This is a genomic window from Anabaena sp. 4-3, from assembly GCF_001597745.1.
Classification (GTDB): domain Bacteria; phylum Cyanobacteriota; class Cyanobacteriia; order Cyanobacteriales; family Nostocaceae; genus Trichormus.
Window position 1 is genome coordinate 271608 of sequence record NZ_LUHJ01000061.1, and the last position, 57671, is coordinate 329278.

Genomic DNA, 57671 nt, shown 5'->3' on the forward strand with positions numbered 1-57671 from the left:
ACGCACCCTAGATTTTGGATATTGTTTATTTGGAAGTCCCAAATACAGGCTTTTGACACTGACTGAGCAAAAAACCTGACACCTTTTTCCGATTTTATCTGTCTCAATCCCTTGATTTATTGGGGTTTTAGGTTGATTTAGCCAACCCTAATTAGAGAAATGGATTTTTTCATTAGAGAATATTCATCCTGATTTTAGTTTGGAGACGCTGATTATATAAAAGATTAATTAATTGAATTTATATGTATATGACAATACAATGTCATGTAGAAAAAATCGATGAATGGGAAAGTTGATGTTTTAAATAAAAATAGTTAAAATCTATGATCAAACCACTAGCATATTTGTTTAAGGCAAAATTCAACGATTTCATAGTTGAGTTCATGCCAGTGGTAGGTTATTAAAGAACACTATATAAACATTTTCAGATTGAACCTTCTTGCTTTGTTTGCGGCTACTGTCCAATCCACACGTAGTTGGTGGCGGATTGGAACAACTGTACTAGGTATGATTTTTCGTCATCCAATCACGGGAACGAGTATTATACCGATATTACCTGATGGCAGAATTGTACTGATTCGACGGTGTGACGATGGTCTTTGGGCTTTGCCTGGGGGCATGGTAGACTGGGGAGAAGATATCCCGACTACAGTCTCCCGTGAGTTAGTCGAGGAAACTGGACTAGAGTTAACCAAAATTAGGCGTTTGGTTGGGGTTTATTCTTCGCCAGATCGTGATCCTAGAATTCACTCGATTTGTGTGGTGGTGGAAGCGGAAGTTCAGGGAACTATGGAAATTCAGGATAAATTAGAAGTCATGGAAATCCGCGCATTCCCGGTTGATGCTTTACCTAAAGAACCCATGTCTCATGATCACTCTCGCCAGCTACAAGACTACTTGAATGGCTTGACAACATTAGCATAAAAAATATGTGGATTTTTAGGTTAGAATTAGCAACTTAGATTAATGCTAAATTGTCTAATTTAAACCCTTAAATCAAAATGAATATACTGTTACGTAACGCCCGGAGAAAACTATCTCAAGGGCTATTATTCTGGCGTGAATCTGGTAAGGGGACACCCATAGTTTTTTTACATGGGAATTGGTATGATAGCGGCCAATGGGTAGCTGTAATTGAGTCGCTTGCTCAAGACTTTCATTGCTTGGCACCAGATTTATTAGGGTTTGGAGAATCTGAGCATCCCAATATCCATTACTCTATTGATGTGCAAGTAGAGTGTGTAGCCGAGTTTCTGCAAGCTTTGAAATTAGAAAAAGTCCACTTAGTTGGTGATTCTCTTGGGGGTTGGATTGCGGCTAGTTATGCCTTAAAGTATGCACAGCGAGTTGAGAAGTTAGTTCTGCTAGCACCAGAGGGTGTGCAATTTTCAGGGCAAGCAGCTTATTGGCAGAAAATGCGGAGGTTATGGAAGCGATCGCCACTCTTTTTTAAGATACTGCGATCGCTGCGTTTTTTCACTCAACTTTTTGGTCTACATGAAACAATACAACAAGATTGGCAAATGCGCCAAACTATGCTGCAATATCCCACAGCGTGTCAATTACTATTTCAACGGCAACAACCAGAACTAGAAGCAGAATTATTACACAGTCGATTATCTCAACTAGAAATTCCGGTATTAATTTTACAAGGTGGTAAAGATTCCCCTGAAGCCTTAGCTAAAAGTCAGGCTTATAGTCAACTGATTCCCCAAGCAGAATTGAAAATTATTGCTCATGCTGGTAATGATTTACCGAATTCCTGTGTTGGGCTTGTAGCTGGAGATATTCGAGATTTTATGGGGTAAATCGGGAATAGTCAAGACTAAACCTTGATTAACTCTGTGAGTATCACCCTGGCATTGATTAGCTGCTAAATCCATTCAAAACCTTGTGTTGCTAAATATTCCTTAGCAGGTTCTAAAACTTCTTTGCGAATTATCAGCTTGACATTTGGCTCGGTTAAATATAGCTGAAACCGCTCTATAAACAAACTATTAGCAGGTTCAATTTTTCTAATTGCACTCCAAGGAATTAACAACGGTGGTGAGCCAAAACTAAACAACGGGAAAACACTCAGATAAATTCCTTTAGCACTCACACCCACATTTAAAGTGCTTTTATAGTACACCCAACCCACAGAACCACGTTCCATACGTGAGAAATGTGGTGGTGGTGGCTCATGGGTGCGGTATAGTTTGGCGAAACGATTCCAGTTATGACGAAACAAAAAAATCATCGCTATCATACTTACCACGAAAAAAGGTATGTAAAGCCCAAGTAGGTTTTTTAGCATGGCAATATTGAGTTAATGGTGATTAATACGTGTCCTCTGTCAGCATCAAGCGATCGCTATCACCGTTTTTGTAATTAATTTTACAGATAACCATATTATTGGTACATCATACGGAAGACTAGCCCCTGTGACGAAAATTATTATTTTTTACCTGACATCTCGCTATAACTATTGACTTTTTTTCCTAAAAGGTATAGATTCTATCCTTGGGATAGATGAAATTAATTTGCAAAAATACTGCAAATACTTCTTAATGGAGAGTTGGAAATGAGTGTGAGCAAAAAGTGCTTGTTGGGTGCTGGAGCAACATTTGTTGCTCTAACAGGTTTAGCAGTCAGCACCTTGGGAGGAATAGAGCCGACTAATGCTAATTCAATTTATAATCAACAAGCACCTCGCTTACTGGCTCGCAGGCAGAAGGAATTGACAATGGTTTTTCCTAGTCGTTCCGATTCCACAGACTTGCAAAATAAAGCCAATGCTGTAGCCGCATTCTTATCCAAAGAGTCAGGAATTCGTGTTAAAGCACAGATAGGTGATGACACGGCGGCGGTAGAAGCTTTGAGAGCAAATCGCGCTGATGTGGCTTTCCTGAGCAGTCGCCCTGCATTGAAAGCCGAACAACTCGCCAATGCTCGCTTACACTTAGCGGAAGTCCGCGAAAACTATTCAGGTAGATTCACCTACCATTCAGTATTTGTTGTACCTAAAGATAGCCCTCTGCAAACTAAAAATAATGCCAAAAGTACCCTAGAACAACTACGGGGTAAGAGAATGGCGTTTACTTCCCCCACTTCTGGCTCAGGGTTCATTTTCCCGGTGGGTGAATTGGTGAAGCAGGGATTTGTCCCTAACCGCGATCGCATGGATGGTTTCTTTGGCCAAATGACTTACGGTGGTAACTATAGTAAAGCTTTACAAGCGGTTGTCCGTGGTCAAGCTGATGTAGCTGTAGTATCAGAATATGCTCTGTTTCCTCCCTACATCACCGCCGAAGAACGCAGCAAGTTACGGGTATTACATAGAATCTCTGGTGTACCTGCCCACGGTATCGTGATCGATGATGACGTGAATGCCGTAGTCAGAGAAAAACTCATTAATGCGATGTTGAAGCTAAATCAGCCGCAAAATAATCAATTACTACGCAGCTTGTATAATTCTACAGAGTTGGTGAGAGTAGATCATAACCGTCATTTAGCACCAGTGAAGGATGCTCTCAAGCGCGTTGGAATTGAACCTTAATTATTCCTAAAGACGCGATTAACCGCGTCTTTACCAGATATATTTAATTAAATTGACCGAGGAATAGGATGAGTGATTGTGTAATAAATTGTTACAACTTAGAGACAGCCTATGCTGAATCTTTGCATCGTCCTATTCTCAACGGGATTAATTGCCAAATCAACCGGGGTGAGTTTGTTGTTTTATTAGGACTCAACGGTGCGGGTAAGTCTACTTTACTGCGATCGCTTGTCGGGTTAGTACCATTAAAAGGCGGAGAAATTCGCATCAATGGTTTAGAGGTAACAAACCCTACATTGCCCAAAATTCGCCAGGATGTAGCCATGTTATTTCAAGGCGGCGGATTAATTCCCCAGTTGTCAGCCATTGACAATGTGCTGTGTGGCAGACTGGGAGTCAGAAGCACTTGGGAAACACTGTTTGGGTTTCCGAAACGCGATCGCACCTTAGCCTTAAACTTATTAGAACAATTAGGTTTAAAAGAGCAAGCATATCAAAAGACTAGCCAACTCAGTGGCGGACAGCAACAAAGAGTTGCGATCGCACGGGCGTTAATCCAATCACCGCAAATCCTCCTCGCTGATGAACCCATCACCGGCTTAGATGTCATCGCCTGTCAGCAAGTGATGGAGACTTTATCAGAATTGCAGTCTCAGCATGGTCTGACAATTATTACAGTTTTGCATGATTTGGGTATCGCTGCCAAATATGCCCAGCGAGCGATAGTTTTGGATGCCGGACGCATCGTTTATGATGGTGTTTGCGATAACTTGCAAGCACAATTTACTAAAGTTTCTCCGTGAGTAAGGGTAAGCCCAAATATAACTCGTCTGCCGATGAATACTAAAACTTAAGAGTTTTGAGTTAGTTAAAAGGTTCAATTTCAGTATATATCATGAGTTACTCGTTACATTCAAAACTCCTACGACGCTACCCTTGGGTGATTCCCTTACTCATTTTCTTAATTTTGGTCATAGTTTATAGCTGGGCGTTGCAAGGTTTAAGCGTAGACTTTGGACTATTGCGTTCAAGCTGGCCTTATATTACAGATTTTATCTCGCGGTTATTTCCCCCCGATGTCACAGTTATAGATATAGCAGTTAAGGCACTAATTGAAACGGTGCAGATGTCTATATGGGGAACTACCATTGGCGCGATTATTTCTATACCTATTGCTATAGCTAGTGCCAATAATATTGCACCTCGTTGGCTGCAATGGTTAGCCAATTTGTTGCAAAATACAGTCCGTTCAGTGCCTTCAATTATTCTCGGCTTAATTTTTGTCGCCGCTACCGGTTTAGGCGCGCCCGCAGGTACATTGGCATTGGGAATCTATACCATCGGCTATCTAGCTAAATTTTATCAACAAGCGATTGAGGCGGTTGACCAGCGTTCCATAGAATCATTGCAAGTGATGGGAGCATCGAGGCTACAAATTGCCCAGTACGGTATCCTACCCCAAATCATACCTTTAGGATTAGGTTACACCTTATGGATGTTTGAGTATAACATCCGGGCTGCTTCGGTTTTGGGTGTGGTAGGTGCTGGTGGTATTGGCTTTCAGTTGAAAAGTTATATTGATGGGTTTGAGTATAACAAAGCCACCACTATGATGTTAGTGCTGTTAGTAGTGGTGACGGTAATTGATAGTTTTAGCAGTCAACTGCGTCGCCGCTTAGATTCGATGTAGTTTGTAGTAAGCGGCTCTAGCCCTTTGTGTTTGAGGACTAAAATTGTAGTATTTGTAGTGGCGTGGACAGGCTAAAGTAGTGCAAAAATATAGTTCTTGTGGTGCGGGCTTCTAGCCTGCACCACAAGAGAGTTTTAATGCAACATTTAAGGCTTGCCACGCCAGTAGGGTGCGTCAGACTGTTTCAATGCTGTCAATAAACCTATTTTTGATATCTGACGCACCCTACTAATATGCCTGTTGCGTCAGACCTGTTTTTGTTAGTAAGCTTGAGCAACAGCTTCAACGAATTGTGGCTGAGGTTGTTCTCGATTGCTGTCTGCAAAATGTTTATTCATTAATGCGGGAACTTGATCAGCTTGAATCCGACTGTAGCGGGTTTTATCTGGCATGACTAAATTCGGCCCAGCTTTGCAGTTTTTCATGCAGCCAGTACCTTTGATTGTAACTTGGTCTTCTAAACCGCGATCGCTCAACGCCGCCTCTAATGCTTGACAAACAGCCTTACCGCCTCGCTTCATACAGTCAGACTTTTGACACACCAAAATTGTGGCTTTAGTCTTACTTGGTTTTGTTTGAGTTGGTTGTGCTGGCGTTGGTGTTAATGTACCAGTTTTAGCAGCCATTACCTGTTCCGCTTTCAGTTTAGTTTTACCACTCTTGGCATCATGTTTGACTTTACCAACCACTTGCAACCAAGTTCCAGGGGGTAAACGCCAGTCAAAAGTAAACCTTAAATGTTTAGCCAGTTTAACGTAGCATTCACCATCATAAGTCCCTAGTAACAAGCCTTTGAGCTTATAACCATCTTCAATAACAAAATCGATAAATCTACCCTCAATACAAAAGTCTGATGCTGCTGCCTTGTGGAATACACCCATATTCTTTTACCTATTTTTAACTCTGATTTATTAATTGAGATGGTGTGAATAACTTGAGTGGCTATCCCCTATCTGAATGTCGGTAGGGAATTCGCCAACTAGATTTGAGAGTTGAAATTTTTTCTTGGCGCGAGGCTGTGAATTCTCGAATCACACTCCAGAGTTGAGTGGCGGCGGTAGGAGTGTTAATTTCCACACTCAAAGGCTGATTAGTTTGACAGCTACAGGGAATTTCTAACTCTTGTAAGCGTTGGTAAACCTGCCATCGATCTATCCAATTCACTTCTACAAGGTACTTTTGTTTGGCTTCTGAACTAAAAGATTTCAAGTAACTAGCCCTCAAAGTGCGACTAATTTGCAGTAACTATCTAGCGATCGCTCCCTAGTCTCAAAAATCTTTGAGGAAGCAACCTCTAATCCTAGGATACCTTAAGTGCAAACTTTTCTCATTTAGTTTTGAAAAAAATTTGCAAAATCTTGAAATAACTTGCTGATTACTCAACAGACAGATGAAGAAGGGATTGGATGCTAGGACGGGTTTTCCTGGTTTAGAGGGCGTAAAACTCCTGAAATTAACGGAAGTAGGGGTTTAGCAATGCTAAACCCCTACAGTTGGTGTAACTAGACGTGGGGAAACAGACTCTATACAGGAACTTTGCTGCTATCCCAGCTTTGAACCTGGGTAGTGTGGTGTTTGACAATATCCCAGAAAATAATGAGAATTTTTCCCTATTTTGATAGTGAACACTCACTTCCGACAGGAAACACAACAGTTGAGAGTAATTCCTTTTTCTCAAAAAATAAAGTAGCAACTTCAAGTTATATACACAGAAATAATTAATGAGTAAAGTTTGCAATTCACAGAATCAAAATTAAAATTTTGCGATAATTTTAGCTCTTGTTTTTATGTTTAAAGTGTTAATATGTAGAAACTAAACAGTTAGCAAGTAAGACTGTCCAAAAGCGAGGGGAACAATGGCTGATACACAAACTCTATTACAAAACTTTGGCGAGGTTTACGACAATCCTGTGTTACTAGATCGCAGTGTCACCGTTCCAGTAACAGAAGGATTAAACGTTGTTATAGCTAGTTTTCAAGCTCTGTACTTGCAATACCAAAAACATCATTTTGTGGTTGAAGGTGCAGAATTTTATTCACTACATGATTTTTTCAATGACAGCTATAAAGACGTTCAAGACCATATCCATGAAATTGGCGAACGCTTGAATGGATTAGGTGGTGTACCAGCAGCTAGTTTTAGCAAGTTGGCAGAATTAACTTGTTTTGAACCAGAATCTGATGGTGTCTATTCCAGCCGCCAGATGCTCGAAAATGACCTGGCAGCAGAACAGGCGATCATCAACGTTATCCGTCGCCAAGCGGCTCAGGCTGAGAGTTTGGGCGACCGTGGTACACGCTATATGTACGAAAAGATTCTCTTAAAAACCGAAGAAAGAGCTTATCATTTAGCTCACTTCCTGGCTAAAGATAGCTTAACTTTGGGTTTTGTTCAACCTGCTCAGAATTAATCTTGAAATGATGGAAATTCTATCTATTTGTAGATGTAAAACATCTTGATAGAAATCAATCTGAAAGTCTGATTACAAATGGCTGAGGGTATTAATACTCTCAGCCATTTTTCATTTAGCTGAATATTTTCATCGCCACAAATCTAAAATTGCTCTTCAAGTATCTTGACAATAAATATCAATTTACTAAATTATCAAGATTAATCCTTGATTTCTTCTTAACTTCTTCTTAACTATAAACTATAGATTTAATTATATTTATTGATGACGTAAAAGCTTTTACACGCCAAAATGAAAATACTTAAGCGTCAGTTTATTGAGAATGTTTGAAATTAACGCTTAAAGAAATCAAATAATTAGTAAAGAGTATGGGTTGATGAAAAAATCAATACAAAAAGATATGTTGGTGAAGGTAATTTCTCGCGATCGCCAGTAATTTGTCACAGCCAGCGCATAAATTCAGTATAAAACCGACCGTAGCAGCATCTATGCTGGTAAAAGAGAGTAAGCAAGTTCCTGGCTAGCTACTACTATCTCCCCATCCCGGTTTTTGCCTTGTCTATGATCAAACGTGGAAAACTTTGATAATAAACGACATGAGTGCCAGGAAAGAACCTTAAAATAATCAGGATTTATATTCTCGTAACCCTAAAGCAACAACTATGCCTCGCCGTCAAGACCTCAAGAAGATACTGTTATTAGGATCTGGCCCTATAGTCATTGGTCAAGCCTGTGAGTTTGACTACTCTGGTACTCAAGCCTGTAAAGCCCTGCGCGAAGAAGGTTATGAAGTCGTACTGGTAAACTCTAACCCAGCTACCATCATGACCGACCCAGATACAGCCGATCGCACCTACATAGAACCACTCACACCGGAATTAGTCGCCAAAGTCATTGCTAAAGAACGTCCAGACGCTTTATTACCCACAATGGGCGGACAAACAGCCTTAAACATAGCTGTCGCTTTGGCGAAAAATGGCGTTTTAGATCAATATAACGTTGAATTGATTGGTGCAAAGTTAGACGCGATTGAAAAAGCCGAAGACCGAAAACTATTCAACGATGCAATGGCCAAGATTGGGGTAAAAGTGTGTCCCAGTGGTACCGCCTCATCTTTAGAAGAAGCCAAAGCGATCGCCCGGCGCATCGGCACATATCCGTTAATTATTCGCCCCGCTTTTACAATGGGTGGGACGGGTGGCGGTATCGCTTACAACCAAGAAGAATTCGAGGAAATGGCGCAAGTCGGGATTGATGCCAGTCCCGTTTCCCAAATTCTCATCGATCAGTCCCTCCTCGGCTGGAAAGAATACGAATTGGAAGTCATGCGCGACTTAGCAGATAACGTCGTCATTATCTGTTCCATCGAAAACCTTGATCCAATGGGAATTCATACCGGGGATTCAATCACCGTTGCACCAGCCCAAACCCTCACCGATAAAGAATACCAACGGTTGCGGGACATGGCGATTAAAATCATCCGCGAGATTGGCGTAGAAACAGGTGGTTCTAACATCCAATTTGCTGTTAACCCGGTGGATGGGGATGTCGTCGTCATTGAAATGAACCCCCGTGTTTCTCGCAGTTCCGCCTTATCTTCCAAAGCTACAGGTTTCCCAATTGCGAAGATGGCGGCGAAACTGGCGGTAGGTTACACCTTGGATGAAATTAACAACGACATCACCAAGAAAACCCCCGCTTCCTTTGAACCTACCATTGATTACGTCGTCACCAAAATCCCCCGCTTTGCCTTTGAAAAGTTCCCCGGTTCTGAACCAGTGCTGACTACCCAAATGAAATCCGTCGGCGAAGCAATGGCCATAGGCAGAACTTTTAACGAATCCTTTCAAAAAGCCCTGCGTTCCCTGGAAACTGGGCGCGCTGGTTGGGGTTGTGACAAAGCCGAAAAATTACCCAGTGGTGAACAAATTCGCGCCTTGTTACGCACACCTAACCCAGACCGGATTTTTGCGGTGCGTCATGCTTTGCAACTAGGACTTAGTAGTGAGGAAATCTACGAACTCACCGGCATTGACCCTTGGTTCTTAGATAAAATGCAGCAACTGTTAGAGGTGGAAAAATTCCTCAAACGCACACCTTTGCAACAGTTGACAAAAGAGCAAATGTATGCTATCAAACAAGATGGATTTAGCGATCGCCAGATTGCCTTTGCCACCAAAACCACCGAAGATGAAGTCCGCGCCTACCGCAAACAGCTAGGAGTCATCCCCGTTTACAAAACTGTCGATACCTGCGCGGCGGAGTTTGAAGCTTTCACACCCTATTACTACTCAACTTACGAAGCAGAAACCGAGGTGCTGCCCACCAGCAAGCCCAAGGTGATGATTTTAGGAGGCGGGCCGAACCGCATCGGTCAAGGAATTGAGTTTGACTATTGTTGTTGTCACGCCGCCTACTCTCTCAAAGATGCAGGGTATGAGACGATTATGGTTAACTCCAACCCGGAGACAGTATCTACCGATTATGATACTAGCGATCGCCTCTACTTTGAACCGTTAACAAAAGAAGATGTCCTCAACATCATCGAAGCGGAAAACCCCCAAGGGATAATCATTCAATTTGGTGGACAAACACCACTGAAGTTAGCCGTACCGCTACAGGAGTATTTGAAGGGATTAGACACAGCATCATCCCCACTCACCACCAAGATTTGGGGAACATCCCCTGATTCTATCGACACCGCCGAAGATAGAGAAAGATTTGAGCATATTCTCAAAGAATTAAATATTGCTCAACCACCAAATGGCATTGCCCGCAGTTATGAAGATGCGTTAATTGTGGCTAAACGCATTGGTTATCCGGTGGTGGTACGTCCTAGTTACGTGTTAGGGGGACGGGCGATGGAAATCGTCTACTCTGATGCAGAATTAGAACGTTATATGACCTTTGCAGTACAGGTAGAACCAGAACACCCGATTTTAATTGATAAGTTCCTGGAAAACGCCATCGAAGTTGATGTAGATGCGATCGCCGACCATACCGGGCGAGTCGTGATTGGTGGCATCATGGAACACATCGAACAAGCAGGAATTCACTCAGGTGACTCGGCTTGTTCTCTGCCTTCTATTTCCCTACCGCCAGCCGTGCTGACTCAAATCCGCACTTGGACTGTACAACTAGCAAAAGCTTTGTCTGTAGTCGGTTTGATGAATATTCAGTTTGCTGTCGTCGGTGCTAACAGTTATTCGCCCCAAGTGTACATTTTGGAAGCTAACCCCCGTGCTTCTCGCACAGTTCCCTTTGTATCGAAAGCGACAGGTGTACCTCTGGCGAAATTAGCATCTTTGATTATGTCGGGGAAAACCTTAGAAGAATTAAATTTCACTCAAGAAGTTATCCCCGCTCACATTGCGGTAAAAGAAGCCGTGTTGCCCTTTAATAAATTCCCTGGTACTGATACAATATTAGGGCCAGAGATGCGCTCAACTGGTGAAGTAATGGGCATAGACCGCGACTTTGGTCGCGCCTTCGCCAAAGCAGAATTAGGTGCTGGAGAGCGTTTACCACTCACAGGAACAGTCTTCGTTTCCATGAGCGATCGCGATAAAGCCTTAGCTGTTCCTGTAGTGAAAGAATTTATTGATTTAGGCTTCAAAGTCATGGCTACCTTTGGTACACGCCAAGTCCTCTTAGAACAAGGCTTGGATGTAGAGTTAGTGCTGAAACTGCACGAAGGTCGCCCCCACGTCATTGATGCGATTAAAAATCAGAAAATCCAACTGATTATTAACACACCTTCTGGGGAAGAAGCCCAAACTGATGCTAAATTAATTCGCCGCACAGGTTTAGCTTACAAAATCCCCATCATCACCACCATCGCCGGAGCTAAAGCCACTGTCGCCGCTATCCGTTCCATGCAAAATACCACTTTGGACGTAAAAGTAATCCAAGAATACTGCTCGACAGTCTAGGAAGTAGGGGAGTAGGGGAGCAGGGGAGCGGAGGAAGCGGAGGGGAAAAATCAAGCCCCCAGTCCCCAGTCCCTTCCCATCCCCAATCCCCTAGAATCTACACAAAGCAGTATTTACAAGGAAAATTAAGTAATTATTATAGAAAAAACATTATGGTTTTTATTGCGATATTTTAACAAATATGAGGAAGTCATCACTCTCTGCGGCAACTTCTCCCACCCATCGCAATCAAAAGCAATCATCAGTCCAATAGCTAGATGAGGAACTACTGGCGTACACCAGCCACAACAACAAAATACCTGACCTGTTGATCCACAGAGCGCAGCAAGGAGTCCCCAACCACAACTTAAGAGTCCCTTTCATTCTCTGTTACCTACCAGTTCAATTCTCAGAAAACTGGTGTTTCCGTTTCCGAACTGATGTACTATCTTATTAGTACATAAGTATCAAAATAAGTATCTAGACTCTGTGCCGAGAAATTTTTATTTGCATTTGCCCCTTTTTTTTCTCATAAATGTTACAATTTTTAACAAAGATTAAAATCAAAAATGTTTTACTTAATACATTTTCTCTAACCGTAGATACTTGAGCAGACAGACAAATAACTGTAATCTCTAGCAGTTAAAGACCACCGTGGATTGATGTAGCAGTTGAAGTCATCGAGTATATAAATTGCAAACGATAATCAATCCCAGTTGAACTGGGTAGTACCGGCAAAGAGCATCTATTCAGTTAATGACCCTACCAACCAGTCCATCATTACCAAAGAGTAGCGCCATGAAGACCGCTCAGACAGCCACAGACCTCGTGCGGAGTTACCTACGTGAGATTGGTCGAGTACCACTCTTAACCCACGAAGAAGAAATTTTTTATGGCAAACAGGTGCAGCGTTCTACCAGTTTGCAGGAAGTCCGGGAGGATTTAGCCGAAAAGTTGGGTCGTCAACCGACGATGGCAGAATGGGCACAAGCAGCTGAGTTAGATATACAAGAACTCAACACAGCGATCGCGGATGGTGAGATTGCGAAACGCAAAATGGTAGAAGCCAACTTGCGGCTTGTAGTATCCGTTGCCAAAAAGTACATTAAACGCAACGTCGATTTATTGGACTTAATCCAAGAAGGTAGTATTGGGATGCAACGGGGTGTAGAGAAGTTTGATCCCACAAAAGGGTATAGATTTTCCACCTATGCTTATTGGTGGATTCGCCAAGCGATTACGCGAGCGATCGCCGAAAAAGCCCGGACTATCCGCCTACCCATACACATTACAGAGAAACTCAACAAAATTAAAAAAGCACAACGCCAGCTATCGCAAAGACTAGGACGCGCGCCCACCGCATCAGAACTAGCCAATGAATTAGAACTAACACCTAAGCAGGTAAGAGAGTATTTAGAAAAAGCGCGTCTACCCTTATCCTTAGATTTGCGTTTAGGGGATAACTACGACACCGAACTCGGAGAAATGCTAGAAGATCCCGGTGCGTCTCCCGAAGAGTTTGTCATGCAATCGTCCCTATCCTATGACATAGAACGCCTGATGGAGCAACTCACCCCACAACAAAAAGAAGTGATTAAACTCCGCTTTGGTTTAATGGATGGACAAGCTTTAACCCTAGCAAAAATTGGTGAAATCCTCAACATTAGCCGGGAACGAGTCAGACAAATCGAGAGAGAAGCTTTAACTAAACTGCGTAAATCTAAAGCCAACATGGATGAGTATTTGGCAAGTTAGTCATCAGTCATTAGTCATTAGTCATTGGGGATGGGATTTTTCTCCCCCTGCCTCAAGAGAGTCCCCTGTCGTGAAAATCCCCCGGTAGCTGTACGGTTACACCGACTTCCTGTAGCGAATGAACTTGTTACATTATTTGACAGGAACACTAATTAAGCTGTTAAGTCAAGTAAAGAACAGATTTGAATATACTAATTCGTTAACACTACCGTCACCAGAGGTATTACAGGAGGTATAAATTGAGTAATCAATCTAATAATCGAGTTTCCGAATTCTTGAACGGTGAGTCAGAAACCAGTAATTTACTGTGGCAGTATGTCAAGTCATTAAGTCCAGAGACAGTTAACCAGCTATCCAAACCTAGCTCACCTGAAGTATTTCAGGTAATGGAACGCAACATCATAGGAATGTTGGGACATCTGCCCTCAGAACATTTTGATGTGACTATTACCACCAATCGGGAAAACTTGGGACGTTTGTTAGCATCCGCAATGATGAGCGGTTACTTCTTACGCAACGCCGAACAAAGAATGAACTTTGAAATGGTATTACAAGGTGCGGAAAGCCATAACAGCGACGGCGAATAGGATTTCAACATCGTCGCTCACCGATTCAACAAACGTACCTTTCACAAAGACTCTGCATAACAGACCTTAAACGACTCATCAACCCATAAGTCATGCGTTAGCTGCATTTAGTGGCAAAGTAGAGCAAGCTAACGCTGCTTGTCTTTGTTGAAATTTTAGATTACACGTTGAGATAAGTTGAAAAAAGTTTATATTGTAAAAAAAAGTAAACTCGGTAGATGTTAAATCAATCTGCCGAGTTTTGTTATTAGTCAATAGTCAATAGTCAATTGTCAATGGTTAATGGTCAATAGTCAAGAGTTTTATCACTAGGATTTACGCAAATGTCATCATCAAAGTCTCGTGTAGGGTGCGTCAGCAGCGATAATTGGGTCAAAAATCACAGATTTTCAACATCTGACGCACCCTACTAATGTGCCAGTTGCGTAAGTCCTGATATCTCCACAAATCAATTTAGACAACTACTTATGAACCAAACCACCCCACCACCTCACAAAATTATCGGTGTAGCCGTCATTTGGAACGAGCAGCAGCAAATTTTAATTGATCGCCGTCGTCAGCAAGGAGTAATGGGCGGTTTGTGGGAATTTCCTGGTGGCAAAATCGAGCCAGGCGAAACTGTGGAAGAGTGTATCAAAAGGGAAATTTACGAAGAACTAGGAATCGTGATTGCTGTAGGAGAACATCTGATGACGATTGATCACACCTATACTCATTTGCGTGTCACCTTAACAGTACATCACTGTCGCCTCATTGAAGGTGTTCCCCAACCTTTAGAGTGTGATGAAGTGCGCTGGGTAAATTTAGACGAATTAGAACAGTTTGCTTTCCCCGAAGCAAATACTCAGATTATTGCTGCATTGAAAAGAAGTACAGTCTAGGGGAGTAGGGGAGTAGGGGGAGTAGGGGAGGCTCTTGAAGCAGGGGAGAAGAACTGTTACCCAATCAACAGGAGCCAGTGCGTTCGGTAGCCAGACTCAAAGCAACTGGCGTTCAACCGTCAACAGTCAACCTTCCCCAATCCCCAATACCGTAACAATGTATTAACTGCATTAGGTTGAGTTACCTAATTTTTTACAATATTGGCAGAGACCGTGATCAAAGGTTAAGCAAGCCAATGCCTAAAACCGTTGCCGATATAATGAGTTCTCAGCCAATTGTTGTCCGGCGAGAAACTCCTCTGGCAGAAGCTATCGAAATTCTGGCAGAAAAACGTATTAGTGGACTACCTGTTGTAGATGATGTCGGTAAATTGGTAGGCATTATCTCAGAAACTGATTTGATGTGGCAAGAAACTGGTGTAACGCCGCCAGCTTACATTATGTTTCTAGATAGTGTCATCTATTTAAAAAATCCTGCGGCTTATGAACGCGATTTACACAAAGCGTTAGGACAAACCGTTGGGGAAGTCATGAGTAAAAATCCTGTGACTATCACTCCCGACAAGACTGTAAAACAAGCAGCGCAACTAATGCACGATCGCAGTGTTCACCGCTTACCTGTATTAGATAGTACAGGACAAGTAATTGGTATCCTTACCCGTGGTGACATTATCCGGGCAATGGCTGCTAGTCAAGATTAGTTATTAGTCATTAGTCATTAGTTATTAGTCATTAGTCATTAGTCAAACCAACAAGGCTGATTTTATTGACTGGGGACTGTTGATGGTTGACTGGGTTGAAACTTTGAGAAAGGATATTTTAGATGAGTATAACTCCTGAGTCTGTAAGAGAATCGCTTAGTTCTGATGATTTGGGCGATCGCTTACGTGCTGTGAATCAAATCCGTGACTTAGAACCGACAATTGCTTTTGAATTAATTCAAGTTGCTATGGTTGATAGCAATTCCCGTGTCAGGTACTCAGCCGTGAGTCAGTTCGATACTCTCGGCACTCAGGACTTAAACTTATCTTTACAGTTATTACGTGGTTTACTCAAAGATCCAGAGGCGGATGTGCAAGCCGCCGCCGCCGATTGTTTGGGAGCGTTAAAACTACAAGCTGCTTTTGAGGATTTGCAACAACTGTACAATACAACCTCTGAATGGTTAGTACAATTCAGTATTATTGCTACACTAGGGGAACTAGGAGATCCGCGTTCATTTGAATTACTTCAACAAGCACTCTCCTCTGATGTGGAATTAGTGCAAACTGCGGCAATTAGTTCTTTGGGTGAGTTGGGAGATATCAAAGCTGTTCCCCTGTTACAACCTTATGCTGATCACCCAGATTGGCAAATCCGTTACAGAGTTGCACAGGCTTTAGCTCGCTTAGGTGGTGCAGAAGCGAAATCTATTTTAGAGACTATGGCCAATGATCAAGTAGAAGCGATCGCCACTGAAGCGCAAACAGCTTTACAGTCAGTTTAACAGACTGATAATTTTGTTGGTAGTGAGGACTTTAGTCCTCTCTGCTTTCTAGAGTTAGCGACAACTCAGCCACAATTCTCCTCAACCGTCGCCATTTCTCTATTAACTAACTCATTATAAAAATTCACATAAATATACTTAATTTTTCCTTGGTAATCGAGTATTTAGACAAAAAATTTGCTAAACCTGAAATGTAAAAGTAGTAGCATTGGCAATGTGTCAGGACTAGAAATAGAGTTTTGTGTGTTTCAACTCTAGAAAAGTTCTGATATCTAATTCCCATTCACCAAATAATCAATCCTCATCTTCACCTTGTGACCAGGTATGGCAAATATAAATTTACCATCGCATCAAAAAACACCGATGATACCGCTAGTCCTACTCTGGCTGGCTTATGCTGTTTTAGGATGGTATCTGGCTGCACATCACATTATTTGGTTAGTAGGAGCATTTATTGTCACTATTGCTCTCACGATAGTTCGCAAAAGTATTTCTTGGTTAGAACATTTGGTGGCCTTTGGTTCTCAGACATTAGTAGTCATTTTATTTTTAAGCATATCAATTGCTTTAGTGGCAACTTGGTCATTATTATTTAGCCTGTTGCTGATACCTGTAGCCAGTACACTTTTAGCTGATTTAGAAATGCGTTTTGCTGGCTTCAACAGACGATATTCATTTTGGGTAATCACAGTTTTAGCTACTTTGGGTTTAGTGGTAGGTGAAGTAGTAGATATTCTACTTCTACCCAGTGGTAGATACTAAAACATCGGCATGGTTGAACTAGGTTTTATGCTCGGTGAGATTGATTTCAATTTTCAGGGAACTACGACTTTAGTCAAAGAAACATCCTACTAATGGCAGATGCAGTATTTAGTGAGTTTTTATACAATTAAATCCAGAAAATCGATACCAACATCAACGATGAGATAAATGTTAGTAGCGAAAAATACAGCAAATCAGGAAATATTTTCGATGATTTATAGATTACTTGATGACTAATACCAAATTAATATGAACCTGGATAGAATCAAATATCAAGCATCATTGAACGCGGATGAATGCAGATAAATCAATTGATTTGATAATTCTATGCAACGTTATACAAAATTGGTATGAGTCAATAATTTGTTATTGAATTTATAGTCTATTAATGGTGGTCGTAATAATACCAGAAATTAGTAGATTATTTTTCCCATGAATAATTATTTTAATAACTATAAATTTCCCTAAGCTTGAAATTTAAATATTCTTAAATATGCGTCATTTTATTGTTATATTTATCTCTGAAGATAAATTTTAACAATTGTCATAGCTGCACAATCGTATTCTCCATTTGATGAGCATTTACTACGAGTGGGGATGATTTGTCACGAAATAAAAGACTCGTAAGGAGCTAATGTGAGCAGACATCAGGAATACAGTAGACTTGAGGAGACACAGACAACAGATGTAGCAGCACCTAAGCCACTGTTAACTTTACCAGATGCAGTTGCTTTAATTGTAGGTATTGTCATCGGTGCAGGTATTTTTCAAACACCTGCATTGGTAGCAAATCAAGCAGGTAGTGATATTGCTGTACTGCTGTTGTGGCTAGCTGGTGGCGTAATCTCTATTATTGGTGCATTGTGCTATGCAGAGTTAACAACAACCTATCCTCATGTTGGTGGTGTTTACTATTATCTGAAACGGGCGTTTGGAAGAGTAATTGCATTTTTATTTGCCTGGGCGCGGCTGATGGTGATTCAGACGGGTTCTATTACTCTGTTAGCATTTGTCTTTGGTGACTATGCTACTCAAATATGGCGACTAGGTACATTTTCATCGGCTGTATATGCAGCAGTCGCAATTACTGTATTTACAGCCTTGAATATTGTAGGTTTGCAGCAAGGGAAGTGGACACAAAATTTACTAACGCTGGCCAAAGTCTTAGGTTTGTTATTAGTAGTGATACTGGGGCTGAGTGTAACTGGTAGTTCCAGTCCTATTCCCAGCGAGTCTGTTTCCTCTGGCTCTTGGGGGCTGGCTATGGTGTTTGTGTTGCTGTCTTATGGAGGTTGGAACGAAGCGGCTTACATATCAGCCGAAATCCAAAACCGAAGGCGTAACATGGCGCGATCGCTATTTTGGAGTATTGGCATTATTACAGCTATTTACTTGCTGATCAACTGGGCTTACCTGCGAGGCTTGGGGTTAGGCAACATGGCTAAATCAGAAGCCGTAGCCGCAGATTTAATGCGCTCGATTTGGGGCGCACCGGGAGCGTTATTAATTAGCGTTTTGATTGCCATTTGTACTTTAGGCGCGCTCAACGCCACTATTTTTACAGGTTCTCGGACTAATTACGCTCTCGGACAAGATTTTTCCTTGTTTGGTTTTATGGGACGCTGGCAACAACGCCCCAGCACTCCCACCTCTGCCTTACTTGTACAAGCGGCGATCGCTCTATTACTGGTTTTATTAGGCACATTTACCCGCAAAGGGTTTGAAACAATGGTGGATTACACCGCCCCGGTATTTTGGTTCTTTTTTCTGCTTTCCGGCATATCCCTAATAGTATTACGCCACCGTGACCCAGATATTCCCCGACCGTTTCGAGTGCCTTTTTATCCCCTGACACCTTTGCTGTTTTGTCTAGTTTGCGGCTACTTACTTTACTCCAGCTTAGTTTATACCAATGTAGGCGCATTAGTTGGTGTTTTGGTAGTAGCAGCCGGTATTCCTTTTTTAATTTGGAATCGTTACCACCAAACTAGGGCGTAAGTAATTCAACATCCGTTGGGGAACTGGCTACAAAATTCAAACAAAGACATTGGAGAAAACTATGACATTGCCAAAAATCCTGCTTTTGTTGGTGACAGGAGTGAGTATTGCTAGTGTGGGACTTGCTGGTTGCACAACCCCACAACAGGATTTACAAGCCCAAACACAACCTTCTGCACCGACTTTAGCAGGGGAAACTCAAGCACAAGTTCCCCTCAAACCCCAAGAACGTCCTGCTGATGTTCCTTACGTACCAACACCTCAGCCAGTAGTAGATGCGATGTTAGAGGTAGCCCAGGTAAATAAAAATGATGTTCTTTATGACTTGGGTAGTGGTGACGGACGAATTGTAATTACAGCTGCTCAAAAATACGGGACAAGAGGTGTAGGAATAGATATTAATCCAGAACGCATTCAAGAGGCTAACACCAATGCCAAGAATGCAAAAGTAACAGATAGGGTGCAGTTTGTTCAACAAGACTTGTTCAATACTGACTTGAGTGAAGCAACAGTAGTTACACTTTATCTGTTGCCTGATATCAATCTCAAACTGCGCCCTAAACTATTTAAAGAACTAAAACCCGGTACTAGGGTTGTCTCCCATGCCTTCAATATGGGTGAGTGGAAACCAGAAAAAACCCTGCAAGTTGATGGCAGAACCATTTACTATTGGGTGATACCCACAGAAATACCCGCTAATTTGCGTTAAAGCTAGACAACGGAGACAGAACAATTTTAGATTTTAGATTGTTCAATCTAAAATCTAATTCCCCACTAAAACTTTTTGAACAGTATTCACACAACACATTCTGTAGATGGATGTCATCACGTAAATTGTGCTTTACCAGCACCATCCCAATCACGCTATAATCGATGTTTGGGCGAATTTTTTAGAAAATAAGAAATCTCTAGTTAAAAGATGATTACACTTATGGTAAAGAATGCTAGAGTTGCAAGAAATTCATCGCAACTTTTCAGCGAGTATTCATGCTGAAGAAATTACAAGAAAAACCAATTACTATCATTGCAGGTGCGGCACTGTTTGCTTTTTCAGCTGGGGCGATGGTGTCAGCACCGCAAATCGGCAAATCCTTGGGCGAATGGCTGAATGTGTCTCAAACTCAGCAGCCTGAACAGCTAACTGAAGCCACCAAGGCTCAATCAGCTGTGTTTCCACTGATAGCACAAGCCCCCCCAGAGCGAGCCGCACAATTAGAAGCCATCGTCAAAAATGGACGTTCACCAGACAGAGAACGAGCGCGTTATCTGTTGGCGAGTGATTATATCGATACAAAGCAAGCGCAAAAAGCACTCTCATTACTCACAGGGCTAGAAAGAGATTATCCAGCCTTAGCACCTTATATTTTGTTGAAACAAGCCCAAGCCCAGGATATGTTGGGAGAGGATGGTAAAGCTTCTGATCTCAGACGAAAGGTACTCAAAGATTATCCCAAGGAAGCGGCGGCGGTAAAAGCCAAGTATCTCATTGCCCAACCCAAGCTACATGATACAGCGATCGCTCAATTTCCTTCCCATCCCCTCACCTGGGAAATTATCAGAAAGCGGTTGCAAGAGAACCCCAACCAGCCGCAGTTAAAATTAATATTGGCTCAATATGCCCATCATCAACCCGGTATAGTCGGGGTGTTAGATCAACTGAGCAAACAGCCCAACCTCAAACCAGAAGCATGGGAAATTATTGGCACAGCTTACTGGGAAAATAATCAATTTAGCAAAGCGGCGGCGGCTTACGCCAAAGCACCGAAAACAGCACGTAACCTTTACCGCACGGCGCGGGGGTTGCAAGTGGGTGGTAAAGACACAGACACAGCGATCGCCACTTATAATCAACTCATACAGCAATTTCCAGAGGCCAAAGAAACAGGTACAGGCTTAATACGTCTAGCGGAAATGACAACAAACCGCAAAGATGCCATACCTTATCTTGACCAAGTAATTGCCAAGTTTCCACAGCAAGCTAGTCAAGCCCTGGAAAAAAAAGCCGAAATTCTCCAAGCCCTCAATAATCAACAAGCAGCCCAACAAACCTGGGAATTACTGCTCACCCAGTACGGTAAATCTGATGAAGCCGCAGAATATCGCTGGAAAAATGCCAAACAACAAGCCAAAGCTAGAAATTATGCCGCCGCTTGGAAATGGGCAAGACCAATTGTCACCGAAAACCCAAATCATATTCTAGCTCCCAGAGCCGGTTTTTGGGTGGGCAAATGGGCAACCAACCTAGGTAAAGAAGAAGAAGCTAAAAAAGCTTATGAGTATGTGGTGGGCTATTTTCCTCACTCTTACTATGCTTGGCGATCAGCAAATCTGTTGGGGTTGAATGTCGGTGACTTTAACAATATCCGCCAACTCAACCCAGAAGTAGTTCCACACCAGCGACCTGTACCATTGGCTGGTTCTGTCACTTTCAAAGAATTATATCTGCTTGGTCAAGACCGTGATGCGTGGCTGCAATGGGAGACAGAATATACCAATAAACAGCAGCCGACAGTCGCCGAGCAATTTACGGAAGGCTTAATGCGTCTAGCACGGGGTGAAAATCTCTCCGGTATTGGCATTATCTCGAAATTAGAAGACAGAGAAACACCAGAAGAACAAGCCCAATATCAGGAATTAAGCCAACAAATTACCTACTGGCAAGCCCGTTACCCCTTTCCCTACCTGCGAGAAATCGCGAAATGGTCATCTGAACGACAACTTAACCCCTTACTGGTAACGGGGCTGATGCGTCAAGAGTCACGATTTGAACCAAAAATTAAATCTATTGCTGGGGCTACTGGTTTAATGCAAGTCATGCCAGCTACAGGGCAATGGATAGCTTCTAAGATTTCCTTAGACCCCAAAACCATTGACTTAGAAAACCCCAACGATAACATCATGCTGGGGACATGGTATTTAGATTATACCCATCAGGAATACGGGAATAATTCCATGTTAGCGATCGCCAGTTACAATGCTGGCCCCGGTAACGTTTCCAAATGGACGCGCACACTCCCCACTCAAGATCCAGATGAGTTTGTCGAAGCCATTCCTTTCAATGAAACCAGAAATTACGTCCGCCAAGTCTTCGGTAACTATTGGAACTATCTGCGACTTTATAACCCGGAAATATCCAAATTAGTCGCCAGATACTCAGCCCAACATCCCAGGCTACCAGGAGTTGGAGAATAATCAACTTAGGTACTTCAAAAGTTACACTACCCGCAATCACCCAAAGCGGTTAAATTGTGGGTAGTTGATTTGACAAAACTGTAAATTTGGTTATGCTTAGACAGAAATTACTCTCATTGCTAACCATAACTCTTAGCCCGATGTTCCTGTTCCCGATTTCCCACTCCATAGCGGAAACAGCATCCATCCCCAAACCTTCTGATGCACCTTTGCGATTGGAATTATTAACTAACCCAAAGGAATCTATAGTTACAGCTAATACCATTAGGTTACAAGGATTAACTATTCCTAGTTTATGGTTAGCAAAAGAAATTACTGAAAATAAGCTGTTAGATAACTGGATAGCATACCCAGCTACCGAACAAGAACCGGCTAGAGTAGACCTCATAGTTAATCAACAAATTTGGAGTTTGCTAGATTATCTAGAACGTTACGACTTTGTAAATCGCTTGGGTAGCACAGCTAGGAAGGATAATTATAACCTGCGGGTGTTTAATTACCAAGGTAATATGTTAGCAACCTATACCTGTAATTTTGGCAATAAACCAGCTGCTTGTAATATTCAGATGAATTTCCAATTCAAGTTATAGCGATGTTCAACGAGAGTGAGCAGAGACATAATTAAACGCAGATAAACGCAGATGAATCTGTATGCTATGGGTTGACATCAGAATTACGCCTTGATTTTGCTAAATAAAGATTCGTATTGCTGGGCTATAGGTGGCTGTAGGGGTAGCAAAAATTCGCTTTTGTCCAAGACTTCACGATTATTGAGTAACAAACTGGTGAATGATGCGGGAATATCAGCAGCAACGATATTTGTAGGAATTGGTGAATTACTTTGAGTCCGCAAAGCAATTTGCTTGGCGATGTTTGGCTGCCAACAAAAATCAATCCATTGAGATGATAAATCATCCTGAGCCGCTCCTTTGGGACTTACCCATAAGTCCGCCCAAATTGCTGTCCCTGAACTTGGAATAATCATCTTTAATTGCGGATAACGGCTTAAAATAGGGACTACATCATTTGACCAACCAACGGCTAGCCAAGTATCACCAATAATCAGAGGTTGCAGGTAAGTGTTAGAACTGTAGAATTTTACCTGTTGGTTTAATGTTCGCAGTTGTTGTTCTAATTCGGGAACTGCATCTAAATTTTCGGTGTTATATGATTTACCGAGTTTCTTTAAGACTAAGCCAATAACTTCTCTGGGATGGTTTAATAAAGAAAAACGCTCTTTGAGTTCTGCTCGCCACAAATCACTCCAATCCTGGGGTATCCATCCCAATTCTTTAAACTTATCTTGGTTATAGACAATGACTGTACTACCCCAACGGTAAGGAGCAGCCCAAACCTTTCCTTGCAAATCTGGGAAACCTTGCTGATTGCGGGTTACTAATTTCTGCCATCTAGCATCTAACTCAGACCAATGTTTTAATTGTTTTGGTTCTAGTGGTTGAATCAGTTGTTGTGCAATTGCCGTTTTTAGCCAATAGTCTCCCAATGTTACCAAGTTGGCTACAGCAGATGATTGGGACTGTCTAAATGGGATGAACCGCGTCCATTCTTGATCCTGTTTGGCTGTCGGTTTTTGCTGCCAGGTTTGTAATTGCTTAAATATATCTTGTAATTGAGGAACAGGTGCAAATTTGACTTGTACTTGTTGTGTCAAATTGCGTCGAAACTGGTCAACTACTTGAGCAGGGATAGAACTTTTGAGTAATTGAACGTTGAGTTTTGCCTGTTTGCTGTCAGCACAGCCAACTAGCAGTTGTGAAACTGCCAAGCCACCCATGCTAATTAAAAAAGACCTTCTATCCATTGATTGATAGCTATACATAGTTTAAAGTTATATAAAGATAAATTATGGTTTGATTACAAAATCATTGTCGTTTGTCCAAATATATCTCCTATCTCATACCCTGCCATCATCCAATGTAGCACCGGTTATTTTCAGGAATTACCCAAGTTTTGCTCAATCAGACTCTTTGTGTTGCATGAGCAAATCAGATGGGGTTGCAGACAATTAATCGGCAGGAGACTTAACATAGTTGACATTTGCTGATTCATATATTTTGGATTTCTACAAATTAAGTTTAATTTATTTAAAAACTTGATGAAAGATGAAATAACGGGATTAATAGGTTTTATATCTATTTATCAGCAATTTAGCAGCTAACGCATTAGTAATTAACTTGATAGATTTGACAGCATTAACCGATATAACTTAACCTTTCTTAATTAAATAATGAGTAACGGCTTGATTAACTATTGAATTACATCTATAAATAAATCCCTATGTTGAGCATTCCAACGTAAGGTTTGAATCATTAAATAATTCATAAGTATGTTTAACATTGACAGTAAATTGAATAACATATAGAAAATGTGCGGATGAGGGTATTAAATGGAGCCATTACAACAACAAATCCTAACTGTAAGTCATAAGCTGGATGCCCTCTACCAGTTTATAGAGCAGCTTGACTTGAAAGTTTCTCAAGCTGTTTCAGAATGTTCCTTAGCCAGAACACAAGCGAAGGAGAGTTTGCGGGAAAATAGCTTTACTGGTTATTCTCAATTAAAAGGACATCTCAGTTTCAATGCCGAACTGGAACACAAGGATATATTGACAGATGGCATTTATCTAGACATGAATCGCCAAGATGGAGAGAAAACTATAGCCCCGGAAATTCAAGTACAACGACTGACGGCACAATTAACAGCAGCATACAATCGGATTGCCGCTTTAGAAGAGCAATTATTGAAAGAGAGAATTCATTAAGTAGTCAAGAGTCAATATTCCTAAGACTTACCGGAATTTTGGAGTCCGGTTTTTTGTTATGAACTAGGGAGTTGGCTAAGTTGCTGAATTTGGTTTTCAATCGCTGCCAACAGTTGATGTTGCTGCCAATCTTGGCAAAGATGGGCGGCTATACAAGCTGCGCCAGCACCTACACCTTCTTTAACAAAACCTTTCTCATAAGCTTGCAGTTGGGAGTAGCGAGAATCGGCAAAATCCAACTTGGTAGCTAGGAGGGGAGGGGTGTGTGCATTTAAACTGAGGGCAAGGTTAACAGTATCACCTGTGGGATCTTCTGCTACCCAACGGGTTGTACCGACAACTACGGCGGAGGGTTGCCAAGATAGGCTATAAGTTTGAGCGATCGCACTCATCAGGGCATACACTGCCAACATTTGGGTGCCACCAGCCAATAGTACACCACAACGACGACTAGCGGCGATCGCCATTCCCGCCACGACTACCTGCATAGGATCACCCACTGAGGCAGCGAGTTCTAAAGGATCATGAGGGAGACAGGAAGTAACATCTAGCTTGTCCCCTTTGCCTTGTCTCTTGTTCATCCTCTCCAACCCTTGCTGCACCACTTGCCATTTCTGTTGATGATTACAAATTGGGTGGCTACTGTTGACCTTTCCTACTGCATTTATACCCAAGCCAGTTAAAATTGCCAAAGCCGTGGTAGTACCACCAACAACACATTCACTTAAAATCAGATACCCGGTTTGAGATTTAGCCGCCAAGCGTTCACCCCAAAGCAATCCTTGTTTAAACAGACGATTGACAGTAGTTAACTCCATCGCTGCGCCTGTACTTAAACAATGAGCCGGAAAGCCACCCAAATCAATAATTGGCACAGCCGGGGGTTGAAGTAAACCCGCATTAAACAAATAAACTGGAAGATTAAAGGCTTCCACGACAGCGCGAGAAATTAGCACCGGAGACACTCCCGCACTCAGTGGTGGTAGAGAATATTGAGGCTGGTGTTTTGCACCGTAGTATAAAAATTCTGCATCAGCACAAGCAGTATATTTCCTATCCTCTGGAGTGCAACCAGCTGCTGAAATTCCAGGAATCAAACCAGTTTCCGTAAAACCTAAAACACAGACAAACACAGGTACATGACCGCGATATCGCCGCAGCCATGCTTCACCCTGTTCTATTTCAGTATAAATACTAATCATAAATATATAAACTGTATAAAAATATATTTTTACTTTCCCCACAGGAGGAGGCTTTTGAAACAGTAGTTTGCGGGTGTAGGGGTGTAGGGGTGTAGGGGGGATGAGGGAGATTTTTCCCCAGAAACTCTTGAATTTTGAATTGATTTGTCCCCAGTCAAGAGTCAAGAGTCCCCAATCCCTTCCACTCCCAGCGTTTCTAATAGTCCATTAGCACTTGCACCCAATTGGGTGGGCGAGGTATGGGATTTCCCAAACGGTCTAGTAACAACCATGCGGCTAAGTGTACTACAAACAGGTAGATAAAATTATTGATGACAATCAAGGCTATTGCCCCCACTTGAATTAAAAACACACTAGGGCTAGCTAATAATCCCAACTTGAGGAATATCCACTCTGTCAGTTCTGTGACTTGGTTAATTACGTAAATCCATAGGTCTTCTCCCGATAAGATAGATAGCAACCACAGGCGGAAAAATACCCCTAAAGTACCTAATAAAGCTCCTAGGGTAATGGAGACAAGCCAAGGCACACGACGATACCATGTCGCCCCTAATAGCACACCCATAAACGCAAAGGGCATAACGAATAATAGACTACGAACTGGCCCCATCAATACCGACAGTAGTAACCCAGAGGTAACAGCCGCCATCCATGAGGCGCGTTTGCCCCAACGGAGATAAACTAAGGCTATGGGTACAGGGAAAAATATCCGCAATACTGGCCCCAGGGGGAAGTAAAAATTAATGAACCAAATGAGGCTAGCAGCACTTGCTAAAAATGCTGTTTCTACCATCCTCAAGGGTGCATCCACCTTTAATTGAGGTTGCTTGAGTTGTTCTGGCTGTTCTAACCCTTGATTGAGTGAGTTTTGAGATTCAGGGGATGAATCTTCCTCTGACTCATCTGGCAGAGAATTGAAAATACTCATCTGAAAAAATTAGTTAAACTATCATTCTTTCTAAGGCTGACAAATCAGGGATACAAATATTGTCTTGCTCTCGCTTGATCAAGCCTTTTTTTTCAAATCTTGTCAATACTCTTGTCACTGTTTCTCGTGCTAATCCACTCAAACTACTCAGTTCCCGGTGAGGTAAATTTGGGATTTCGGTGCCTGTGTGTCCTTGTTTTCCTTGTCCTTCGGCCAAAAATAAGAGTGTGTCTGCTACCCGCGACTGACTATCAGACTCCCGTAGGCGCAATCGTCGGTTGACTTGCCGCAAACGCCGAGCCATCAGGCGTGACAAGTTAACCCCCGCTAAAGGTTCTGTATGCAGTAGCTTGACAAAATCTTGGGATGGCATACTGCCAATCACCGTGCTAGTCAAAGTAATCACATCTGTAGAACGGGGGACTTCATCTAAGGCTGCCATTTCACCGAATAATTCCCCTTTACCAATAATGTTCAGCGTTACCTCTTTACCTTCTAAGTTGTAAGTGCGGATTTTTACCCAACCATCAACGATAAAATATACAGAACCACCCCAGTCATTTTCTAGTAGAATAACTTGATTTGCTGGGTGTGTGCGTGTGACAAGGTGGTTGAGGGCTATTGCTACAGAGGTGTCTGGTAAACCTTGAAAAAGGGGAGCCGAGATTATCCAGGAATGAGTGTTTGCCTGCAAGCTATATCGGTCTTCCATTACGAGATTTTTATTAAAGTCTAGTATATAAATCAAAAAAAACGTTTAACTCAGCCTAAGCGATGAAGGTATAATTTTTTCTGAGTTAATTAGTTATCTTACACAGATAGGTGATCTGAGATAGGTGATCTGAGTTTTGTTTTAGATAGTCTTTTGACTACAATCTGAAATTAGTTTCAGGCTAGCTGTCCAGCAGAAATGATGACTCCAACACTATAGCTATTTAACATTCATCATACTCAAATTAGTAAATTTTTGTTAAAAATTTTTTACCAGTCGCCGTGAGGGGACAGTAAAACAAATCCTACCTTGCTATCCAAGGTATTGATCAATTATACAAATTGCTTGGCGATTTGGATTTTTTTGTGTTTTTATACTATGAAGTCCTAGGGGCTTTGACATCGCTGTGTAAACTACCTGATACTGGCAATGCCAAACTCAGGGAGTGCGACTCAATCAAAAACCGTCAGTTCGCCTGACTACAACCTCACGGAATGTTGCAACTTTTATTCATCTATCAAACAATTTTACTGAGTCGTTGTTGTTACAAATATAATTGTAGATTAATTTACAAATCCAGTTAACCTAAAGTTCTAGATAAGGTAATTTGAAAGTGACTTCCCATAATGATGAAATTCACAACCTAATTGCAGATATTGACAACTTACTCAACAGTAGTGGTAAACGCCTGTCTAGGCTGTTGTCTGGGCAAGCGCAGGAGCCGAGAGTAGTTTTAGAGCGAATTCGCAGTTTTTTGGTGAATTTACAAGAGACGGAAACATCAGAAGTTGTTGAACCCAATCAGTCTGTAGGATACGCTCATCAATCGCCTTTATTGCTGAAATTTGCGGGGCAGGCTCAGAATCAGTCAACTGCACCCCCCAGCCCCGGCCAACAGGAACAAACTCAGGCTATAACCGAACAATTAAAAAATGAATTATCCGCGTTTATGCAGCCAATGAAAGCGGAGATTTCGGCACTTTTGCAAGAGCGCACGCTTCTGGAACAAGAAATTAGACAGCTAGAGCAAAAGCGATTACATAATTATTCCTTAAGTCAGCAACTGGCAAACCAAGAGCAGATAATTACTGACTTTTTGCAAGTGCTGATGAGTCGCCTAGTACCAACTTTAAAATCCCAGCTAGCTGAGGTGATAGTCAATAAGCCTGATTATGCTCTAGACAGCAATCAAACCAGCGTCGAAATTACGCCTCCTACACATCAAATCTTCTGGGAGTCATCAGCACAAACAGAACGGTTAGCCCAGGTAGCTCAAGAGTTGGATCAAAAGTTGTTATCTTTAGATGGCACTGTTAATGTTGTCTTTGATGCCTTACAGCGCAATATTCATACTTATCATGAGTCCTTATCTCAAGCACTGGCAAGAATGCACAGTACGGGATTACAAGGCGAACAGTTGCTGGTAAGTTGGCTGCAAAATTTAACGCAAGAATTATCTAGTTTTCAGCCATCTCAAGTTGATGCCGCAAATCAAACCCTTGCTAAGTTACTATCCTGCTCTCAGCCAGACAGTAACGTTACTCAAGGACTATCATCAGCAAATGATACCAGTTTCACAGTTAGTGAGTCTTTATCTATAGATTCTGAGGCTTTATCTACAGACAAGAATATTCCAGAAACAGGAGCATTGCCGATTGTCAAAGATCAGGTTTTCAGTACAGAAATTGAGAGCATTGTAGAAGTCAGTTTTGATACAGCCAATCAGGAATCAGCAATAGTAGAATTACCGTTGGTGAACGATGGTGTTCTCCCCAGCGACGCTGATCAAGTTCTCGAAGATAGCCTGGATACAGCAACTGATGAATCAGCGACAGTAGAATTGCCGATTGTCAATGATGAAGTTCTGCCCAGGGAAGGCGATCGCATTCTCGAAGACAGCCGGAATACAGCAACCGATGAATTGGATGAAATGTTGTTGCAGCTTGGTGTGGATGAATCTTTTCCTGCTGACAACTTGACTAATTCCACTACTGTATCTCAGGATGGTTTACCTTTAACTAATAATGATGAAGTTGATATCATCTATGCCAGCTTGTTTGGGAATAATTTAGAAATCAAGCCAGAGTCTGTGACTGAGGATTTACTGAGCTTGAATTATGCCGACACTCAACCACCTAGCAATCCGCTAACAGAAGCAGATACGGCCGCAATGATGCCAGATGCTTGGTTTGATCAATCAGATGCGGATATTTTTGCTCACCCTGATTTATCAACTATCTCAGATACTCCAATCCCACCGACAGATGCACTATTTTTTGAGGAAGCGACTCAATCCCCAGATGTAGACTTAGAAAATCTGCCATCAACAGAAATTGATTCCATACAGCCAAATAGTAGGGATACCATTACATCTTTAACCGATTTATTAGCAGATGTAGAGGTGAAAGCACCATTATTAACAGTAGATTCACCTGTGGAGGAAGTCAAAAAAACTACGGTAGTCACGATTGAGTCAAAACCGCCATCTGTCACCAGGAACAAGAAAAATGAACAGCCACAACAGCCTACTGAGGAATTTATTCCGGCTTCACCCCAGGAAAATTTACTGTCGTCAGAAGTAGCTGAGTTAGCTAATCTGCCAGAAATTTCTCTCAATGAGGAACAATGGCGGAAATTGCATCAGGATTTGGCTCAACTGGATGAACAGCCTTCACAATCACAACCTGTAATTGCCTCAGATAGTGCTGATTTTTGGGTGAGTGATGGGCGGCGTAGCGTCTCGGAAAGCAGCACCACCGGAGGCGATCGCCAACAACATCTGACTCCAGAAGTAACGGCAAACTCAAATCATGTTGCTTTGCCTGCGCCAGAGGTTTCTTCAGTCAACCAGATTTCTGCACCGCAGACACAAACCAGCCTTGAGGTTACTCCCGCGACTGAAAAAAAAAAGGAAGCCACAATTGACACTCCAGAGGCTGCTGTAGTCACGCCTGGGAGTACCATTAACAATACAGCAGATGCGCCTGATACCCTGGACTCACTTTGGTATTTAGGGATTGATTTAGGTACTACAGGAATTTCCGCAGCTTTGTTAAATCGCTCCACTGGCGTTGTTTATCCGATTTGTTGGTCAGCAGAACACCAACCGGGAGACAATTCCTTCCAGCAATCTTTCCGTTTACCGGCAGAGGTGTATTTGCCCACCACTTCTGCACCACCAGGGGATACTGACAGCAGTCAAACGCCAGAACATTTAAAGAATCATCCATACTCGGCACAGTTGAAACCATATTTACAGGTAGCTATTCCCTATAAAAATCAACAACAAAAATGGGAACCTGTATTGCAATTTAATCAGTTTTGTGCTGGGCCGTTAATTTGGGTAGTGCGATCGCTCTCCAAATTATTGTTAACTCTCAAAGCAGACCGTTACAGTACCACTCAAGGATTAATCGCTACAGCAATTGGTTTGGATCAACACAGCTTTCAAAGCATTATCAATAACGTTGCTGGTGTGATTTGTAACTGCCCCTCTAGTTGGTCAGAACAGTATCGGTTCAATGTGCGGGAGGCTTTACTGACAAGTAAATTAGTCCAACATCCCCAACAAGTGTTTTTTGTGGAGGAAGCGATCGCTAGTTTACTCAGTATTTTAGATGGTGCTAACGGTGAAACAGTACAATTGAGCAGTCCCCAAGGTTTAATTCCTGCCAAAATCAATGATCATTCCTTGGTAGGCAATACCCTTGTGATTAATCTGGGAGCCAGTCACACAGAAATGGGACTGCTGGATGTGCCAGATAACCTGCCAGAACTGACACACAATCATTTCATGCTCCACAGTTTTGCTTACGCCAGTAAAGCGATTGAGCAAGATATTATCTGTCAGTTACTTTTACCCCCCAAATACCGTCAATCCCGTTGGGAAAAGTCAGAAGATAGCTTACCAATTAGTAGTCACCCTTGGCCATCAGCTGTTACTGGTTTAGATCAGATACAGTGGCAGAGTTTAGAATTAGATGAATTAGAATTACCCCGTGTTGCAGAACCTGACATTCAGGCTCGTATTTGCTTCCAACAGCGTCTAGAAAGTTCCTTACTCGGACAGGCGTTGTTAGATGCCGCCCTAGCCTTGAAGCTGATTTTGCAACACCAAGACACGTTTAGTTTTGAATTAGCCGATCAACGTTGGGTGTTACAGCGACGAGATTTAGAAAGTCAAGTGTTTGTTCCCTTTGTCCGCCGCCTCAACCGTGAACTGAATAAGTTATTGGTAGCGCGTGGTATACCCACCGAAGCGATTAATCAAGCAATTTTGACTGGTGGTTTGGCACATTTGGGCGTTGTTAACCGTTGGGTACGGCAAAAACTTCCTAGTGCCAAAATTATCCCAGATGCTTACTTCGGTGAAAATGGCGCGCCTAACTGTAGTCGTGTGGCTTATGGTTTGGCGTTACTACCATTACATCCGCAAGTTTTAGAAGAATCTCGCCATCAATACACTGATTATTTTCTGTTTACAGAATTGCTGCGGCTATTGCCAAACCGGACTTTAGCCTTTAGTGAAGTTCTGCAATTATTTGAAGGACGGGGTATCAATACCAGTATTTGTCAGCAAAGACTTTTAGCTTTCTTAGAAGGGGAAATTCCTTCTGGTTTGATTCCGGCACAGCCGGAAGCTACTTGGCTGACTCATAACTCTGAGGCTAATCCTGATTATCAGGCGATCGCCTCAGTACCATTGTTTGAAAAACAAGGAAACCTCAACTATCGTCCTAATTTCGCACAATTGCAAATTTTCCATCGCTATCTAGATGCTATTAAAGCCAGCACTCAACAGTCCTTGGATGAGCCATATACTATTAATTTCAGTCTAGTAGAGGTGTAGGCGTGTAGGGGAGGCAGGGAAGCAAGGGAGAGGGGACTTTTCCCTTTTCCCCCTGCAAAGAACCCCAATTCTTCCTCTTTCCCAGTTCCTCAACCTAACCCTTCACTCCACTGCCCGTATCTGTTGCTACAATGTAACGCTGTAAAATCAGAAATAGTAGCAAAACAGGTGCGATCGCAATTACTGAACCAGCAGCGACTAAACGCCAGTCAAGGGAAAATGTCCCGGCTAATTTCGCCACTCCCAAGGGAAGGGTATATAAGCTTTCGTCTTGAATCACAATCAAAGGCCAAAGAAAATCACTCCAAGAACCGATAAATACAAAAATAGCCAAAGTCACCAGGGCTGGTTTGACTGCTGGCAACATGATATGCCACCATAAACCTAGTTCTGAGCTACCATCCATGCGGGCAGCTTCTTCTATTTCTTTGGGAACACCCATAAAAGCTTGTCTGAGGAGGAAAATCCCAAAAGCGGAAGCCAAGCTGGGGAAAATAATTCCTAAATAAGTATTTCTCAACCCTAACTGCACTGTCAAAATATACAGAGGTATCATCACAATCTGGAAAGGAATCATAATTGTAGAGACGATCGCAATAAAAATTCCATTCCTCAGAGGAAATGATAGTCTGGCTAAAGGATAAGCGGCTAAGGAGCAGAACAACAAATTTAAACCGACAGTCAGCACTGCCACCAATGTACTGTTATAGATGTACTGTCCAAAAGGTAAAGATTGCCACACCTTAGAGAAGTTTTCTACCGTAGGTTGACTGGGTAATAACTGCGGTGGGGATTGGAAAATATTTTCTGTGGGTGATTTTAAAGCTGTGCTGATTAGCCAAAGTAATGGGAATAGTGTGACGATGGCGATCGCTCCCAATAAACAGTACATCATCACAGTTGGCATTTTAGTATTTTGCCATCGGAAATTAGTCACAATACCGCACTCCAAATTTAATATAAATTAAAAATTAACCAATTACAAATTACGAATTAATATAAAGTTTAGTTTCAGTAACCACAGCAGCTAAAGGTTGATCCCAAGGTTGAATAGGTAATTGGGGTAAATAAGCAAAATCAAACACAATGCCGATAGTTGGTTTATTTGCCCACTCGGTAGAACTGAGCAAGCGATCATAATACCCACCACCATAACCTAAACGATAGCCACGCTGATCACAAGCGACGCTAGGGATGAGAATTAAATCAACTTCTTCTGGGTTAATAGTTGGTGCTGATGGTGCTGGTTCTTTAATGCCATAGGAATTAATTTGTAAAGATTCTCCTGGTTGCCAAATATGCCAGTTAAGTGATGTTTCCACGCAGCGAGGAAATCCCCAACGGTATTGAGTATCTAAAAATAGGTTGCTCAGATCAGGTTCTTGACGAAAACTCAGATAAGCAAGTATGGTTTTAGCTTGTTGAAAAAGTAGAGAGTTTTGTAATAGATGACAGATGCGATCGCTTTTTTCTCGCCATTCTCTCATAGACATTGACTGACGAGTTTTTAACAGATTGCGGCGTAACTTGACTTTACTTTGTTGATGATCAACTTTGTCCATGCCAATTAGTGCAGGGTTTATCAGGGAACGGTGAGAGACAAACCCCTCTTGGTGTTCAAGAGGGGTTGGGGGAGAGGTCAAAAAAACTGATCAGGTTATCGGTGAACGTTACCCATTCGCGATTTTCTCAGCAGCATTTTGACGATACCAATCAATAGTATTCTTCAATCCCTGCCGGAAATCTACCTGAGCAGAGAAATTAAAAGCTTGTTTTGCGCGTTCAGTATCCAAACAACGACGGGGTTGACCGTTTGGTTTGTCTGTTTCCCATACAATTTCACCGTCAAACTCCATCAGTTCGCAAATCAGAGTGACTAAATCACGAATGGAGATTTCAGAACCAGTGCCTAAGTTAACTGGTTCTGAGTCATTGTAGAATTGAGTTCCCATGACAATACCCCGCGCGGCATCTTCCGAATAAAGAAACTCACGGGTAGGACTACCATCACCCCAAACAGGTAGTTGCTTAACTTTATTAATTTGAGCCGCATGAACTTTGTGAATTAACGCCGGGATGACGTGGGAACTCCCAGGATCAAAGTTATCTTCAGGCCCGTATAAATTCACTGGCAAAAGATAAACCCCATTAAAGCCGTACTGCTGACGATAAGATTGCAGTTGGACTAACAGAGCTTTTTTAGCAACGCCATAAGGGGCGTTAGTTTCTTCTGGATAACCATTCCACAGGTCATCTTCCTTAAATGGTACAGGAGTAAATTTAGGGTAGGCACAGATTGTACCCACACAGACGAATTTTTCTACACCAGCTTGATAGGCAGCATGAATTAGCTGAGTTCCCATGATCAAGTTATCGTAGAATAACTCCGCCGGTTTTTCCCGGTTAAGACCGATACCGCCCACATGAGCTGCTAAGTGGATGACGATATCTTGTTGGTCTACTGCGCGTTGGCAATTTTCCCAGACACGTAAATCTAATTCGCGCGATCGCGGTATTGTAATCTTAGCTTGGTCAGCCCCAGCTTTGCCCAGTTGCTCGATTACTTGACGGCCTAAAAACCCTGCCCCACCAGTGACAAGAATTCGTTTATTTTGTAGCTCTAAGGCGGTCATATTTTTATCCTTGGCAAGATTTGATTAGAAGTGGATAACATCCAGTTCTTGACGAATAGTAGCAATGTCCTGGGGCAGCAGAGAACCATTGCCATTGGGTGAAGTTTGCCCTATTGCTTGCAAATCAGCATCTACCATCAGTGCCACCAACTCTTTAAAAGTGACTGAAGGTCGCCAACCCAATTTTTGTTGGGCTTTGGTAGAGTCGCCAATTAATAAATCTACTTCTGCTGGGCGTAGATAACGCTCATCGAACTCTACATAATCTTGCCAATCAAGATTTACATGACTAAACGCTAACTCTAGAAATTCTCGTACTGAATGAGTTTCACCTGTAGCAATTACATAATCGTCTGGTTGGTCTTGTTGCAACATCAACCACATTGCCCGGACATAATCCTTAGCGTAGCCCCAATCTCTTTTTGCATCCAGATTACCCATATATAGCGTTTTCTGCTTGCCAGCCACAATCCGCGCCACTGCTCTGGTAATTTTGCGGGTAACAAAGGTTTCACCGCGTCGGGGTGATTCATGGTTAAAAAGAATACCATTACAAGCAAAAAGTCCATAGGATTCACGGTAATTAACCGTTTGCCAGTGGGCGTACACTTTTGCACATGCGTAAGGACTGCGGGGGTAGAACGGTGTAGTTTCGCTTTGGGGAACAGCTTGTACTAAACCATACATTTCTGAAGAACCAGCTTGGTAAAATCTCACCTGAATCCCAGTGCGGTGCTGATAGTCGCGGATGGCTTCTAGTAAACGCAGTGTTCCCATGCCCACGGAATCTACTGTATATTCTGGTGAATCAAAGCTCACCCGTACATGGGATTGCGCGCCTAAATTATAAATTTCTGTAGGTTGGACTTCTTCTAAAATCCGTCGTAGGGTTGTACCATCAGTCAAGTCGCCGTAGTGAAGAAATAACCGCACGCCTTCTTTATGAGGATCTTCGTAGATGTGATCGATGCGGTCAGTGTTAAAGGTAGAAGTCCGCCGGATTATACCATGAACCTCATAACCTTGCCCCAGCAGAAATTCACTCAAGTATGAACCATCTTGGCCAGTAATACCAGTAATTAACGCACGCTTGTTTTCGGTCATGCTTGCTTATTCCTTTTGTCCGTAAAGAAGATATATGCAGGTCAATTGATACAACCTAGCAGTTAATCACTAAATTGCCTAATGGGAAACCTACGAGTTTTAACGTCTGCTAGGTTTTGATTCTCAATAAATATACTGAAGAAACAGTCAATTTAATAGAAGAGTTTAGCCTTAAATGGCTATATTTACGCTATTTAGGTATTTTGCTGCAAATTTCTTACAGAAACTTTATGTAATACAAAATTTCTTCAATAAACTTCTAAAGAAATTACATATAAATAAATGAATTAGGCAACTTTATTCTGGTCAGGACTGATGCAACTGGCACATTAGTAGGGTGCGTCAGATGCCAAACATAAGTTTCTTTGCAGGATTTATGCAGGCTGACGCACTCTACTGGACTGGCACATTAGTAGGGTGCGTCAGATGCCAAACATAAGTTTCTTTGCAGGATTTATGCAGACTGACGCACCCTACATATAGATATTTAGTGTGACTTTTAGTGAGGAGAGAGTCAAAAATTTCCCCAGCTTAGGCGCAGAACTTAGCTGAATAATTTTAACTTTTTTTTCAGTATGCTCCGTTATTTTTGGGAAAAATCACCACATCAATTGTCTTCAAGATGATCCATAAGTCCAACCAAAAGGTTCTAAATTTGGCATAGTGCAAGTCGATTTGGATTCTCCGTGGATAAGGAATGTCATTACGTCCAGATACTTGCCATAGTCCAGTGATCCCTGGTCGGATGGTTAAAACTTGATCGATGTGAATACCATATTTCGGTAGTTCTTCGGCGACTAGGGGGCGCGGCCCCACAACACTCATATCCCCTTTTAACACGTTCCAGAATTGGGGAAATTCGTCCAAGCTAGTAATTCGCAAGAATCGACCGATTTTGGTAATTCGGGGATCATGTTTGAGCTTAAAACTGGTTTCAAATTCCTGTCGCAACTGGGGCGATGTTTCCATCATTTCCACCAGGATTTCATCCGCATTGTTGACCATTGTGCGGAATTTAATACAATAAAAAGGCTTGTAATTCTTCCCTATTCTTTCTTGGACGTAAAAAATCGGGCCTTTTGAGCTTAAAGCAATCAGTAAGGCCAAAATCAAGTATACAGGGGAGAACAGAATTAACACCAACAACGAAAACACAATATCAAAAACTCTTTTACCAAACTCTCCGTTTAACCGGGGGAAAGACAAACCTTGAGGTTTGATTTTCGGTGTCTTGGTTTTTTGACTACGCTTAAGAGTAGAACGCATAGACGAGCTAGCATCTGGCCTTAAGCGTCGCTTGCCGGAGAGGAGTGAGCTCTGGGCAGTCATCATACTCCTTATTAATCCACACCACACATAGTCCCAATCTTAAAGCTAAAAGGATGTGCTTCTGGGGGACAGTTGCCAAAAGCATACACAACAATTACATTAAATTATGGCGATCGCTTCCAAGAGTTCCTGTTTTTTGGCACTGATGCACAAAATCTAGGTAGCGTTGGGCAAAAATTTGCGGTGAAAACTGGACGGCGTGCGATCGCATATACTCAGGATTGAGAACATCTTGATACATTTCAAATTTTTCTACTGCCTCCACCAAAGCTGCTTCTGTTTGACTCCCAAAAAATATACCCGTTCCTGTGTCTTTATAGGTACGTACATCCCGCACAGTTTCTAACGCTCCCCCGGCACCGTAGGCAATTACTGGTGTACCGCAAGCTTGCGCCTCGACTAAGGCAATGCCAAAATCTTCGCAAGCACCATACACAAATGCCCTAGCTTTAGCCATATATTTTTTTACCACCTCATCAGGTTGCCACCCCAGTATTTGGATATTAGAGTTGGCTAATTCCTGAATTTTTTTCATTTCCGAACCAGTACCAATAATCACCAACGGCCGCTGCAATTTATTAAAAGCTTGAACAATTAGAGATACTTGTTTATAACTCACTAACCGGGAAACGATCAGATAAAAATCCTCTTTGTAAGGTAAAAACGGAAATGCCTCCACATCCACTGGTGGATAAATCACCGTCGCTTTTCTGCGATAGCAACGCCAAATCCTCTGGGCGGTATGGTGAGAGTTGGCAATAAAGTAGTCAACCCGATTAGCACTTAACACATCCCATTGGCGTAAACGATGTAGTAAATACCGTGTTAACCACCCAGCTACACCCTTACCCAGTTTGCTGTGGCGGAGATAATCAAAGGTTAAGTCCCAGGCATAACGCATAGGACTATGACAGTAGCAAATATGTAACTGGTTGCCAGTAGTAATCACTCCTTTCGCTACTGCATGAGATGAGGACAAAATTATGTCATACTGCCGCAAATCCATTTGTTCAATTGCCAAAGGTAACAACGGTAAATATTTTTGAATACCATTGCGGGCAAAGGGGAAATGCTGGAGAAAAGTTCTGCCGATGGGACGTTTGTATAAATAACTTTTAGGATTACTCGATTCAAAGTCAATGAGGGCGTATAAATCGGCATCAATATGATTCAGAATTTCCCGCACCACGAGTTCTGAACCACCTGTGGCTTTTGGTGTCAGCCATTCATGAACAAGAGCATATTTCAAAGGCACAGCTAACTTTAAAAATGTAGAAAATTATGCAAGCAAAGTGTGAGGTTAACTGCCAAGTTTACCTTGGTGAACAAGATGTGGGAACTGCTCCAGATGAAATCTTCAGGACGTATTTCTTTTGGTAGAGGTTCCAGAGAGATACAGCAACCTGATAACCTCAAGGGTATTGGGGATTGGGTACTGGGGATTGGGTATTGGGAAAACTCTTTACCAGTTCTCAGTCACTAATCCCCGGTCGCTAAAAAAGACATAGGAGTTGGGAATTTATGCGTATTTTAATCATGGGTGGTACTAGGTTCATAGGTGTGTACTTAACTCAAATTTTGGTAGAACAAGGACATGAGGTCGTCTTGTTTAATCGTGGTAATCGCCCCCTACCAAATTTACAGGGAGTAGGACAAATTATAGGCGATCGCACTGATTCTACACAGCTGAAGGAAAAATTACTACAAGAAAATTTTGATGTGATTTTTGACAATAATGGTCGAGAATTATCTGATACACAACCTTTAGCCGAAATTTTTCAAGGACGGGTACAGCATTTTGTTTACATGAGTTCTGCGGGGGTTTATCTCAAATCTGACCAATTACCCCATGTTGAAGGTGATGCAGTAGACCCAAAAAGCCGCCATAAGGGTAAACACGAAACTGAAACTTACTTGCAACAGCAAGGATTACCCTTCACTTCCATTCGTCCCACCTATATTTACGGGCCAAAAAACTATAACGATTTAGAAAGCTGGTTCTTTGATCGAATTGTACGCGATCGCCCAATTCCCATTCCCGGTAACGGCTTACATATCACACAACTCGGTCATGTGCAAGACCTAGCTTTAGCCATGTCCCAGGTAATTGGCAACAAACAGGCGATTGGGCAAGTGTATAATATTTCAGGCGATCGCTTCGTCACCTTTGATGGTTTAGCCCGTGCTTGCGCTCAAGCTGCCGGAAAATCACCAGATGCCATTAAAATAGTGCATTACGACCCGAAAAAATTTGATTTCGGCAAACGTAAAGCCTTCCCCATGCGTTTACAGCATTTCTTCGCCTCAGTCAATAAAGCCCAAACCGAATTAAATTGGCAACCCCAATATGATTTAATCTCTGGGTTAACTGACTCTTTTAAAAATGATTATCTCGCCACCGGAAGGGACAAACAAGACATAGATTTCTCTGTAGATGAGGAGATTTTACAAGCCAGCTAGAAAATAGGGAGTGGGGAGTGGGGGGAGATGAGGGGGATGAGGGGGATGTAGCTTGAGTTTCTCTTTCCCTACGGGACGCTGCGCGAACAGAGACGCTAACGCGTTCGCGCAGCGTATCCGTAGGATTCACCCGCAGGGTGGGGGATGAGGGGGATGAGGGAGATGTAGCTTTAGCTTCCCGCAGGGTGGGAGACAAGAGAGACAAGGGAGAAATACTTTCCCAGTCCCCAGTCCCCAATCCCCAGTCCCCAATCCCCAGTCCCTTCCATTCCCTAAACCTGATTTGGATCAATTCCTAACTCTTTTAACTTTGCTGCTAATCTTTCTGCTCGTTGACTTTCCTGTTCTGCTGGGGTGGGAAGCCAATTTCCTTCTGCATCATACCAGCGTAACCATAAGCGTTCAATTCCTTGGTAAGTACCTTGCCAAAGTCCTAATCCTATTTCTAAACTTGGCATCCAGACTTGAGGTTTACTCAAGTCCATTTGGCTATAACGGTCTGCAACTAATTGGAAAGCTTGCAGTTGGTCGGTGTAGCGGTCAAAGACAATATAATAGGGAACTCGTAAAATTCGTTCATAGACTTCCCATTTGGTTGGCGGTTGGTTAATTTCCCTGAGAGTATGCCCTAAATCTTCTTTTTCCGTCCCCGGAGACAGTAATTCTACTACAACAAAAGGTGCTACTCCTTCCTGCCAAATCACATAACTTAAACGCATTTCCCGTTGTTCATAGAGACGAGAAACGCCTACCACTGCAAACCAATCAGGACGTTTATACCAGCGTGGGTGGTGGGTGTCATAATACAGGTTTAAATCACTGGCGACAAAAATTTGGTCTGCTGGATAGTTGGGGGGAGAAAAGGTTTCACGCAAAAGTTGTGGCTGAATAATGTGAAATTCGTCAGGCAAACCGGGTTCCTCCGGGGATTCACTGGGAAGATCATACATCGTAGGTAGGGCTACTTGGGGAGAATGGGGAGGGTCTGTTTGATACATAAGGAAAGTCCTAACCGACTAACTTTAAGTTAACAAATCACAGCAAAATTTTGGTACAAACAAAATACACTTTATTTGTCCATAAAATATGCAAACACTATTGGTAACAGGAGGAGCCGGATTTATCGGTGCTAATTTTATTCTCCTGGCTCGACAATTACAATGGGCTAATATCATTAATTTAGATAAACTCACTTATGCTAGCAATTTAGGAAATTTAGCAGAATTACAAACTGATAAAAACTATCATTTTGTGCAAGGAGATATCAACAATTTTGAGTTAGTCAGTTATTTATTATCACAGTATCAACCAGATACTATCATTAATTTTGCGGCTGAAAGTCATGTAGACCGTTCAATTTTTAGTCCGCAAAACTTTATTAACACTAATGTTTTAGGAACTTTTCAGTTATTAGAAGCAAGTAGATTTTACTGGCAAAAGCTACCATCTGCTAAACAAAAACAATTTCGCTTTCTGCACATATCTACAGATGAAGTTTACGGTTCACTCAATCCCCAAGACCCAGCTTTTAGGGAAGATACGCCCTATGCACCTAATAGTCCATACTCTGCATCTAAGGCGGCATCTGACCATTTTGTGCGCGCCTATTATCACACCTATGGCTTGCCAACTTTAACCACAAATTGCTCTAATAATTACGGGCCGCTTCAGTTTCCTGAAAAGCTGATTCCTTTAACGATTCTCAATGCTGTAGATGGTAAACCTTTACCTATATATGGAGATGGGCAAAATATCAGAGATTGGTTATATGTAATTGACCATTGCCAAGCTATTTATTTAGTTTTACAACAAGGTAAAATTGGCGAAACTTATAATATTGGTGGTTTGAATGAAAAAACTAATCTCACAGTTGTAAAAACAATTTGTGCAATTCTCGATGAATTAGTGCCTCAACTTAATTTATCTTACTCGTCTTTGATAACGTTTGTGAAAGACCGTCCTGGTCATGACCGTCGCTATGCAATTGATTGTAGTAAAATCAGTCAAGAATTAGGTTGGCAACCTCAAGAAAATTTTGATAGTGGTTTGCGAAAAACTGTGCAATGGTATTTAAATAATTCTTATTGGGTAAATCAAGTCCGTTCTGGAGCTTACCAAAATTGGTTGAAACAAAATTATGATAATAGATAATTTTGTGGGGAATTTTAGGTATTTTCTGGAGACTGAGGCCAAAGATAAATTATGCCAGAGATTAAAGTTAAAGCCACAGCTAGCCAAAAAGCGATGAGTGATGATAATTCCCAGTCTGCTGATAAGGGTGCAATTAGTAAGGCGATCGCTACTATCTGACTGACTGTTTTTAGTTTACCCCAAATATTCGCCCCGGTAATTTTGGTTTGATTCACTCGCCAACCGGCGATCGCTAATTCTCGCGCTAAAATCAAGAATACCCCCCAAGCTGGGATTTTTCCTAACTCTACTAACACCAACAACGGTGCTAATACCAAAAATTTATCCACTAAAGGATCAAGAAACTTACCCAAATCACTAATTTGGTTAAGTTTTCTTGCTAAATAACCATCTAACCAATCTGTCAACGCCGCCACTAAAAAAATTGCTAAACATATCCATCTAGCCGACGGTGTAGGATTGTATAAACCGTATAACAGAAATGGTACACCCAAAAGCCGAGAGAAAGTAATCCAGTTAGGTAAAGTCACGTCGCTTCGCTCCAAATTCAAAATTCGTCTTGAAAAGTTTCCTACGGCGGGAAACCCGCCTACAGAACTTTTCGCAAAATTCAAAATTAAATACCTTTTTCTTTAATAATTTCTATAATTTCAACCAAGCAAATAATTGTCCTAATGTCAAATGTAAATCTTTAACTAAATCAGGTACTGGCAAGATATCTGATTCGTTTTCTAAAAATATAGGTTGCTGGTGAGGCGGATAAATTAAAATACCATATTCCTCTGGATCAATTAACCAACCTAAGCTAGTACCATGATTTAAACAATGTAAAATTTTTCTGGTGACTTTGGTTGTACTTTGCTCAGGAGATAAAATTTCAATTATCCAATCTGGATAGGTATTAAACGCATTGGCAATATTACCTTTGTCATCTACAGGAATTCTCTGCCACGAAAATACTGCGACATCTGGCACAATGGAATAGCCACCAAATGTACAACGTAATTCTGGTAAAGCCAGTGCAATTTTTGGGGCTTCTACCACATTATTAACCGCATTAGCTAATTGCAACTGTAGTCTACTATGTTTACCTTGAGGCATAGGTTTGTGGAAGATTTCACTGTTGATATATTCACTTGCTGGCTCGGTTTCTGGTAATTGTAAAAATTCTTCTAAAGATACCCGGCAAGTTGGTGTTTTAATCATAATATTTTACCTGCTCTTATTTAACCCTAAGTTTAGCCTAAATCATCTTATGTGACAGGACTGACACAAGTATCATAAATCCAGTCAGTAGTTAACAGCGATAACTAATATAGCGTTTTCTAGTCTAATGAGTGACAAATTTATCTGCGTTTATCTGCGTCCATCTGCGTTGAATTTTGACTGACTGTACCTGACTTGAATGGGAATTGCTATAGCTGTTTTATTTTCCCAGTGGTATAAGTCTTTTTTGATTTTCTTGTCGTCTCTTGCTACAAAACAAAATATTTCCAGATGAGGTTTTTAGTGTAGTTGCATGGCATGATCTGTATTTTGAGATTATCTAAACAATAACTAAGATGACAGACAACACAGATTTTCGCATTGAGCGCGACTCGATGGGCGATCGCCAAATTGCTAGTAATGTTTATTACGGTATTCAAACCCTCAGAGCCATAGAAAACTTCCCAATTAGCGGCATCAAACCCTTACCCACTTACGTAGATGCCTGTATTTTCATTAAAAAAGCTACAGCAATAGTCAATGGTGAACTCGGCTGTATTCCCGAAGATATAAGTCAAGCAATTGTCAAAGCCACTGATGAAATTCTAGCCGGGAAGTTACGCGAGCAGTTTGTGGTTGATGTCTATCAAGCTGGTGCGGGAACTTCCCACCACATGAACGTTAACGAAGTTTTAGCAAATCGCGCTTTAGAAATTCTCGGCGAAGACAAGGGGAATTACAAACGAGTTAGCCCCAACGATCATGTAAACTATGGACAGTCTACCAACGATGTCATCCCCACAGCAATTAGGATTGGTGGTTTGTTAGCACTGGCGAGGACATTACACCCAGCCTTAGAAAAAGCGATCGCCGCCTTAGAAAACAAAGCTGTAGAATTTCAAGATATTGTTAAATCTGGCAGAACCCACTTACAAGATGCTGTACCCGTGCGCTTAGGTGAAAACTTCCGCGCTTGGGCGCAAATTTTATCAGAACACCAAAACCGCATTTACACCGCCTCTGGGGATTTAATGGTATTAGGTTTAGGAGGTAGTGCGGCTGGTACTGGCTTAAATACCCATCCTGAATATCGCACCCGTGTAGTAGAAGTTCTCTCAGAATTACTAGAATTACCTCTACAACCTGCGCCCCATCTCATGGCAGCAATGCAAAGCATGGCCCCATTCGTCAACGTTTCTGGCGCATTACGGAACTTAGCCCAGGATTTAGCCAAAATTTCCCATGATTTGCGGTTAATGGACTCCGGGCCAAAAACTGGTTTAAAAGAAATTCAATTACCCCCAGTACAACCTGGTTCTTCGATTATGCCAGGAAAGTATAACCCCGTGATGGCAGAGATGACATCGATGGTGTGTTTTCAGGTAATGGGTTACGACAATGCGATCGCACTTGCCGCCCAAGCCGGACAATTAGAATTAAACGTGATGATGCCGTTAATTGCCTATAACCTGATTCACAGTATCGAAATTCTTGGTAATACTATCGCCGCCCTCACACAACGCTGCATAGAAGGAATTACCGCCAACAAAGAACGTTGTTTAGCTTACGCCGAAGGCAGTTTAGCATTAGTCACCGCACTTAACACCCATATTGGTTATTTAAACGCCGCCGCCGTCGCCAAAGAATCCTTAGAAACAGGCAAATCTCTCAGACAGATAGTTTTAGAAAAAGGGCTAATGAGTGAAGCAGAACTAGCTACTGTGTTAAATCTAGAACAGATGAGCAGTATTGTAGGGGGCTAGGGACTGGGGACTGGGTAACAGTTATTCTTCCTCCGCTCCTCCGCTTCCTCCGCTTCCTCCGCTTCCCTGCTCCCCCTGCTTCCTCATCTTCCTCATCAACTCCACTCACATCAATACCCATGCAAAACCAAAAACCATCTGTCAGCCTCATCCGGGCTAATTCTTACGAAAAAGATGCTTTAAGGGAATCTTTAGTTACCTTGCTAGAACCCTTTGGCGGAATGGCGGCTTTTGTCAAACCAGGGCAACGCGTCTTACTCAAACCTAATTTACTCACAGGTTCGCGTCCCACAAAAGAGTGTACTACCCGCGCTGAATTGGTTTATGCGGTTGCTCAGATGGTAATTGCCGCAGGTGGCAAACCATTTTTAGGAGATAGTCCCGCTTTTGGTAGTGCTAAAGGTGTAGCTATAGCCAATGGTTATCAGCCAATCATCCAAGAATTAAATCTTCCTATCATTGAGTTTCACGGACAGCGTTACCAAACCGTGAGCGAAAATTTTAATCACCTACTACTCTGTAAAGAAGCAATAGAAGCAGATGTAGTGATTAATCTCCCTAAAGTTAAGTCTCATACCCAATTAACCTTAACTTTGGCAGTCAAAAACCTGTTTGGTTGTGTTCCCGGCAAAATGAAAGCATGGTGGCACATGGAAGCCGGAAAAGATGCCAACCGTTTCGGTGAGATGTTAGTTGAAACTGCTAAGGCTATTAATCCAGACTTAACTATTTTAGACGGCATCATCGGTCATGAAGGCAATGGCCCCAGTGGCGGCGAACCTCGTCCTTTGGGTATATTAGCCGCATCATCAAATGTCTTCGCCCTAGACAGGGCAATGGTAGAAATTCTCAATGTACCACCGCAGCAAGTCCCCACCGTTGCAGCTTCCCAAAGGTTAGGAGTTTGCCCAGAACTAGCTGAGATTGATTTCCCTAATTTACATCCTGATTTATTAAAAATTGCAGATTGGCGGCTGCCAGACAAGCTCATGCCTATTGACTTTGCTATGCCCAGAGTCATCAAGTCTACGTTCAAACATTTTTATATCCGTTTTATCAAAGAACCCATGACTGCCTATGCTAAACAGTAGGTTGTCTGGAACATCTGATGTTTTTGTAGGGTGCATCAGAAAAGATAATTTGGCAAACTTAAACAGATTTTTGACATCTGACACACTCTACTAATGTGCTTGTCTTGAACATCTCACCAAAAGCAAGTGCAAGCTCTGTTACAACAATCTCCCATTCAGGAGAGTAGTCTAGAGATTACCCTCCGATTGCTTAACCAAACCGCCCTCTAGCGGCGGTTTTCCCCTGATTAGTCATTAGTCATTAGTCATTAGTCATTAGTCATTAGTCATGAGTTTTTTTCCTCCGCTTCCTCCGCTTCCTCCGCTTCCTCCCCCTACCCTCTATCCTGGGTTAACAGCCAAAAGTATTTTTACTCTACCTATGTGTAGATTGACAAAATAGAAGTAATATCACGTAAATTTATTAATTACGATTTAGAAATAATTTTTTGGTGTGATTACTGACTTCTTTCTCACCACTACGGGTATTTTATCTGTATTTATGCGGTTGCTTTTCTGATGTTCAAAATTGTGTTGACTGATGTTTCTAGAGTTTTGTATTTCTTCAGATTTACTTGTGTTGAATAGTGACAAAAAAATACTTGATTTCAGCAATATTTCGGGATGTTAATCATTATCCTGAAAATGATGAACCGCTACAAGTGGCGTAGACAAAGTATTTTGGAATGTAACCTCTTTGGACTCTGACACCATCAAGGTAGATAATTAATCTACCACCAAAGAAAAAAATCTTACTAATTATGTCTTTGACTTAATCTCTGCTTAACCTAAAAAAAGTTAATCCTTACTATAAATTTTAACATATTGTTGAGTCAAGCTAGCCAAAAATGTTCATAACCCTTTTGGTATCAAGATTACCGAGTCTAAAAGTACAACTATCACACTTGCGAAACAGGTTAATGTTTTTGACGGCTATACATTTTACAAGAAAAAATAGCTAAAATAGTATTGAAACTCTCGACTAGAGAGTAAACCTAACAATCAATTGTGATTAACTCCAATTCTGTATGAATTCAGATAGCCAGTCTGCCAACCCTCCCGACACGTATTCCCATCGTTTGGCAGACATTCTGGGAACATTGATAGCTGTAGTTACTCTTACGCTACCTGTGTTTGTCATTGCCCATTATTCAACTGATGTTCCAAATAGTCAGCAACCCATGACTTATGAACTTCCGCGAGGTGAGCGATAGACAACCAACACACAGATGAATGTGAGATTTCAGCAGCCTAAAGTTCCAACAAAAATGGAGAAAGCAAGTTTTGAGCCAGCATTTTTGTATGTAGATCAACAACCATGAGCTAAATCTGCGTTCTTGGCACAGATTTAGTGTTTTTTGTGCATTCAGGGGGCAGATCCTTCTCAGGAACTAACGGAAAGCGTTGCGATGTTTGTCGTAACGCTTTTTAATTTGGGTGGGTTTAGGGGTGTAGGGGAGATGAGGAAGCAGGGGGGCAGAGAGAAACGGGGAAAGTTCTTTCCCCCTGCAAAGAACCCCAATTCTTCTTTTCCAATCCCCAATCAAGAGTCAAGAGTCCCCATTCCCGAATTTTGAATGAGAGAATTTTGAATTGATGTGTCCATCTAGGCCATAAAATTCTACACGGGGAGTATGTTCCCCATACACACTTAGATACCCAAAAGATTTTTATGGACTTATCCCGTATTCCAGCCCAGCCAAAACCCGGTGTAATCAACGTTCTGATTGAAATTGCCGGCGGAAGTAAAAATAAATACGAGTTTGACAAAGACTTACAAGCCTTTGCTCTAGACCGGGTACTGTATTCTTCGGTAAAATATCCCTATGATTATGGTTTCATCCCTAACACCCTGGCTGATGATGGTGATCCTTTAGATGGTATGGTTATCATGGATGAGCCAACTTTCCCCGGTTGTATCATTCCTGCAAGACCGATTGGCTTCTTGGAAATGGTTGACGGTGGCGATCGCGATGAAAAAATTCTGTGTGTACCAGACAAAGATCCACGCTACGCTCACGTAAAATCCTTGAAAGACATAGCACCACACCGTTTAGACGAAATTGCTGAGTTTTTCCGTAGTTATAAAAATTTGGAAAAAAAAGTTACTGAAATTCTCGGTTGGCAGGATGCTGACAAGGTAGCTCCTCTAGTCGAAACGTCGATCAAAGCTTATAAAGGATAGTGGGCAATTGGTAATGGGTAAGACTAAAGTAAAAAGTGAACCAGTAAAACACAAAATCCAGATAAATTTTACTGTTGACTTTTACTTTTGACTTTCCCAATTACCAGTATCTCAACTGATCATGAGTTGAGTTGAACAAGCCGAAACAGAACTCACTCCAGTCACATAACAGCAAACACACTTGTGCTGGTTGCGAATTCCACAAATTGCCACATAACCTCAAACCGAAATGCAGCGTACTATCCTTTTAGCAAAAATTCACAATTGCACCCTCACCGGAGCAAACATCAATTATGTAGGTAGTATTAGCATCGATAAAATTTTGTTAGAAAAAGCTGGCATCTTACCATACGAGCAAGTGCAAGTAGTGAATAGTGCTAATGGTGAGCGGTTCATTACTTATGCTATACCAGCACCAGCCCATTCAGGAATTATTGAATTAAATGGGGCTGCTGCCCGTCTAGGCATGATCGGCGATCGCGTGATTATAATGACTTACGGGCAGTTCACACCAGAAGAGTTAAAAAATTACACTCCTACAGTAGTCATTGTGGACGAACACAACCGACTTTTAGAAGTGCGACACTATGACGACCTGCTCACTAAGGTCTAAATTGAAAGAAAATGTCAAATCTTGAGCTGTCAGGTTCCCAGGTCTACCTATCTGAACAGTCTACTAAATCACCAAGTAACTTAGCGGGTGATTTTGTAGTCAAATTTTGGGGTGTCAGGGGTTTGATTCCCACCCCAGGTAGCAACACCGGCCGTTATGGCGGTAACACTGCTTGTGTAGAAATCCACGTAGCTGGTAAAAACTTAATTTTTGATGGTGGTACTGGTTTACGCATCCTGGGGAAAACTTGGCAGCACTTGCAACAGCCAATACAAGCCCATTTATTTTTTACCAATTCCCAGACAAATCGCATTCAGGGGTTTCCCTTTTTTGCACCCGCCTTTATTGCAGAAAATTCGTTTCATATTTACGGTGCGGCTGCTTCCAATGGAGCCTCTATTAAACAATGTCTGTATGACCAAATGCTGCAACCATATTTTCCCTATCCTCTACAGGTAATGCAGTCGGAATTACAGTTTTACTATCTCACTCCCAGTAGTGAAGTTAAGTTAGATGATGTCACAATTACCACAAAATTAATTAATCAGACTCACCGTTCCATTGGCTATCGGGTAAGCTGGCAAAACTATCATGTTGCTTATGTGACAGATTTAAGTAACCGCATAGAGCAAATAGAACGAGAGAATATTTTACAACTTGTTCAAGATGTGGATTTACTCATTGCTAATGCCACTTACACCCCACCAACATCCCATGATCATGACTGTGCGGATACCCTTTGGCAAGTTGCCGTAGAAATAGCTCAGAAGGCAAATGCGAAACAGTTAATTATTTCTCATCATCACCCAGATGACGATGATGATTTTCTCGACAAGGTACAAAAGGAAGTAAATCTAGCTTTCCCCAATACACTATTAGGCTCTGAAGGCTTAGTATTACCTATCGCTAAGTAATTCGCATCACAGCATCCTCACTGCTACCAGAAAACCGTTTCTCCTATATCTCTCCCCAATGACTTTTTGAATTATTCTGAAAGATAGAGGTTAACTTTTGTCAGGGTTATCTTTTTTTAATAAATTTTTTCTAAAAAAGTGTGTACCCTGTTACAATATTGTTAAGAAAAGTTGCCCGTTGCATTTTGGGAACTCGCAACCGGGTTTTAACTCTATTGAGAAGACAACGCGAATTAATTTTTTAAGACCAGCTGTGGGAAGCTGGTCTTTTTTTGTGTTATTTGGGAAAATTAGAAACTAAAGGTAGTTCTCAGCGCACCAATCACCACATTATCATTGTTATCGTTATGGTCTGGTGCTGTCAGCCAGATAACTCCGGGTGTGATAGTGATATTGTCACTGACCTTATATTGATAGAATGCCTCAATATGGTAGGAAGTATCTCTATCTTCCGGCACGGCGGCAACGTTGGAACTGGTAACTTTTGGTTCCATACCGACGATAATACCGCCTAAGTTACCTTTTTTACCCAGGTCGGGGAAGCCTAGAGTAACGGCATAGTTCCAGATGTCAATATCTCCACGTTGTCCTGTTAAGGTGCGGCTTGTTGTATAGCCAGCCCAACCACCTAGTACCAATTTATCACTGAGGCCGATGGATGCTTGAACACCGTAAGAATTGCTGGAATATGCTACATCTGTTAGTCCTTGGGCTGTTGCTAAATCTTGGAAGGTTGCAGCATTACTACCTGTGAGTAGTGGCTGTTTGTAGGAGTTGATATATGTTAATCCTACGGTGAAGCGATCGCTCGGTTTAACTGTCAGCTGTGCCAATGCACCATAAGCACCATCAAATAACCCATTCTTCGGTGTTGGGTCATTAGCTGTAGGAGTCAAATAACCTAAACTTAATGCCAATCTATCACCAAATTGATGGGTAACACCTAATCCTGTCCCACCGATCTGACTATAAATTGGGTTACGTGTACCAAAGGTAGATATAGCACCAAAACCACCATCTCCATCAAACAAGTTGACGGTGCTGGTGAGGTCGTCTGCTGCACCTGCGTTAGCAATTAATTTTACTTCCGTGTTCTGGCTTAAAGGAAATCCGTACCATAAGGCATCTATAGCAGCGTTATTATTGGGTGCAGCACTAGCAAAAAACAGGTTGCCTTCTGGGGTGTTAATGGTAGGAGTAAAGATATTATTCGCTTGGATTCTGGTGAACAGAGTATCTTTACCTGTAAAGCTGGTGACAAATTCTACCCTTGCCCTGTATCCCAGAGTCGTATTATTGTCTGTAATTTCCGCATTGTTAACGCGATCGCCTGACAATACATCACTCACCACGCCGACAACTTGTCCTTGTAGTTTGGTGGTGGTGGAAAATTGATTGGCTTCTAACTCAGAAGTTCTAGCTTCTAGCGCGTCTACTCTTCCTCTAAGTGTCGCCAGTTCTGCGGAAAATTCTTCTTGTAGCTTTTGCAGTCTCGCTAAATCTTCTCTTGTTACCAGATCAGCTGTAGCGGTAGCAATTAATTCATTCACCCGGTCAAGACAAGCGTTCAAACCAGCCGCGAACTCGTATCTTGTTAAGGCACGATTACCACGATATGTCTGATTCGGATAACCTGCTATACAACCATATCTTTCTACCAATGATTGCAATGCTTGGAAAGCCCAGTCTGTGGGCTGGACATCTGATAGTTGCGATACTGATGTCACTTGCGCCAAGTCTTGCTGTTGAGAGTTACTTTCAGACTTAATCTCTGGATTGGCAACGCTGGAGGTTGGATTTATTTCTGTATTAACAGATACTTCTTCGGCAAAAGATTGATTACCAAACAGCAGTATCATACTGCAAAATACTGGGCTAGCCAGCAAATATTTCCATGAAGTTTGCATTTTTCTCCTCACACCTATTTCAAACTTCTTTTAGCTTGGTTATACCTTTACCAAGCTATTGACAGCATCTATTTTTTTACAACTATTTTTCAAATATTACCAGCACTGAGCAAATTTTGTCACAAGAAAAATCAATAATTCATCATTTATTAAAAATATATAACTTAATATTTATTAATATTTTTTGGGGCAAATAGTCCAGTAGTCACCACCTACCAACCTTGTTGGTGGTAACAAACAAGGTTGAGGGAAATTTTATGAGAATGAGAATTATTATAATTTACAGTATAATCAGTGTTGGCATTTTTGCGGGGGAAAACTGTGATTCGGAATCATGTCGGACTGAGAAAAGGTAGACTACAAAATGGGCTTCTATCCTTAATGACTTTGCTAATGTTGTCATTGGCAGTTGGCTGTAACCAATCAAATACCAATCAGGGAACAGCTACCGAACAGTCACCAACAGCCCAATCAGCCGCCCAGCCATCAGTACAACAGCCGAAGACTAAAGTAGTAGCGACAATTTTACCCATGTATTTGTTTACCAAAGCGGTGGCTGGGGATGCCGCAGATGTAGAACTTTTAATACCGCCAAATGTGGATGTACATGAGTATCAAGGGACACCAGCAAATGTCCAGGCGATCGCTCAAGCTGATGTATTAGTCAAAAATGGGTTAGGATTAGAAGAATTTCTTACAGATATAGTCAAAAATGCCCAAAATAGCAAATTAAAAGAAATTAACGCCAGTGCTGCCATTAAACCGGTAAATGAAATCTCACCAGTTGTCAAAGCTACAAAAAGCGAACACAGCCATGACCATAACCATGCGGAAGGTAATCCCCATGTTTGGCTAGATCCGGTTTTAGCAAAACAGCAAGTCACAAATATTCGTGATGGATTAATTACTGCTGACCCAGCTAATCAAGCTACTTATGAAGCTAATGCGGCGGCTTATATTCAAGAATTAGAAAATCTGAATAACGAATTTCAGCAGACATTACAAAAAACGCCTAACTGTACGTTTGTCACCTTTCATGATGCCTATCCATATCTAGCACAAAGGTATAACCTCAAACAAGTAGCTGTAGTAGAAATTCCTGAAGATCAGCTTTCTCCCGCCGATGTGCAGAATACCATAAATGCAGTTAGAAAGTACAATGTTAAAGCCTTGTTTGGCGAACCAGGAATAGACAATAAATTACTCAAGAGTTTATCCCAAGATTTGAAGTTAACTTTGCGATCGCTCAACACTTTGGAATCTGGCGAACAAAACCCACAATATTATTTCGAGGCGATGAGAAGCAACTTACAAAATCTAGCAGCAGCTTGTCAGTAACTATTAGTTCTTAATTATCCATCATCACAACCACGTCGCAGCAATTCGCATCTCAAAACGGCGTAAGCTAAGTTACCAACTAATCACCCAGGAAGATGACATCGCCAATTCTCAAAGTTGAGGGATTAACTGTATATCAAGGTAGTTATTTAGCTATTCGGGATGTTTCTTTTGAAATCATGCCAGGTACGGATACAGCTATAGTAGGGCCTAATGGTGCTGGTAAAAGCACTTTGGTAAAAGCAGTTTTAGATTTAATTCCCCGCAGTAGCGGTAGGATTGAAATTTTTGGTCGTCCCATAGCTAGGCTAGGAAGTTTACGCCATCTTTTAGGTTACATGGCGCAAAATTTGATTTTTGATCGCAGTTTTCCCATTTCTGTGAAGGAGTTGGTAGGGCTAGGATGGGTATCTCAAGACCAAAATCAGCATAATTATTTCTTTTTATCTAGACTAGGTACCCAAAACCGAGAGAAATCAATAGCAGTTACGGAAGCTTTAAGGCGAACTGATACTTACCATTTGCAAAATCAAGCTATTGGGACTCTCAGTGGTGGACAACTGAAGCGGGTGTTGCTAGCTTATTGTTTGGTGATGCCGAGAAAACTCTTGATATTAGATGAAGCCTTTGCTGGCGTTGATATGCAAGGTGCAGCAGATTTTTATGCTTTACTGCATGAATTAAAGCAACAAGAGGGTTGGACTGTATTACAAGTTTCCCATGATATTGATATGGTCAGTCGGCACTGCGATCGCGTCCTGTGCTTAAACCAAACCGTTGTTTGTACTGGGCAGCCAGAAGTTGCGCTTTCCCCACAAAACCTGTTAGCAACTTATGGGCCTGGATTTAGCCGTTACCAGCATCATCACTAAAGATTCTTCCCAGACTCTTGTAGGATGCGTCAGAGTAGATTATTTGCTAACTCTCGACAGATTTGTGACATCTGACGCACCCTACTAATGTACCAGTAGCGTCAGTCCTGATTCTGCAAACTTGATTATTCATCTTTTTCATCTAAGTGTTCAGCTACCGCCTGATAAAGATGAAAAATATGATTATCGTGCAGACGATAAAACACATTTCGTCCTTGTTTGCGGTAACTCACTAAACGCATAGCCCGTAAGTTGCGTAGCTGATGCGAAACAGCAGATTCACTCATTTCTAGTAATGCGGCTAAATCGCCTACACACAGTTCTTTTTTCGCTAAAAAAGACAGAATTCTCAGGCGATTTGCATCTCCCAAAAAGCTAAAAAAATCTGCCATGCGCTGGGCTTTGTCAGTAGTGAGAACCTCATCTGCTAATTTTTGCTCAATACTACTATCGATATCTATACTCCACCTGACTTTCGATTGAATCATTATGGTTAATTGAACTCAAATCATTTATATGAAAAAATGTGAAGAATAATTTGATTTTTTGTTGAGAAATTTGTGCTTAATCCTATAAACATAAATAATTATATACTCTATATTGACTATTAAAAATTGTAAAAATATAACTTGATGTATCGAATTTATGATTACCAGATGAATTGGTTAGCTGTAACCAGTGGGTCTGACTTGATGAGTTTGTTACAGTTTCCCTTTATGCAGCGTGCGATCGCCGGTGCGGTGTTGATGGGTGTGCTGGGGGGTTTGCTAGGCGGTTTTGTGATTTTACGACAGTTATCATTTTTCAGTCATGCTGTTAGCCATGCAGCCTTGGTAGGTGTAGCCTTGGGAGTGCTGCTACAGTTAAATCCAACTTGGATGCTGTTGCCCTTTACGTTGGTTTTTGGTGTGATAGTCCTGTACGTAATTGATAAAACCGATTTAGCCAGCGATAGCGTACTCAGTATCATTCTCTCAGGAGCATTAGCGATCGGTGTGATTCTTGCCAGTCTTATTCAAGGGTATCGCGGTAACTTAATGGGTGTGTTGTTTGGCGATATTCTGGCTATAGATACCACAGACTTGATTTTGACGCTGCTTGTGCTGGTAGCCAGTAGTATCTTCTTACTATCAACCCTCAGACAGCAAATTTTGTTAACCCTCAACCTAGATGTAGCAAAAGTCCAAGGTATTCCCGTCCAACTTTACCGCTATGGGTTTGTAGTCTTGCTGTCATTAGCTGTAGCTGTAGCGATTAAAGCTGTGGGGGTTTTGCTAGTCAACGCCTTTTTAGTCATACCTGCTTCCACAGCCAAATTAATGAGTCACCACTTTAGCCGCTTTCTCTGGATATCAATGATAGTCGGTTCGAGTAGCAGCATTGCGGGTATAGTCGTATCCGGTGCTTTTAACCTCGCATCAGGCCCTAGTATAGTGCTTGTCCAGTTTCTTTTATTCGTGGCTGTTTTCACCTGGGTTAAGTGGCGTTGGAAATCAGCATAATTTTTTTCCGCAACCCCTTGTCAAATCATTTTTAGTTCGCTAAGATTAGTAATCGTGGCAAGCAAATAAAGCAAACAAAAAGCCCTCGCCGGGATAGCTCAGTTGGTAGAGCAGAGGACTGAAAATCCTCGTGTCACCGGTTCAAGTCCGGTTCCTGGCACTCCTCAAAACCCCTTGAAACTAAAGGTTTCAAGGGGTTTTTGATTTATAGTTAGTGGGGTTGGAAACCAAAATTGGGTGTAAATTGGGTGTAAATTGGGTGTAAAAGACTGAGATTTAGAGAACAGATGTAGTGTTTAGGCTGGCTGGAAAGCAAAATTGGGTGTAAATTGGGTGTAAATTTGGGTGTAAAAGAGTTAGAGTAGAAGCATAATTACACCTTTTAAAGCGATGTTCTCTCAGACTTCTACAGATCGGGCATCTAGGGGTTCTGTCTCCATCATTAACTCTCATGAGCGGTTGCAGTTAAGGTTCAGATATGAGGGGAAGCGTTATTACATATCTACGGGTTTAACTGATACACCAAGTAACCGAAAATTAGCTGAAACTAAGGCATCTGAGATTGAGCAAGATATACTCTGCAAGGAATTGGACTTAACTCTACAGAAGTACCAACCTCATTCTGTTCTGAGTACGATTACATCCATTACACCCATCAAGAAGCCCAAACCGGATTTAGACGAACTTTGGGAGAAGTATAGCGAGTTCAAAAAACCTCAAGTTAGTCCTAGTACCTTCGCTAAAGATTTTACCAAGAAACTGGGTCTAAAGCCTCGTCCTTCTAGGACGGCTTTTCTTCCTGAAGTCTATCAATCCAGTCTTCAATTAACTGAGTCATTGTTTTGCGTTTTTGCTTGGCAACCCTTCTGAGTTTTTCAAGCCTTTCTGGATTAACTCGAATACTTAATCTTTCTTTCATTGAATATATCTACCCAATGGCTATCCAGTTGTGCTATAAGGATAGCATGAAAACACTAAAGTTTAAGCTGTACGAACACAAAAGGAATAGATACCTCAAACGGATGATTAACACCGCAGGGGTAATCTACAACCATTGCATCGCTCTACATAAACGGTACTACCGGATGTGGGGTAAACACTTAAACTGTGCAAAATTTCAGTCACATATTGCCAAATTAAGAAAACATAATTCTTTTTGGCAATCAGTAGGTTCTCAAGCAGTACAAGATATTTGCCAGAGAATTGAAAAAGCATACCAATTATTCTTTAAACACAACAAAAAAGGAGTTAGACCACCGGGATTTAAAAAGGTCAAAAAGTACAAATCATTCACCCTTAAACAGGCTGGTTATAAATTTCTGGGTGGGAATAGAGTAAAAATTGGAAACCGGATATATCAATTTTGGAAGTCTAGAGAAATAGAAGGGAAAATTAAAACACTGACCATTAAACGGACTGCATTAGGTGAAATGTTTATGGTTATTGTAGTCGATAATGAGCCAGAACCAGAAATCAAATCAATGACTGGTAAAATAGCGGGGTTTGATTTTGGACTTAAAGCTTTCCTAAACTGCTCTGACGGAACTAAGATTGATTCACCGGAATTTTTAAAACAATCTCTAAACACCATCAAGAAAGCCAGCAAAAATCACTCCAAAAAGATGAAAGGTTCAAACAACAGAGAAAGAGCTAGAAAGAATTTAGTTCGTAGACACGAAGATGTTTGTAACCGCAGACGTGATTGGTTTTGGAAGTTAGCTCACATCTTAACTAATAAGTTTGATATTTTGTGTTTTGAAACCCTGAACCTCAAGGGAATGCAACGACTTTGGGGTAGAAAAATATCAGACTTGGCTTTTGGGGAATTTCTGAAAATACTAGAATGGGTTGCCAAGAAGAAAAATAAACAAGTAGTTTATATAGACCAGTGGTATCCATCAAGTAAAACTTGTTCTTGTTGTGGCTATGTTCTAGAAAAT

At 41.7% G+C, this 57671-nt stretch carries 51 protein-coding genes, 1 tRNA gene and 1 pseudogene (1 of these 53 only partly in view); 34 read left to right on the forward strand and 19 right to left on the reverse strand.

Going from position 1 to position 57671, the window contains the following annotated elements; all coding sequences use genetic code 11:
- The first annotated feature begins 429 nt into the window (after nucleotides 1–429).
- The gene (locus tag A3775_RS16285; RefSeq protein ID WP_066375154.1) at nucleotides 430–924 is read left to right on the forward strand and encodes an NUDIX hydrolase; all 495 of its coding nucleotides are present in this window, start codon (nucleotides 430–432) and stop codon (nucleotides 922–924) included.
- Nucleotides 925–1001: 77 nt separating this feature from the next.
- Nucleotides 1002–1808, forward strand: a complete 807-nt coding sequence (locus A3775_RS16290) for an alpha/beta fold hydrolase (RefSeq protein ID WP_066375152.1) — start codon at nucleotides 1002–1004, stop codon at nucleotides 1806–1808.
- Between the two features lie 65 nt (nucleotides 1809–1873).
- Here the strand turns inward: A3775_RS16290 and A3775_RS16295 are convergent, their stop codons facing one another.
- Entirely contained in the window at nucleotides 1874–2296 is a 423-nt protein-coding gene (locus tag A3775_RS16295; RefSeq protein ID WP_066375150.1) for a hypothetical protein, read from the reverse strand.
- A 267-nt stretch (nucleotides 2297–2563) separates the two neighbouring features.
- On the opposite strand from A3775_RS16295, the gene A3775_RS16300 reads away from it, so the two are divergent.
- The 3 genes from A3775_RS16300 to phnE all read left to right on the forward strand — a co-directional run bounded on the left by A3775_RS16300 (nucleotide 2564) and on the right by phnE (nucleotide 5228).
- Entirely contained in the window at nucleotides 2564–3538 is a 975-nt protein-coding gene (locus A3775_RS16300) for a phosphate/phosphite/phosphonate ABC transporter substrate-binding protein (protein WP_066375149.1), read from the forward strand.
- Nucleotides 3539–3606: 68 nt separating this feature from the next.
- On the forward strand, nucleotides 3607–4341 hold the full coding sequence (locus A3775_RS16305) for a phosphonate ABC transporter ATP-binding protein (RefSeq protein ID WP_066425873.1): 735 nt from the start codon (nucleotides 3607–3609) through the stop codon (nucleotides 4339–4341).
- Nucleotides 4342–4433: 92 nt separating this feature from the next.
- Nucleotides 4434–5228, forward strand: a complete 795-nt coding sequence (gene phnE / locus A3775_RS16310; protein WP_066425874.1) for a phosphonate ABC transporter, permease protein PhnE — start codon at nucleotides 4434–4436, stop codon at nucleotides 5226–5228.
- 260 nt (nucleotides 5229–5488) lie between these two features.
- On the opposite strand, the gene A3775_RS16315 is transcribed toward phnE, so the two are convergent.
- A complete protein-coding gene (locus A3775_RS16315; RefSeq protein WP_066375139.1) occupies nucleotides 5489–6109 on the reverse strand; it encodes a (2Fe-2S) ferredoxin domain-containing protein in 621 nt (206 codons plus the stop codon).
- A 61-nt stretch (nucleotides 6110–6170) separates the two neighbouring features.
- Nucleotides 6171–6437, reverse strand: a complete 267-nt coding sequence (locus A3775_RS16320) for an Asr1405/Asl0597 family protein (RefSeq protein ID WP_066375136.1) — start codon at nucleotides 6435–6437, stop codon at nucleotides 6171–6173.
- A gap of 647 nt (nucleotides 6438–7084) precedes the next feature.
- Between A3775_RS16320 and A3775_RS16325 the strand changes: the two genes are divergently transcribed.
- The 12 genes from A3775_RS16325 (at nucleotide 7085) to A3775_RS16380 (ending at nucleotide 22801) form a co-directional block, all read left to right on the forward strand.
- The gene (locus tag A3775_RS16325) at nucleotides 7085–7639 is read left to right on the forward strand and encodes a Dps family protein (RefSeq protein WP_066375133.1); all 555 of its coding nucleotides are present in this window, start codon (nucleotides 7085–7087) and stop codon (nucleotides 7637–7639) included.
- Between the two features lie 662 nt (nucleotides 7640–8301).
- Nucleotides 8302–11571, forward strand: coding sequence for a carbamoyl-phosphate synthase large subunit (carB, locus tag A3775_RS16330; RefSeq protein ID WP_066425875.1), 3270 nt, complete (start codon nucleotides 8302–8304; stop codon nucleotides 11569–11571).
- A 777-nt stretch (nucleotides 11572–12348) separates the two neighbouring features.
- Nucleotides 12349–13305 carry an RNA polymerase sigma factor, RpoD/SigA family gene (locus A3775_RS16335; protein WP_066375454.1) on the forward strand — a complete coding sequence of 319 codons (957 nt, stop codon included), beginning with the start codon at nucleotides 12349–12351 and terminating at the stop codon, nucleotides 13303–13305.
- Between the two features lie 239 nt (nucleotides 13306–13544).
- Nucleotides 13545–13892 carry a DUF760 domain-containing protein gene (locus A3775_RS16340; protein ID WP_066375128.1) on the forward strand — a complete coding sequence of 116 codons (348 nt, stop codon included), beginning with the start codon at nucleotides 13545–13547 and terminating at the stop codon, nucleotides 13890–13892.
- A gap of 467 nt (nucleotides 13893–14359) precedes the next feature.
- Nucleotides 14360–14773 carry an 8-oxo-dGTP diphosphatase MutT gene (gene mutT, locus A3775_RS16345; RefSeq protein ID WP_066375124.1) on the forward strand — a complete coding sequence of 138 codons (414 nt, stop codon included), beginning with the start codon at nucleotides 14360–14362 and terminating at the stop codon, nucleotides 14771–14773.
- Between the two features lie 236 nt (nucleotides 14774–15009).
- Nucleotides 15010–15474: a CBS domain-containing protein gene (locus A3775_RS16350; RefSeq protein WP_066375122.1), complete on the forward strand. Its 465-nt coding sequence runs from the start codon at nucleotides 15010–15012 to the stop codon at nucleotides 15472–15474.
- A gap of 122 nt (nucleotides 15475–15596) precedes the next feature.
- Nucleotides 15597–16259, forward strand: coding sequence for a phycobilisome degradation protein NblB (gene nblB / locus A3775_RS16355; RefSeq protein ID WP_066375119.1), 663 nt, complete (start codon nucleotides 15597–15599; stop codon nucleotides 16257–16259).
- 324 nt (nucleotides 16260–16583) lie between these two features.
- Entirely contained in the window at nucleotides 16584–17021 is a 438-nt protein-coding gene (locus tag A3775_RS16360; protein WP_197480178.1) for a hypothetical protein, read from the forward strand.
- Between the two features lie 636 nt (nucleotides 17022–17657).
- Nucleotides 17658–19019 (forward strand): APC family permease, encoded by a 1362-nt coding sequence (locus A3775_RS16365; protein WP_066375117.1) that lies wholly within the window; start codon nucleotides 17658–17660, stop codon nucleotides 19017–19019.
- Nucleotides 19020–19080: 61 nt separating this feature from the next.
- The gene (locus tag A3775_RS16370; RefSeq protein ID WP_066375115.1) at nucleotides 19081–19728 is read left to right on the forward strand and encodes a cyclopropane-fatty-acyl-phospholipid synthase family protein; all 648 of its coding nucleotides are present in this window, start codon (nucleotides 19081–19083) and stop codon (nucleotides 19726–19728) included.
- A gap of 278 nt (nucleotides 19729–20006) precedes the next feature.
- Nucleotides 20007–22211, forward strand: coding sequence for a transglycosylase SLT domain-containing protein (locus tag A3775_RS16375; RefSeq protein ID WP_066425877.1), 2205 nt, complete (start codon nucleotides 20007–20009; stop codon nucleotides 22209–22211).
- A gap of 92 nt (nucleotides 22212–22303) precedes the next feature.
- Entirely contained in the window at nucleotides 22304–22801 is a 498-nt protein-coding gene (locus A3775_RS16380) for a hypothetical protein (RefSeq protein WP_066375110.1), read from the forward strand.
- Nucleotides 22802–22884: 83 nt separating this feature from the next.
- Here the strand turns inward: A3775_RS16380 and A3775_RS16385 are convergent, their stop codons facing one another.
- Nucleotides 22885–24033 carry an extracellular solute-binding protein gene (locus tag A3775_RS16385; protein WP_197480179.1) on the reverse strand — a complete coding sequence of 383 codons (1149 nt, stop codon included), beginning with the start codon at nucleotides 24031–24033 and terminating at the stop codon, nucleotides 22885–22887.
- Between the two features lie 585 nt (nucleotides 24034–24618).
- Here A3775_RS16385 and A3775_RS16390 point away from each other — a divergent pair.
- On the forward strand, nucleotides 24619–24993 hold the full coding sequence (locus A3775_RS16390; RefSeq protein ID WP_066375106.1) for a hypothetical protein: 375 nt from the start codon (nucleotides 24619–24621) through the stop codon (nucleotides 24991–24993).
- A gap of 56 nt (nucleotides 24994–25049) precedes the next feature.
- Here A3775_RS16390 and cobT read toward each other — a convergent pair whose 3' ends face one another.
- From cobT to A3775_RS16405, 3 genes are all read right to left on the reverse strand, one after another.
- The gene (gene cobT, locus A3775_RS16395; protein WP_066375104.1) at nucleotides 25050–26195 is read right to left on the reverse strand and encodes a nicotinate mononucleotide-dependent phosphoribosyltransferase CobT; all 1146 of its coding nucleotides are present in this window, start codon (nucleotides 26193–26195) and stop codon (nucleotides 25050–25052) included.
- A 196-nt stretch (nucleotides 26196–26391) separates the two neighbouring features.
- A complete protein-coding gene (locus tag A3775_RS16400; protein WP_066375102.1) occupies nucleotides 26392–27123 on the reverse strand; it encodes a DUF2232 domain-containing protein in 732 nt (243 codons plus the stop codon).
- Nucleotides 27124–27136: 13 nt separating this feature from the next.
- Nucleotides 27137–27835 carry a Crp/Fnr family transcriptional regulator gene (locus A3775_RS16405; protein WP_066375099.1) on the reverse strand — a complete coding sequence of 233 codons (699 nt, stop codon included), beginning with the start codon at nucleotides 27833–27835 and terminating at the stop codon, nucleotides 27137–27139.
- 613 nt (nucleotides 27836–28448) lie between these two features.
- Here A3775_RS16405 and A3775_RS16410 point away from each other — a divergent pair.
- Complete coding sequence (locus A3775_RS16410; RefSeq protein ID WP_066425878.1) at nucleotides 28449–32684, forward strand: hypothetical protein; 4236 nt, start codon at nucleotides 28449–28451, stop codon at nucleotides 32682–32684.
- 94 nt (nucleotides 32685–32778) lie between these two features.
- On the opposite strand, the gene A3775_RS16415 is transcribed toward A3775_RS16410, so the two are convergent.
- The 6 genes from A3775_RS16415 to A3775_RS16440 all read right to left on the reverse strand — a co-directional run bounded on the left by A3775_RS16415 (nucleotide 32779) and on the right by A3775_RS16440 (nucleotide 39005).
- Nucleotides 32779–33591, reverse strand: a complete 813-nt coding sequence (locus A3775_RS16415) for a carbohydrate ABC transporter permease (protein WP_066375094.1) — start codon at nucleotides 33589–33591, stop codon at nucleotides 32779–32781.
- 79 nt (nucleotides 33592–33670) lie between these two features.
- Nucleotides 33671–34246: a 5-formyltetrahydrofolate cyclo-ligase gene (locus A3775_RS16420; RefSeq protein WP_066375092.1), complete on the reverse strand. Its 576-nt coding sequence runs from the start codon at nucleotides 34244–34246 to the stop codon at nucleotides 33671–33673.
- A 108-nt stretch (nucleotides 34247–34354) separates the two neighbouring features.
- The gene (locus A3775_RS16425; protein WP_066375090.1) at nucleotides 34355–35317 is read right to left on the reverse strand and encodes a GDP-L-fucose synthase; all 963 of its coding nucleotides are present in this window, start codon (nucleotides 35315–35317) and stop codon (nucleotides 34355–34357) included.
- Nucleotides 35318–35341: 24 nt separating this feature from the next.
- Nucleotides 35342–36421 carry a GDP-mannose 4,6-dehydratase gene (gene gmd / locus A3775_RS16430; RefSeq protein ID WP_066425879.1) on the reverse strand — a complete coding sequence of 360 codons (1080 nt, stop codon included), beginning with the start codon at nucleotides 36419–36421 and terminating at the stop codon, nucleotides 35342–35344.
- Nucleotides 36422–36991: 570 nt separating this feature from the next.
- Complete coding sequence (locus A3775_RS16435) at nucleotides 36992–37750, reverse strand: sugar transferase (protein WP_066425880.1); 759 nt, start codon at nucleotides 37748–37750, stop codon at nucleotides 36992–36994.
- A 94-nt stretch (nucleotides 37751–37844) separates the two neighbouring features.
- Entirely contained in the window at nucleotides 37845–39005 is a 1161-nt protein-coding gene (locus tag A3775_RS16440) for a glycosyltransferase (protein WP_066375081.1), read from the reverse strand.
- A gap of 75 nt (nucleotides 39006–39080) precedes the next feature.
- Between A3775_RS16440 and A3775_RS24355 the strand changes: the two genes are divergently transcribed.
- On the forward strand, nucleotides 39081–39233 hold the full coding sequence (locus A3775_RS24355) for a hypothetical protein (protein WP_156481660.1): 153 nt from the start codon (nucleotides 39081–39083) through the stop codon (nucleotides 39231–39233).
- 38 nt (nucleotides 39234–39271) lie between these two features.
- A complete protein-coding gene (locus A3775_RS16445; protein WP_066375079.1) occupies nucleotides 39272–40210 on the forward strand; it encodes an NAD-dependent epimerase/dehydratase family protein in 939 nt (312 codons plus the stop codon).
- 272 nt (nucleotides 40211–40482) lie between these two features.
- On the opposite strand, the gene A3775_RS16450 is transcribed toward A3775_RS16445, so the two are convergent.
- Entirely contained in the window at nucleotides 40483–41208 is a 726-nt protein-coding gene (locus A3775_RS16450; protein WP_066375076.1) for a Uma2 family endonuclease, read from the reverse strand.
- Between the two features lie 88 nt (nucleotides 41209–41296).
- Between A3775_RS16450 and rfbB the strand changes: the two genes are divergently transcribed.
- Entirely contained in the window at nucleotides 41297–42361 is a 1065-nt protein-coding gene (rfbB, locus tag A3775_RS16455; protein ID WP_066425884.1) for a dTDP-glucose 4,6-dehydratase, read from the forward strand.
- Nucleotides 42362–42375: 14 nt separating this feature from the next.
- Here rfbB and pgsA read toward each other — a convergent pair whose 3' ends face one another.
- Complete coding sequence (pgsA, locus tag A3775_RS16460; RefSeq protein ID WP_066375072.1) at nucleotides 42376–42891, reverse strand: CDP-diacylglycerol--glycerol-3-phosphate 3-phosphatidyltransferase; 516 nt, start codon at nucleotides 42889–42891, stop codon at nucleotides 42376–42378.
- 112 nt (nucleotides 42892–43003) lie between these two features.
- Nucleotides 43004–43567, reverse strand: coding sequence for a Uma2 family endonuclease (locus A3775_RS16465; RefSeq protein WP_066425885.1), 564 nt, complete (start codon nucleotides 43565–43567; stop codon nucleotides 43004–43006).
- Nucleotides 43568–43923: 356 nt separating this feature from the next.
- On the opposite strand from A3775_RS16465, the gene A3775_RS16470 reads away from it, so the two are divergent.
- The 6 genes from A3775_RS16470 to A3775_RS16490 all read left to right on the forward strand — a co-directional run bounded on the left by A3775_RS16470 (nucleotide 43924) and on the right by A3775_RS16490 (nucleotide 50112).
- Nucleotides 43924–45330, forward strand: coding sequence for an aspartate ammonia-lyase (locus A3775_RS16470; RefSeq protein ID WP_066375068.1), 1407 nt, complete (start codon nucleotides 43924–43926; stop codon nucleotides 45328–45330).
- 119 nt (nucleotides 45331–45449) lie between these two features.
- The gene (locus A3775_RS16475) at nucleotides 45450–46421 is read left to right on the forward strand and encodes a DUF362 domain-containing protein (protein ID WP_066375066.1); all 972 of its coding nucleotides are present in this window, start codon (nucleotides 45450–45452) and stop codon (nucleotides 46419–46421) included.
- Nucleotides 46422–47428: 1007 nt separating this feature from the next.
- Nucleotides 47429–47614 (forward strand): hypothetical protein, encoded by a 186-nt coding sequence (locus tag A3775_RS23710; protein ID WP_015141024.1) that lies wholly within the window; start codon nucleotides 47429–47431, stop codon nucleotides 47612–47614.
- A 458-nt stretch (nucleotides 47615–48072) separates the two neighbouring features.
- A complete protein-coding gene (locus A3775_RS16480; RefSeq protein WP_066375063.1) occupies nucleotides 48073–48585 on the forward strand; it encodes an inorganic diphosphatase in 513 nt (170 codons plus the stop codon).
- A 229-nt stretch (nucleotides 48586–48814) separates the two neighbouring features.
- Nucleotides 48815–49198 (forward strand): aspartate 1-decarboxylase, encoded by a 384-nt coding sequence (gene panD / locus A3775_RS16485; RefSeq protein WP_066375058.1) that lies wholly within the window; start codon nucleotides 48815–48817, stop codon nucleotides 49196–49198.
- Between the two features lie 11 nt (nucleotides 49199–49209).
- Nucleotides 49210–50112 (forward strand): MBL fold metallo-hydrolase, encoded by a 903-nt coding sequence (locus tag A3775_RS16490; protein ID WP_066375057.1) that lies wholly within the window; start codon nucleotides 49210–49212, stop codon nucleotides 50110–50112.
- A gap of 290 nt (nucleotides 50113–50402) precedes the next feature.
- On the opposite strand, the gene A3775_RS16495 is transcribed toward A3775_RS16490, so the two are convergent.
- Nucleotides 50403–52019 (reverse strand): iron uptake porin, encoded by a 1617-nt coding sequence (locus A3775_RS16495; RefSeq protein WP_066425886.1) that lies wholly within the window; start codon nucleotides 52017–52019, stop codon nucleotides 50403–50405.
- A 381-nt stretch (nucleotides 52020–52400) separates the two neighbouring features.
- On the opposite strand from A3775_RS16495, the gene A3775_RS16500 reads away from it, so the two are divergent.
- Nucleotides 52401–53357, forward strand: coding sequence for a metal ABC transporter substrate-binding protein (locus A3775_RS16500; RefSeq protein WP_369817220.1), 957 nt, complete (start codon nucleotides 52401–52403; stop codon nucleotides 53355–53357).
- Nucleotides 53358–53452: 95 nt separating this feature from the next.
- The gene (locus A3775_RS16505; RefSeq protein WP_066375054.1) at nucleotides 53453–54229 is read left to right on the forward strand and encodes a metal ABC transporter ATP-binding protein; all 777 of its coding nucleotides are present in this window, start codon (nucleotides 53453–53455) and stop codon (nucleotides 54227–54229) included.
- A 125-nt stretch (nucleotides 54230–54354) separates the two neighbouring features.
- Here A3775_RS16505 and A3775_RS16510 read toward each other — a convergent pair whose 3' ends face one another.
- On the reverse strand, nucleotides 54355–54717 hold the full coding sequence (locus A3775_RS16510; protein WP_066375052.1) for a helix-turn-helix transcriptional regulator: 363 nt from the start codon (nucleotides 54715–54717) through the stop codon (nucleotides 54355–54357).
- Between the two features lie 144 nt (nucleotides 54718–54861).
- On the opposite strand from A3775_RS16510, the gene A3775_RS16515 reads away from it, so the two are divergent.
- From A3775_RS16515 to A3775_RS25085, 3 genes and pseudogenes are all read left to right on the forward strand, one after another.
- Complete coding sequence (locus tag A3775_RS16515; RefSeq protein ID WP_156481661.1) at nucleotides 54862–55731, forward strand: metal ABC transporter permease; 870 nt, start codon at nucleotides 54862–54864, stop codon at nucleotides 55729–55731.
- Between the two features lie 87 nt (nucleotides 55732–55818).
- Nucleotides 55819–55891, forward strand: a tRNA-Phe gene (locus A3775_RS16520).
- Nucleotides 55892–56121: 230 nt separating this feature from the next.
- A pseudogene (locus tag A3775_RS25085) lies at nucleotides 56122–56343 on the forward strand (Arm DNA-binding domain-containing protein); the annotation flags it as partial.
- Between the two features lie 169 nt (nucleotides 56344–56512).
- Here A3775_RS25085 and A3775_RS24720 read toward each other — a convergent pair.
- Nucleotides 56513–56650, reverse strand: coding sequence for a hypothetical protein (locus A3775_RS24720; protein ID WP_197480180.1), 138 nt, complete (start codon nucleotides 56648–56650; stop codon nucleotides 56513–56515).
- 46 nt (nucleotides 56651–56696) lie between these two features.
- Here A3775_RS24720 and A3775_RS16530 point away from each other — a divergent pair, with 46 nt between their 5' ends.
- Nucleotides 56697–57671, forward strand: the 5' portion of a protein-coding gene (locus tag A3775_RS16530; RefSeq protein ID WP_066425891.1) for an RNA-guided endonuclease TnpB family protein. It continues 150 nt past the right edge of the window; 975 of the gene's 1125 nt are visible here — the first part of the coding sequence; it begins with the start codon at nucleotides 56697–56699; its stop codon lies off the right edge, out of view.

Bases quoted from the DNA above. Each gene is read 5' to 3' on its own strand.
- nblB (WP_066375119.1), top strand. From the start codon at position 15,597: ATGAGTATAACTCCTGAGTCTGTAAGAGAATCGCTTAGTTCTGATGAT.
- A3775_RS16515 (WP_156481661.1), top strand. From the start codon at position 54,862: ATGTATCGAATTTATGATTACCAGATGAATTGGTTAGCTGTAACCAGT.
- A3775_RS16305 (WP_066425873.1), top strand. From the start codon at position 3,607: ATGAGTGATTGTGTAATAAATTGTTACAACTTAGAGACAGCCTATGCT.
- A3775_RS16490 (WP_066375057.1), top strand. From the start codon at position 49,210: ATGTCAAATCTTGAGCTGTCAGGTTCCCAGGTCTACCTATCTGAACAG.
- phnE (WP_066425874.1), top strand. From the start codon at position 4,434: ATGAGTTACTCGTTACATTCAAAACTCCTACGACGCTACCCTTGGGTG.
- A3775_RS24720 (WP_197480180.1), bottom strand. From the start codon at position 56,650: ATGAAAGAAAGATTAAGTATTCGAGTTAATCCAGAAAGGCTTGAAAAA.
- A3775_RS16350 (WP_066375122.1), top strand. From the start codon at position 15,010: ATGCCTAAAACCGTTGCCGATATAATGAGTTCTCAGCCAATTGTTGTC.
- A3775_RS16470 (WP_066375068.1), top strand. From the start codon at position 43,924: ATGACAGACAACACAGATTTTCGCATTGAGCGCGACTCGATGGGCGAT.
- A3775_RS16295 (WP_066375150.1), bottom strand. From the start codon at position 2,296: ATGCTAAAAAACCTACTTGGGCTTTACATACCTTTTTTCGTGGTAAGT.
- A3775_RS16385 (WP_197480179.1), bottom strand. From the start codon at position 24,033: ATGGATAGAAGGTCTTTTTTAATTAGCATGGGTGGCTTGGCAGTTTCA.
- A3775_RS16475 (WP_066375066.1), top strand. From the start codon at position 45,450: ATGCAAAACCAAAAACCATCTGTCAGCCTCATCCGGGCTAATTCTTAC.
- A3775_RS16480 (WP_066375063.1), top strand. From the start codon at position 48,073: ATGGACTTATCCCGTATTCCAGCCCAGCCAAAACCCGGTGTAATCAAC.
- A3775_RS16495 (WP_066425886.1), bottom strand. From the start codon at position 52,019: ATGCAAACTTCATGGAAATATTTGCTGGCTAGCCCAGTATTTTGCAGT.
- A3775_RS16465 (WP_066425885.1), bottom strand. From the start codon at position 43,567: ATGATTAAAACACCAACTTGCCGGGTATCTTTAGAAGAATTTTTACAA.
- A3775_RS16335 (WP_066375454.1), top strand. From the start codon at position 12,349: ATGAAGACCGCTCAGACAGCCACAGACCTCGTGCGGAGTTACCTACGT.
- gmd (WP_066425879.1), bottom strand. From the start codon at position 36,421: ATGACCGAAAACAAGCGTGCGTTAATTACTGGTATTACTGGCCAAGAT.
- A3775_RS16500 (WP_369817220.1), top strand. From the start codon at position 52,401: ATGACTTTGCTAATGTTGTCATTGGCAGTTGGCTGTAACCAATCAAAT.
- A3775_RS16405 (WP_066375099.1), bottom strand. From the start codon at position 27,835: ATGGAAGACCGATATAGCTTGCAGGCAAACACTCATTCCTGGATAATC.
- A3775_RS16445 (WP_066375079.1), top strand. From the start codon at position 39,272: ATGCGTATTTTAATCATGGGTGGTACTAGGTTCATAGGTGTGTACTTA.
- panD (WP_066375058.1), top strand. From the start codon at position 48,815: ATGCAGCGTACTATCCTTTTAGCAAAAATTCACAATTGCACCCTCACC.
- A3775_RS23710 (WP_015141024.1), top strand. From the start codon at position 47,429: ATGAATTCAGATAGCCAGTCTGCCAACCCTCCCGACACGTATTCCCAT.
- A3775_RS16375 (WP_066425877.1), top strand. From the start codon at position 20,007: ATGCTGAAGAAATTACAAGAAAAACCAATTACTATCATTGCAGGTGCG.
- A3775_RS16370 (WP_066375115.1), top strand. From the start codon at position 19,081: ATGACATTGCCAAAAATCCTGCTTTTGTTGGTGACAGGAGTGAGTATT.
- A3775_RS16390 (WP_066375106.1), top strand. From the start codon at position 24,619: ATGGAGCCATTACAACAACAAATCCTAACTGTAAGTCATAAGCTGGAT.
- A3775_RS16400 (WP_066375102.1), bottom strand. From the start codon at position 27,123: ATGAGTATTTTCAATTCTCTGCCAGATGAGTCAGAGGAAGATTCATCC.
- A3775_RS16380 (WP_066375110.1), top strand. From the start codon at position 22,304: ATGCTTAGACAGAAATTACTCTCATTGCTAACCATAACTCTTAGCCCG.
- A3775_RS24355 (WP_156481660.1), top strand. From the start codon at position 39,081: ATGTGGGAACTGCTCCAGATGAAATCTTCAGGACGTATTTCTTTTGGT.
- A3775_RS16315 (WP_066375139.1), bottom strand. From the start codon at position 6,109: ATGGGTGTATTCCACAAGGCAGCAGCATCAGACTTTTGTATTGAGGGT.
- A3775_RS16435 (WP_066425880.1), bottom strand. From the start codon at position 37,750: ATGACTGCCCAGAGCTCACTCCTCTCCGGCAAGCGACGCTTAAGGCCA.
- A3775_RS16300 (WP_066375149.1), top strand. From the start codon at position 2,564: ATGAGTGTGAGCAAAAAGTGCTTGTTGGGTGCTGGAGCAACATTTGTT.
- A3775_RS16325 (WP_066375133.1), top strand. From the start codon at position 7,085: ATGGCTGATACACAAACTCTATTACAAAACTTTGGCGAGGTTTACGAC.
- rfbB (WP_066425884.1), top strand. From the start codon at position 41,297: ATGCAAACACTATTGGTAACAGGAGGAGCCGGATTTATCGGTGCTAAT.
- mutT (WP_066375124.1), top strand. From the start codon at position 14,360: ATGAACCAAACCACCCCACCACCTCACAAAATTATCGGTGTAGCCGTC.
- A3775_RS16420 (WP_066375092.1), bottom strand. From the start codon at position 34,246: ATGGACAAAGTTGATCATCAACAAAGTAAAGTCAAGTTACGCCGCAAT.
- A3775_RS16505 (WP_066375054.1), top strand. From the start codon at position 53,453: ATGACATCGCCAATTCTCAAAGTTGAGGGATTAACTGTATATCAAGGT.
- A3775_RS16510 (WP_066375052.1), bottom strand. From the start codon at position 54,717: ATGATTCAATCGAAAGTCAGGTGGAGTATAGATATCGATAGTAGTATT.
- A3775_RS16290 (WP_066375152.1), top strand. From the start codon at position 1,002: ATGAATATACTGTTACGTAACGCCCGGAGAAAACTATCTCAAGGGCTA.
- A3775_RS16425 (WP_066375090.1), bottom strand. From the start codon at position 35,317: ATGACCGCCTTAGAGCTACAAAATAAACGAATTCTTGTCACTGGTGGG.
- A3775_RS16415 (WP_066375094.1), bottom strand. From the start codon at position 33,591: ATGCCAACTGTGATGATGTACTGTTTATTGGGAGCGATCGCCATCGTC.
- cobT (WP_066375104.1), bottom strand. From the start codon at position 26,195: ATGATTAGTATTTATACTGAAATAGAACAGGGTGAAGCATGGCTGCGG.
- A3775_RS16450 (WP_066375076.1), bottom strand. From the start codon at position 41,208: ATGTATCAAACAGACCCTCCCCATTCTCCCCAAGTAGCCCTACCTACG.
- carB (WP_066425875.1), top strand. From the start codon at position 8,302: ATGCCTCGCCGTCAAGACCTCAAGAAGATACTGTTATTAGGATCTGGC.
- A3775_RS16360 (WP_197480178.1), top strand. From the start codon at position 16,584: ATGGCAAATATAAATTTACCATCGCATCAAAAAACACCGATGATACCG.